Origin of the sequence: Enterococcus sp. 2G9_DIV0600 (genome assembly GCF_002140615.1) — a bacterium.
Classification (GTDB): domain Bacteria; phylum Bacillota; class Bacilli; order Lactobacillales; family Enterococcaceae; genus Enterococcus_D; species Enterococcus_D innesii.
This window is the reverse complement of sequence record NZ_NGLL01000001.1, coordinates 1807812-1865482: the sequence shown is the minus strand read 5'-3', so window position 1 is coordinate 1865482 and position 57671 is coordinate 1807812. Positions and strand designations below refer to the sequence as shown.

At 42.4% G+C, this 57671-nt stretch carries 57 protein-coding genes (2 of these 57 cut by a window edge); 38 read left to right on the top strand and 19 right to left on the bottom strand.

Annotated features, from left to right (window positions below):
* Both A5870_RS08905 and dat read left to right on the top strand, forming a co-directional pair.
* Positions 1 to 807: the 3' portion of an AI-2E family transporter gene (locus tag A5870_RS08905; protein ID WP_086292441.1), read on the top strand. The gene continues 294 nt to the left of window position 1, outside the view; the window shows 807 of its 1101 coding nt (coding positions 295–1101); its start codon lies off the left edge, out of view; its stop codon occupies positions 805 to 807.
* A gap of 129 nt (positions 808 to 936) precedes the next feature.
* Positions 937 to 1791, top strand: coding sequence for a D-amino-acid transaminase (gene dat / locus A5870_RS08900; RefSeq protein ID WP_086292440.1), 855 nt, complete (start codon positions 937 to 939; stop codon positions 1789 to 1791).
* A gap of 98 nt (positions 1792 to 1889) precedes the next feature.
* On the opposite strand, the gene A5870_RS17330 is transcribed toward dat, so the two are convergent.
* Both A5870_RS17330 and A5870_RS08895 read right to left on the bottom strand, forming a co-directional pair.
* On the bottom strand, positions 1890 to 2063 hold the full coding sequence (locus A5870_RS17330) for a hypothetical protein (protein WP_005236169.1): 174 nt from the start codon (positions 2061 to 2063) through the stop codon (positions 1890 to 1892).
* On the bottom strand, positions 2063 to 2728 hold the full coding sequence (locus A5870_RS08895; RefSeq protein ID WP_086292439.1) for an NAD(P)H-dependent oxidoreductase: 666 nt from the start codon (positions 2726 to 2728) through the stop codon (positions 2063 to 2065). Before A5870_RS08895 ends, A5870_RS17330 begins: the two co-directional genes overlap by 1 nt.
* 163 nt (positions 2729 to 2891) lie before the next feature.
* Here A5870_RS08895 and A5870_RS08890 point away from each other — a divergent pair, with 163 nt between their 5' ends.
* From A5870_RS08890 to A5870_RS08875, 4 genes are all read left to right on the top strand, one after another.
* Positions 2892 to 3074 (top strand): hypothetical protein, encoded by a 183-nt coding sequence (locus A5870_RS08890; protein WP_086292438.1) that lies wholly within the window; start codon positions 2892 to 2894, stop codon positions 3072 to 3074.
* Between the two features lie 170 nt (positions 3075 to 3244).
* Positions 3245 to 4027, top strand: coding sequence for a MurR/RpiR family transcriptional regulator (locus tag A5870_RS08885; protein ID WP_077453459.1), 783 nt, complete (start codon positions 3245 to 3247; stop codon positions 4025 to 4027).
* A 103-nt stretch (positions 4028 to 4130) separates the two neighbouring features.
* The gene (malX, locus tag A5870_RS08880) at positions 4131 to 5693 is read left to right on the top strand and encodes a maltose/glucose-specific PTS transporter subunit IIBC (protein ID WP_081118719.1); all 1563 of its coding nucleotides are present in this window, start codon (positions 4131 to 4133) and stop codon (positions 5691 to 5693) included.
* A 30-nt stretch (positions 5694 to 5723) separates the two neighbouring features.
* Positions 5724 to 6884, top strand: a complete 1161-nt coding sequence (locus tag A5870_RS08875) for a MalY/PatB family protein (RefSeq protein ID WP_086292437.1) — start codon at positions 5724 to 5726, stop codon at positions 6882 to 6884.
* A 62-nt stretch (positions 6885 to 6946) separates the two neighbouring features.
* Here A5870_RS08875 and A5870_RS08870 read toward each other — a convergent pair whose 3' ends face one another.
* Together A5870_RS08870 and A5870_RS08865 are read right to left on the bottom strand one after the other, a co-directional pair.
* Complete coding sequence (locus tag A5870_RS08870) at positions 6947 to 7117, bottom strand: aldo/keto reductase (RefSeq protein ID WP_081118717.1); 171 nt, start codon at positions 7115 to 7117, stop codon at positions 6947 to 6949.
* Between the two features lie 185 nt (positions 7118 to 7302).
* Entirely contained in the window at positions 7303 to 8703 is a 1401-nt protein-coding gene (locus tag A5870_RS08865; protein ID WP_086292436.1) for a C69 family dipeptidase, read from the bottom strand.
* Positions 8704 to 8868: 165 nt separating this feature from the next.
* Between A5870_RS08865 and A5870_RS08855 the strand changes: the two genes are divergently transcribed.
* From A5870_RS08855 to A5870_RS08845, 3 genes are all read left to right on the top strand, one after another.
* The gene (locus A5870_RS08855) at positions 8869 to 9288 is read left to right on the top strand and encodes a DUF4430 domain-containing protein (RefSeq protein ID WP_086292435.1); all 420 of its coding nucleotides are present in this window, start codon (positions 8869 to 8871) and stop codon (positions 9286 to 9288) included.
* Positions 9272 to 9817 (top strand): ECF transporter S component, encoded by a 546-nt coding sequence (locus A5870_RS08850; protein ID WP_086292434.1) that lies wholly within the window; start codon positions 9272 to 9274, stop codon positions 9815 to 9817. Before A5870_RS08855 ends, A5870_RS08850 begins: the two co-directional genes overlap by 17 nt.
* A 173-nt stretch (positions 9818 to 9990) precedes the next feature.
* Positions 9991 to 10362 (top strand): hypothetical protein, encoded by a 372-nt coding sequence (locus A5870_RS08845; protein WP_005226207.1) that lies wholly within the window; start codon positions 9991 to 9993, stop codon positions 10360 to 10362.
* An 88-nt stretch (positions 10363 to 10450) separates the two neighbouring features.
* Here the strand turns inward: A5870_RS08845 and A5870_RS08840 are convergent, their stop codons facing one another.
* On the bottom strand, positions 10451 to 10723 hold the full coding sequence (locus A5870_RS08840) for a hypothetical protein (RefSeq protein ID WP_005226206.1): 273 nt from the start codon (positions 10721 to 10723) through the stop codon (positions 10451 to 10453).
* A 135-nt stretch (positions 10724 to 10858) separates the two neighbouring features.
* On the opposite strand from A5870_RS08840, the gene A5870_RS08835 reads away from it, so the two are divergent.
* On the top strand, positions 10859 to 11056 hold the full coding sequence (locus tag A5870_RS08835) for a hypothetical protein (protein WP_005236143.1): 198 nt from the start codon (positions 10859 to 10861) through the stop codon (positions 11054 to 11056).
* A 36-nt stretch (positions 11057 to 11092) separates the two neighbouring features.
* On the opposite strand, the gene A5870_RS08830 is transcribed toward A5870_RS08835, so the two are convergent.
* From A5870_RS08830 to rsxC, 3 genes are read right to left on the bottom strand one after another with little or no spacing between them, the layout of a single operon-like run.
* Positions 11093 to 11665 (bottom strand): hypothetical protein, encoded by a 573-nt coding sequence (locus tag A5870_RS08830; RefSeq protein WP_086292433.1) that lies wholly within the window; start codon positions 11663 to 11665, stop codon positions 11093 to 11095.
* 23 nt (positions 11666 to 11688) lie between these two features.
* Positions 11689 to 12759, bottom strand: coding sequence for an RnfABCDGE type electron transport complex subunit D (locus tag A5870_RS08825; protein ID WP_086292432.1), 1071 nt, complete (start codon positions 12757 to 12759; stop codon positions 11689 to 11691).
* Positions 12752 to 14089, bottom strand: coding sequence for an electron transport complex subunit RsxC (gene rsxC, locus A5870_RS08820; RefSeq protein ID WP_086292431.1), 1338 nt, complete (start codon positions 14087 to 14089; stop codon positions 12752 to 12754). The genes A5870_RS08825 and rsxC overlap by 8 nt, the downstream gene beginning before the upstream one ends.
* A gap of 184 nt (positions 14090 to 14273) precedes the next feature.
* On the opposite strand from rsxC, the gene A5870_RS08815 reads away from it, so the two are divergent.
* On the top strand, positions 14274 to 16208 hold the full coding sequence (locus tag A5870_RS08815; protein WP_086292430.1) for a heavy metal translocating P-type ATPase: 1935 nt from the start codon (positions 14274 to 14276) through the stop codon (positions 16206 to 16208).
* Between the two features lie 32 nt (positions 16209 to 16240).
* Here A5870_RS08815 and A5870_RS08810 read toward each other — a convergent pair whose 3' ends face one another.
* Positions 16241 to 16684 carry a hypothetical protein gene (locus tag A5870_RS08810; protein ID WP_077453448.1) on the bottom strand — a complete coding sequence of 148 codons (444 nt, stop codon included), beginning with the start codon at positions 16682 to 16684 and terminating at the stop codon, positions 16241 to 16243.
* 120 nt (positions 16685 to 16804) lie between these two features.
* Positions 16805 to 17332 (bottom strand): HdeD family acid-resistance protein, encoded by a 528-nt coding sequence (locus A5870_RS08805; RefSeq protein WP_077453447.1) that lies wholly within the window; start codon positions 17330 to 17332, stop codon positions 16805 to 16807.
* A gap of 137 nt (positions 17333 to 17469) precedes the next feature.
* Here A5870_RS08805 and A5870_RS08800 point away from each other — a divergent pair, with 137 nt between their 5' ends.
* On the top strand, positions 17470 to 17964 hold the full coding sequence (locus A5870_RS08800; protein WP_077453446.1) for a hypothetical protein: 495 nt from the start codon (positions 17470 to 17472) through the stop codon (positions 17962 to 17964).
* Between the two features lie 63 nt (positions 17965 to 18027).
* Here A5870_RS08800 and A5870_RS08795 read toward each other — a convergent pair whose 3' ends face one another.
* Together A5870_RS08795 and A5870_RS08790 are read right to left on the bottom strand one after the other, a co-directional pair.
* A complete protein-coding gene (locus tag A5870_RS08795) occupies positions 18028 to 18624 on the bottom strand; it encodes a nitroreductase family protein (protein ID WP_086292429.1) in 597 nt (198 codons plus the stop codon).
* A 114-nt stretch (positions 18625 to 18738) separates the two neighbouring features.
* A complete protein-coding gene (locus tag A5870_RS08790) occupies positions 18739 to 20190 on the bottom strand; it encodes an NAD-dependent succinate-semialdehyde dehydrogenase (RefSeq protein ID WP_086292428.1) in 1452 nt (483 codons plus the stop codon).
* Positions 20191 to 20405: 215 nt separating this feature from the next.
* Between A5870_RS08790 and lepB the strand changes: the two genes are divergently transcribed.
* The 6 genes from lepB to pheT all read left to right on the top strand — a co-directional run bounded on the left by lepB (position 20406) and on the right by pheT (position 32581).
* A complete protein-coding gene (gene lepB / locus A5870_RS08785) occupies positions 20406 to 20954 on the top strand; it encodes a signal peptidase I (RefSeq protein ID WP_086292427.1) in 549 nt (182 codons plus the stop codon).
* A 126-nt stretch (positions 20955 to 21080) separates the two neighbouring features.
* Positions 21081 to 24698 carry a PD-(D/E)XK nuclease family protein gene (locus A5870_RS08780; RefSeq protein WP_086292426.1) on the top strand — a complete coding sequence of 1206 codons (3618 nt, stop codon included), beginning with the start codon at positions 21081 to 21083 and terminating at the stop codon, positions 24696 to 24698.
* Positions 24691 to 28368, top strand: coding sequence for a helicase-exonuclease AddAB subunit AddA (gene addA, locus A5870_RS08775; RefSeq protein ID WP_086292425.1), 3678 nt, complete (start codon positions 24691 to 24693; stop codon positions 28366 to 28368). Before A5870_RS08780 ends, addA begins: the two co-directional genes overlap by 8 nt.
* A gap of 67 nt (positions 28369 to 28435) precedes the next feature.
* Positions 28436 to 28756, top strand: a complete 321-nt coding sequence (locus A5870_RS08770; RefSeq protein ID WP_005226192.1) for a winged helix-turn-helix transcriptional regulator — start codon at positions 28436 to 28438, stop codon at positions 28754 to 28756.
* A gap of 357 nt (positions 28757 to 29113) precedes the next feature.
* Positions 29114 to 30160, top strand: coding sequence for a phenylalanine--tRNA ligase subunit alpha (gene pheS / locus A5870_RS08765; RefSeq protein WP_005236117.1), 1047 nt, complete (start codon positions 29114 to 29116; stop codon positions 30158 to 30160).
* Positions 30161 to 32581, top strand: coding sequence for a phenylalanine--tRNA ligase subunit beta (gene pheT / locus A5870_RS08760; protein ID WP_081118704.1), 2421 nt, complete (start codon positions 30161 to 30163; stop codon positions 32579 to 32581).
* 397 nt (positions 32582 to 32978) lie between these two features.
* On the opposite strand, the gene trpS is transcribed toward pheT, so the two are convergent.
* Complete coding sequence (gene trpS, locus A5870_RS08755; RefSeq protein WP_081118703.1) at positions 32979 to 33986, bottom strand: tryptophan--tRNA ligase; 1008 nt, start codon at positions 33984 to 33986, stop codon at positions 32979 to 32981.
* A gap of 267 nt (positions 33987 to 34253) precedes the next feature.
* Here trpS and A5870_RS08750 point away from each other — a divergent pair, with 267 nt between their 5' ends.
* The 8 genes from A5870_RS08750 to cbpB all read left to right on the top strand — a co-directional run bounded on the left by A5870_RS08750 (position 34254) and on the right by cbpB (position 40670).
* Positions 34254 to 34991: an amino acid ABC transporter ATP-binding protein gene (locus A5870_RS08750; RefSeq protein ID WP_077453439.1), complete on the top strand. Its 738-nt coding sequence runs from the start codon at positions 34254 to 34256 to the stop codon at positions 34989 to 34991.
* An 18-nt stretch (positions 34992 to 35009) separates the two neighbouring features.
* The gene (locus A5870_RS08745; RefSeq protein ID WP_077453438.1) at positions 35010 to 35819 is read left to right on the top strand and encodes a transporter substrate-binding domain-containing protein; all 810 of its coding nucleotides are present in this window, start codon (positions 35010 to 35012) and stop codon (positions 35817 to 35819) included.
* An 11-nt stretch (positions 35820 to 35830) separates the two neighbouring features.
* A complete protein-coding gene (locus A5870_RS08740; RefSeq protein ID WP_077453437.1) occupies positions 35831 to 36478 on the top strand; it encodes an amino acid ABC transporter permease in 648 nt (215 codons plus the stop codon).
* A 17-nt stretch (positions 36479 to 36495) separates the two neighbouring features.
* Positions 36496 to 37152, top strand: a complete 657-nt coding sequence (locus A5870_RS08735; RefSeq protein ID WP_086292424.1) for an amino acid ABC transporter permease — start codon at positions 36496 to 36498, stop codon at positions 37150 to 37152.
* Positions 37153 to 37379: 227 nt separating this feature from the next.
* Positions 37380 to 38195: a glutamate racemase gene (racE, locus tag A5870_RS08730; protein WP_081118702.1), complete on the top strand. Its 816-nt coding sequence runs from the start codon at positions 37380 to 37382 to the stop codon at positions 38193 to 38195.
* Entirely contained in the window at positions 38196 to 39548 is a 1353-nt protein-coding gene (rph, locus tag A5870_RS08725; protein WP_086292423.1) for a ribonuclease PH, read from the top strand. It begins immediately after the preceding gene.
* Positions 39545 to 40057, top strand: coding sequence for a metallophosphoesterase (locus A5870_RS08720; RefSeq protein ID WP_086292422.1), 513 nt, complete (start codon positions 39545 to 39547; stop codon positions 40055 to 40057). Before rph ends, A5870_RS08720 begins: the two co-directional genes overlap by 4 nt.
* Before the next feature lie 109 nt (positions 40058 to 40166).
* A complete protein-coding gene (cbpB, locus tag A5870_RS08715; RefSeq protein ID WP_005226181.1) occupies positions 40167 to 40670 on the top strand; it encodes a cyclic-di-AMP-binding protein CbpB in 504 nt (167 codons plus the stop codon).
* A 34-nt stretch (positions 40671 to 40704) separates the two neighbouring features.
* Here cbpB and A5870_RS08710 read toward each other — a convergent pair whose 3' ends face one another.
* Together A5870_RS08710 and fabI are read right to left on the bottom strand one after the other, a co-directional pair.
* Positions 40705 to 41622: a mechanosensitive ion channel family protein gene (locus tag A5870_RS08710; protein ID WP_086292421.1), complete on the bottom strand. Its 918-nt coding sequence runs from the start codon at positions 41620 to 41622 to the stop codon at positions 40705 to 40707.
* 147 nt (positions 41623 to 41769) lie between these two features.
* Entirely contained in the window at positions 41770 to 42525 is a 756-nt protein-coding gene (fabI, locus tag A5870_RS08705) for an enoyl-ACP reductase FabI (protein ID WP_077453431.1), read from the bottom strand.
* Between the two features lie 203 nt (positions 42526 to 42728).
* On the opposite strand from fabI, the gene fabZ reads away from it, so the two are divergent.
* On the top strand, positions 42729 to 43169 hold the full coding sequence (fabZ, locus tag A5870_RS08700; protein WP_005226178.1) for a 3-hydroxyacyl-ACP dehydratase FabZ: 441 nt from the start codon (positions 42729 to 42731) through the stop codon (positions 43167 to 43169).
* A 50-nt stretch (positions 43170 to 43219) separates the two neighbouring features.
* Here fabZ and A5870_RS08695 read toward each other — a convergent pair whose 3' ends face one another.
* The gene (locus tag A5870_RS08695) at positions 43220 to 43969 is read right to left on the bottom strand and encodes a peptidylprolyl isomerase (protein ID WP_086292420.1); all 750 of its coding nucleotides are present in this window, start codon (positions 43967 to 43969) and stop codon (positions 43220 to 43222) included.
* A gap of 182 nt (positions 43970 to 44151) precedes the next feature.
* Here A5870_RS08695 and A5870_RS08690 point away from each other — a divergent pair, with 182 nt between their 5' ends.
* Both A5870_RS08690 and A5870_RS08685 read left to right on the top strand, forming a co-directional pair.
* Positions 44152 to 45243, top strand: coding sequence for a DUF871 domain-containing protein (locus A5870_RS08690; RefSeq protein WP_086292419.1), 1092 nt, complete (start codon positions 44152 to 44154; stop codon positions 45241 to 45243).
* A 180-nt stretch (positions 45244 to 45423) separates the two neighbouring features.
* Positions 45424 to 46374: an alpha/beta hydrolase gene (locus tag A5870_RS08685; RefSeq protein WP_086292418.1), complete on the top strand. Its 951-nt coding sequence runs from the start codon at positions 45424 to 45426 to the stop codon at positions 46372 to 46374.
* 52 nt (positions 46375 to 46426) lie between these two features.
* Here the strand turns inward: A5870_RS08685 and gap are convergent, their stop codons facing one another.
* Positions 46427 to 47437, bottom strand: a complete 1011-nt coding sequence (gap, locus tag A5870_RS08680; protein ID WP_061054148.1) for a type I glyceraldehyde-3-phosphate dehydrogenase — start codon at positions 47435 to 47437, stop codon at positions 46427 to 46429.
* Between the two features lie 248 nt (positions 47438 to 47685).
* Between gap and obgE the strand changes: the two genes are divergently transcribed.
* The 7 genes from obgE to A5870_RS08645 all read left to right on the top strand — a co-directional run bounded on the left by obgE (position 47686) and on the right by A5870_RS08645 (position 54978).
* A complete protein-coding gene (gene obgE / locus A5870_RS08675) occupies positions 47686 to 48999 on the top strand; it encodes a GTPase ObgE (RefSeq protein ID WP_077453427.1) in 1314 nt (437 codons plus the stop codon).
* Between the two features lie 180 nt (positions 49000 to 49179).
* Positions 49180 to 49755, top strand: a complete 576-nt coding sequence (locus A5870_RS08670; RefSeq protein ID WP_010748409.1) for a DUF456 domain-containing protein — start codon at positions 49180 to 49182, stop codon at positions 49753 to 49755.
* Between the two features lie 72 nt (positions 49756 to 49827).
* Positions 49828 to 50784, top strand: coding sequence for a ribonuclease Z (gene rnz, locus A5870_RS08665; RefSeq protein ID WP_081118695.1), 957 nt, complete (start codon positions 49828 to 49830; stop codon positions 50782 to 50784).
* Entirely contained in the window at positions 50768 to 51556 is a 789-nt protein-coding gene (locus A5870_RS08660; RefSeq protein ID WP_086292417.1) for an SDR family NAD(P)-dependent oxidoreductase, read from the top strand. The genes rnz and A5870_RS08660 overlap by 17 nt, the downstream gene beginning before the upstream one ends.
* Before the next feature lie 12 nt (positions 51557 to 51568).
* A complete protein-coding gene (locus A5870_RS08655; RefSeq protein WP_005226169.1) occupies positions 51569 to 52006 on the top strand; it encodes a lipopolysaccharide assembly protein LapA domain-containing protein in 438 nt (145 codons plus the stop codon).
* A 147-nt stretch (positions 52007 to 52153) separates the two neighbouring features.
* The gene (gene recJ, locus A5870_RS08650) at positions 52154 to 54454 is read left to right on the top strand and encodes a single-stranded-DNA-specific exonuclease RecJ (RefSeq protein ID WP_086292416.1); all 2301 of its coding nucleotides are present in this window, start codon (positions 52154 to 52156) and stop codon (positions 54452 to 54454) included.
* 11 nt (positions 54455 to 54465) lie between these two features.
* Entirely contained in the window at positions 54466 to 54978 is a 513-nt protein-coding gene (locus A5870_RS08645; RefSeq protein ID WP_005226167.1) for an adenine phosphoribosyltransferase, read from the top strand.
* A 64-nt stretch (positions 54979 to 55042) separates the two neighbouring features.
* On the opposite strand, the gene A5870_RS08640 is transcribed toward A5870_RS08645, so the two are convergent.
* Together A5870_RS08640 and lexA are read right to left on the bottom strand one after the other, a co-directional pair.
* Entirely contained in the window at positions 55043 to 55255 is a 213-nt protein-coding gene (locus tag A5870_RS08640) for a hypothetical protein (RefSeq protein ID WP_005236082.1), read from the bottom strand.
* Between the two features lie 129 nt (positions 55256 to 55384).
* Positions 55385 to 56005 carry a transcriptional repressor LexA gene (lexA, locus tag A5870_RS08635; RefSeq protein ID WP_005226165.1) on the bottom strand — a complete coding sequence of 207 codons (621 nt, stop codon included), beginning with the start codon at positions 56003 to 56005 and terminating at the stop codon, positions 55385 to 55387.
* Positions 56006 to 56141: 136 nt separating this feature from the next.
* Here lexA and A5870_RS08630 point away from each other — a divergent pair, with 136 nt between their 5' ends.
* Complete coding sequence (locus A5870_RS08630) at positions 56142 to 56381, top strand: DUF896 family protein (RefSeq protein ID WP_081118692.1); 240 nt, start codon at positions 56142 to 56144, stop codon at positions 56379 to 56381.
* Between the two features lie 100 nt (positions 56382 to 56481).
* On the top strand, positions 56482 to 57671 hold the 5' portion of the coding sequence (gene tkt / locus A5870_RS08625; RefSeq protein ID WP_086292415.1) for a transketolase. The gene runs 808 nt beyond the window's last position; 1190 of the gene's 1998 nt are visible here — the first part of the coding sequence; it begins with the start codon at positions 56482 to 56484; its stop codon lies beyond the right edge, outside the window.

Here is a 57671-nt window from a genome sequence, read left to right as displayed (position 1 = left end):
TATGAGATGGGGCGTTTTATCAATCAAATTCCCATCATCATCAATTTGGTGATCGATACTATTGATCATTCTTATTTAGAAGAATTATTTGGTCCTTTTATTGATTCGATTGATATTTCCCAAGCTAGCAACTTTGCCTTACAGTTTATTACCGGGGCAACCAATAGTCTGACGAGTTTGATCTCCATCGTTTCTCATTCAGCGATCGTCTTGTTTACGATCCCACTGTTATTAGTGTATATGTTTAAAGACGGTGAGAAAGTTCCTGATTTTTTGGCAAGTAAGACACCGAAAAACTATCAAGGCTTAATGCGACAACTTTGTAGTGATTTCCATCAAGCAGCGTCAGCGTACATTGGTGGGAAATTGTTGGTTTGTTCTTACGTTGCAGTTTCTAGCTATTTGATTTTTTCTTTGCTAGGTTTGCAGAATGCGTTGCTTTTAGGCCTGATTTGTGGTGTTCTGGACATTATCCCTTATTTTGGTCCCTTTATCGGAGCGGCACCAGCCTTTTTATTTGCGTTAAGTCAAGACATTCGAACAGCTATTTTTCTGATTGTCGGAATCACGATCATTCAGTTAGGTGAATCGTATCTTGTTTCACCATTAGTAATGAAAAAAGTATTGCATATCCATCCAATCATTGCGGTGTTTTTATTATTGATCGCTGGCAACTTGCTTGGATTTGTGGGCATGATCGTGGCACTGCCAGTGTATTCGATCGTGATGGCAATGTCTGGTACATTGTTGCGCTTTTTTCAGGAGCGGAAATTAGAACGATCTGTAATTGATAAGGATTCATTATAACGAAAATGTTCTACCTTGCTGTTGGAGCGATCTCCATCAGCAGGTTTTTTTGTTTTTAAGCACTACGTAGCATGGCTTTAAGACAAATGCTATACTTATTGAAACGAGAAGGACGATAGGAGTGAGGAAATGAAGGTTTTATGGAATGATCAAATCGTTGATCGAGAAGCGGTGAAAATTGACATTGAAGATCGCGGTTATCAGTATGGTGACGGAATCTATGAAGTGATTCGAATCTATAATGGTCGCTGCTTTATGTTAGGGGAACATATGACTCGCTTAGAAAGTAGTGCGCAAAAAATTAAGCTGACGTTGCCTTATACGATTTCCCAATTAACTGAAAACCTTAAGTTACTGGTTAAAACCGAAGGAATCACAGAAGGAGAGATCTACCTTCAAATCACCAGAGGAATCGCCTCTCCCCGCAATCACGAGTTTCCGTCTGCTGGAGCAGTCAAAGGAGTCGTAACCGCAAATGTGATCCCCTTTGAACGACCTCTGGAAATGCAGCATGCAGGGCTATCTGCGACTGTTCTTCCAGATGAGCGGTGGTTGCATTGTGATATCAAATCATTGAGCTTGTTAGGGAATCTGTTAGCGTTAGATCAAGCGATCGAAGCGGGGTTCGATGATGCACTCCTTCAACGAGATGGCTTTTTCACGGAAGCTTCGGCATCAAATCTCTGGTTTGTCATTGATGGTATCGTCTATACGCATCCCGATGGACGCTTAGTACTACCAGGTATCACAAAAATGAAGGTGCTACAGTTGTGTCAGCAATTAGAAATTGCTTATCGAGAAGAACCTGTCCCTGTTGAGGCACTAAGCAACGTGCAAGAGTGTTTTTTGACCAATTCTGTCTGGGAAATTGTTCCTATCGTCAATGTAGATGGGAAATCAGTTGGCAATGGCACTTTGGGTTCGATCACGAAACGTTTGCAAGCCGCCTATATCGCTGCTACAAAGAGTACGTGCGAATCCTAGTTAACAAGCAAAAGAAACGATGCAAAAAACTTTGGCCCACCCAGCATGTTTTATGGCTAGGTGGACCAAAGTTTTTTTCTTGGATACAAGTGCAGATTTTACCATTCACTAGGATTCCACAATTTTCCATCAAGTTCTCCTTGTTTCAATTCGATTCGAATTTCTTGCTGATGAAGCAACTTCTCTAGTTCTTGCAAAAATGCTTTTTCGTGATAGTCAGCTGTTTCTTTTATTGACTGCTCTATCAGTGGCTTTAGCCATTCGTGATCCATCACAGCACCTCCAATTCAGTTAAAGCGTCTTCTAATTCGGTCAACGTTTCATGGTTTTCCTGCAGCAGTGATAGCAAAGGAGCAAGCTGCGGTTTTTCAGAAACCAAATGCGCCAGTTTCTCGCTAAACCATTGTTGCTTTTGATCAAATGTAAAGGGAGCCGGCATTGATAACAATTGTTGATAGGCAATGACAAAGGCTCGTTTCTCTTGCTCTGTTTTATACATCAGTTGATCGAGGACAATGATGGGGAGTACCGTCATTTGGTGTTTTTTTGCCATAAGTACCAGTGGGTGTAAAATTTCATTGAAGGTCGTATTTTCGCGGCCACCTAGCTGAAATTCTTTGGCGGCAACGCCAGTAGAAACGGCGAAACTGATTTCCTTGCCCGCCAATGCAGGGGCACATTTTTCCCAAACCGTATCAATCCAATCTTTCATTTTTGCTGGAACGCTGTACCAATATAAGGGGAATTGTAAAACCAAACGATCGCATGTTTGCAACAGCATCCGTTCATCGGCAAGAGAAAAATCAGAAAGACCATCAAGAAAATGCATGGTGACGTTAGGAAGCTTGGCACTTTCAATAAAGAATCGTTGGGAAAGCGAATTGTGGAAATCCGGATGGCTGGCTACCACTAAAGTTTTTATCATGAGACTGATCATCCTTTCCTATTACATGTACCATATTTTACCAAAAAGAGAAACTAGTCTGCTTTTCTTTTTGTCGAAGTTCTTCTCTTTTAGTTTCGTTTAAGGTACTTCTTTTATACTTGTTTATAAGAAAAGTCAGTACCGGCTTAAGCGTGATAGAAATGGGGGAATAGAGATGGAATCAAATGATCCCTGGATGAAAGGTCTAGCAACTATAATAAGGATCGTTGCAAATACAGTGAACTATGTCGAAAATGGACTTGCCAGTTGCAAACAACGAATTGATGGAAAGCGTCATACGCAAGAAAATGATTACGGCAACGGGCAAGAGTTTACTGAAGTGACTGTCTACAGATGACCGATGCAGAGACAATAACAAAGATGGCTCACTCATCAAAGGGTGAGTCCTTTTTTTTATTTCAAGCCATTCATCATCAGTTTGTACTTTTGTTGAAGGAAGGTATAATGAGTAAATGAAGCATAGTGGAGACGGAAGAATGAAGCAATAGTAGAGAGGAGAAGCAGGTGATGAATCATTTATATAAACGAATCCAATACAAAATTCCAGAGCTGAACCGAGTAGAAAGAACGGTCCTTAACTATTGTTTAAGGGCACCCGAGAAAGTTTCAGAAATGACGGCCGATGAGTTAGCTTCCCAAACGTACACCAGTCAAGCGACGATTAGCCGAATGGCAAAAAAGCTTGGCTTTACCGGTTTTCAAGAATTCAAATTTTCACTGAAGAATTATCAAACTCTTGAAAGAAAATCATCTACTCAAGCTTCTCTTGGTTTATCCCCACTGATCAAGCAAATGATTGACCAGCTGACGACATCCTTATCAATGATCGAAGAAGCCGACTTTCAGCGTGCCGTGGAAATGCTTCAGCAAGCACAACGAATCGAATTTTTTGCTTTAGGGCAAAGTGCGCCGGTTGCATTATCTGCGAGTCGAAAGTTGCGGTTTTTAGGAAAAACGGTTGGCGCTTCAACGGATTGGGATGAATTGACAACCATCGCTAATCAACTATCAAAAAAAGATATCGCTATTTTTATTAGTCATAGTGGGGAAACGATCGGGATGCTAAATTATGCTAACCGGTTGAAACAAAGAGGTGTGCCAATTTTAGCCTGTATTGGTCAACCAAAAAGCACGTTGGAGAAGCTTGCCACCTTCTCTTTTCCTGTTGAAATGACAGCGATTTATCATCATGAAGTCGATTTGAGCCCACGGATCTCTTTAGCAGCGTTACTGGATATTTTAATTATTCAATACGCCAATCAAATCGAAGAAGTACTTGATCCTGAATGACCATTCCATTTTGTGAATGGTCATTCTTGTTTTGGTAACTGTATTGTAAGCCTTCTTGATATCGTTTACATTTTAAGAGACAAAAGTGTTAGGAGGAAATGATATGCAAAAAGGGAAGAAAGCAAGCTGGATGGAAATTTTTCAAGGACTTGGGAAAACATTTATGTTGCCAGTCGCTTTACTCGCATTCATGGGTTTATTTTTAGGGATTGGTAGTTCATTTTCATCTTCTTCAACGATCGATGTTTTCCCGTTTTTAGGTGCCCCTTGGCTCCAAGTGGTTTTTCGTTTCATGTCAACGATCGGTGGGTTTGCCTTTAGTTACTTACCCGTCATGTTTGCGATGGCGATTCCTTTAGGTCTAGCAAGAAAAGAGAAGGGAGTTGCGGCATTTTCAGGCTTTGTGGGCTATGTCGTGATGCATTTATCCATCAATTTTTATTTACAAGAAACGAATCAATTAGCTACTGCAGATCAACTACGAGAAGCAGGACAAGAGATCGTTTTTGGCATTCAAACATTATCAATGGGAGTTCTAGGTGGTATTATCGCAGGATTGATCGTTTATAAATTGCATATGCGCTTTTACCATTTTCAATTGCCAGATAGTTTTGCATTCTTTTCAGGAGCACGTTTTGTTCCAATCATCACCTCGCTTACTTTAGCTGTGGTTGGGGTGATCATTCCGATGATTTGGCCGTTGTTTGCTATGATCATCACAGGAATCGGACATTTAATTCAACAAGCTGGTCCATTCGGTCCGTTCTTATTTGGTTCAGGTGAACGCTTATTACTGCCATTTGGGTTACACCATATTTTGGTTTCCATGATTCGTTTTACCGAAGCAGGGGGAAGTCAGCTGATCGATGGTCAGCAAGTCTTTGGGGCGTTGAATATTTTTTATGCGGAATTACAAAACGGCTTAAGTATCTCACCAAGTGCAACGGCGTTCTTGTCTCAAGGGAAGATGCCAACCTTTATGTTTGGTTTACCGGCAGCAGCATTAGCTATGTACCAGACGGCAAAACCTGAGAATCGTTCAAAAATAAAAGGCTTATTGATTTCAGGCGTCATTGCAACTTTTGTGACAGGAATTACTGAACCAATCGAATTCTTATTCTTATTCATCAGCCCTTTATTATGGATTTTTCATGTAATCATGACAGGTGCTGGATTTATGGTAATGAGTCTATTGGGTGTCACGATTGGAAATACCGATGGGGGCGTGCTTGATTTTCTTATCTTTGGCGTGATGCAAGGCGCATATACAAAATGGTGGCTCGTTCTGATCGTAGGAGCTTGCTGGTTTGCCCTGTATTACTTTGTTTTTAAAACAGTGATCCTTCGTAAGAATTTGAAAACACCTGGCCGAGAAGACAACAACGAGCAACAGAATGAGATGGAAGATGAAAAGACGTATTCTGGAAAAAGTGGCTATGATGCCCATGGCATTTTGGCAGCTTTAGGGGGAGCAAGTAATATTGACTCTTTGGACAATTGCATTACACGGCTACGCCTGGTGTTAACTGATGGTTCACTGGTTGATGATGAACGGTTAAAAAAACTAGGTGCGCTTGGAGTCGTTCACTTAGATGATACTAACGTTCAAGTAATCATTGGAACGAAAGTAACAACAGTCAGAAACCAACTTGATGCGATTCTTTAGCAAAATTGTCAAGTAGTAGGAGTGAAGAAAATGTTTTTTGATGAACCAATCAATCGTAAAGGAACCCAGTGTACTCAGTGGGATTATGTTGAAGACCGTTTTGGTGAAAAAAACTTGTTGCCATTTACGATTTCCGATACGGATTTCAAGGTGCCAGCTGCAGTTGAAGCGGCACTTATCAAGCGAATGCAACACCCGGTTTTTGGGTATACACGTTGGAATCATAATGAATTCAAGCAAGCGGTCTGCAAATGGTATTCTGAACGTTTTAACAGCATGATCAAAAGCGATTGGCTGGTCTATAGTCCTTCCGTTATATATAGCGTTAAACAGCTCGTCACCCTACTCAGTGATCCAGGAGATGGGATCATTATTCAGACGCCAGCGTATGATGCGTTTTATAAAATGATCAAAGAGAACAAAAGAAAAATCGTACCTAATGCACTCATCTATGATGCCAACTCGTATCGCATTGATTTTGAAGAGCTAACAAGATTGATGGCACAGCCTGAAAATAAAGTTCTTCTCCTCTGTAGTCCTCATAACCCAACTGGGAGAGTCTGGCAAAAGGATGAGTTGCAACGAATGATCGAATTGGCGAGAACCCATGAAGTATTTATCATCTCTGATGAGATCCATATGGACATTGTAAGAAAAGGACAAAGGCATCAACCAATCATTGATTTGTTGCAAAAAAATGTAGCCCTTGTTACTTCGGGAAGCAAAACGTTTAATTTTCCAGGGTTGATTTATTCTTATGGAATCATTCCTGATTCCAAGTTGCGTGATCGCTTCTTAACTCAGTTAAAAGAAGCCGATGGGTTGAGCTCCACCAGTATTTTTGGCATGACCGCAACGATTGCTGCCTACGATAATGAAAGTAAGTGGGTGGATCAGCTCAATGACTATCTGGATGGTAACATTGCTTATGTGATCGCTTATTTACAGGAACATCACCCAGAACTCGTGGTCACGAAAAGTGAAGCCACGTATCTTATGTGGATTGATTGTACAGCAATGGGTTTAACGATGGCAGAATTGCAGCAACGAATGATTCGTAAGGGAAAAGTTGCGATTATGTCAGGGGAAATCTATGGGAAAGAGGGGAGAAATTTTTTGCGCCTAAACATTGGCTGTTCGCGAGAAAAACTCATTGATGGCTTGAAACGATTCACATTGAGTTTGACCTAACAAAAAGAACCCACTGAGCAATCAGAAAGATCCTGTATTCTTTCTGATCGCCAGTGGTTTTTTTAGTCTTTCGTCGTGCGGGGAGTCATTGCAGTAGTAACGGGGAGTGGTTCAACGACATGGAAATAACCTTCTTTGTCTTGAATGATCAGCATATCTTGCTGACTCTTGCTCTTGATGATCTCACCTTTAACAATTTCGTTGGTGACAGTCCGATAAATGCTTGTAGTCATGTTCATTCCTCCCAACGGTTTTTACCAATTGGTCTTCCATAGGGGGACCAGTACAAATCAATTGCTTGATTTGTACCAGCAAGGAAAAAGAAAACGAATTGGTATCTTTAGTATAGGAGAGCAATGTTTAGATTGCTGCAATTCCATGTAAAGTTTTTGTTAATCCTCTTATTTTCAGCGATTGACTAATCGGCTAAAGAAAAACGCAAGGCCATTTTATTACTGCCAGACTCCACCATTTTTCCTAGTAACGTTGTTGCATTTTTTAAATACAGTTCAGCCATCTCAGCGTTGGCTTCTTCAAGCAGACGAGTAGGCTCCTTTTCAGCGGAAGCTTTACAATCAGTTTCTTGTTGGATGCGGCGACAAGCCGCCATCGTTTCCATTTCAAAACGGTTGGCAAGATCACTATAGCGATCGTAGTCGCTGTCCCCAATCAACGCCAAGGTGCGTCCTAACCAATAGCTATTTGTTGGATCGTAGGTCTTTGTCGTATCGCAATAGCCAAGTGGGGTCTTAGTGATAGCTGCATAAAATGGCACAACGCCGTTGAAGGTATTGGGACCAAAGGCGAGCCAATGAATGCCAGCGATTGCTGCAGGCACGTGGTTGCGGATCTGCAAAATATGGACTTGCTGGTTGCGATTGAGAGCAATCGATCGGAATTGTGTTTTTTGTGTCTCGGTTCCTGTACCGTAAGGGTCAAAAGGCGTATTTTGGAAGTGGGAGCTCAATGCCCATTTTACATCTTCCACGGATAGCTTTTGTTTTGGGTAGCATACAAACGGGAGCTCTTGATTGATCGGTTCAGCAGCTGTTCCGCTAAAGTGTTTTTGAATGTACCATGCCCGCGGGTTATTGTAACGGGTATCTTTTTCTGATGAGCTGCCAAAAATATGGCGTAGATTGATACCTTCAAAATCAGGATTTAATTGATAGTCTTCAATCAACTGTTCGAGATCCTGCGAACACAACGTCATTTCTGAGGCGAAATCGAAGTGATCAATGTTTAAGCGATTGGGTGCCACGACATAGGCATCATCGGGTAGGCGAACAGCTGCCCAGTGATGTCCACCGATGGTTTCCATATACCAAATTTCCTCGGCATCAGAAAACGCGATCCCGTTGGCTTCATAGGTACCATAGGTTTCTAAGAGTTCCCCTAAGCGCAAAACACCTTCTTTAGCGGAATGGATGTAAGGCAGTACGATGCTGACGAAATCAGCTTCCCCGATACCATCTTCCACATATGGATCAATAGCCAAAACGCGTGAATTGGTTGTGATCGTTTCTGTCGCAGTCATGGCGATATTTTCTTCATTGATTCCTGAAGCTGCCCAGACTCCTTGGGATTCATCTGCTTCAGGTGTCGAAGTATAACGTAAGGGATCCTTAGGTAAACGAATTCGACAGCCGCTTAAAACGGCGTAAAATTCATTTCCTTGCTGTTCTGGAGTGATAACGACGAATTTTTGCGGTTCCGAACCGCTTCCAGAATCTTCATTACGGGCAATCATGGTCGAGCCGTCGATCGATGCTTTTTTTCCTACTAGTAAAGTGGTACAGGACGCTTTTTTTCTATCCATCTTTCCAACACTCCTTCATTTCTTCTTACGAATGATTGAAGCTAGTATACCCATAGTCTCATGGTTTTACAATGCTTTCTATAGAGAGGAACAAAAATATTTCGCCTTTTTTATTTATTTTTAGTACAATAAGGTGTTGTAAAAATAATCAAAGGAGCCATTATTATGAAGAAAACAGTTATCTTTAGTTATATTTTTTTACTTAGTCTGGTTTTTGCCGGCTGTGCCAAACCATCGATGGATGCGGGAAACTCCTCCAGTGACTCTTCGTCAGTTCAACAAAATGCCGAAGAGCGCACTGCCCAAATCAGCTTCAATAATAAAAGTGAAGAGCAAGACCGGGAGATTGATACCAAAACGGTCACTTTTAAAGAAGGGGTTTCTTTGATGACCATCATGAAAGACAACTTTGACTTGGAAGAAAATCAAGGGATGATCACCAGCATCGACGGTTTAGCGCAAGATGAAAAAGCTGGCTATTATTGGACGTATACAATCAATGATGAAATGATTACAACTGGGGCGGATGATACCTTTTTAGGAAACAACGATAAAGTGGTTTTCACCTATGAAAAATTCGAATAAACTACTTTCATTTGCTGGAAAAGAAATTGCTTATTTAGGGCTGCTTGTGGCAGCGGCCGTCGTCGGCAGGACACTTTTTCAACCCTTACCCAATGTTCAACCAATGACGGTGATCTTTTTATTAGTAACCATCCATTTAGGTCTTCGTCGTGGATTGATCGTTTGTCTGCTCTCGATGCTGATTACCAATTTTTACATGGGAATGGGAATATGGACGATCGCTCAATTAGTTAGTTATGCAATCATTATTTTGGGGATGTATCTGTTGTCAAAAAGCAAGCTGTTTATGAAACGGTTGCTTTTACAAGTCAGCTACAGTGTGTTTGCAGGGTTTGCTTATGGCTTTGTGATATCTTGGATCAGTGTCAAACTTTACGGGTTTCCTAGTTTTTGGGCTTACTATTTTCAAGGATTGAGCTTTGATGCCCTGCACGCAGTAGGCAATGGCATTTTTTATTTGTTACTAGCACCGATCTTTCTACGGCTTTTCCAACACTACTATCCAAATAAAGACAGCGAAGGGTACTAAGCGCCTCGCTGTCTTTTTGCTTGACTCAGCAGTCGTGGTGACAAAAACATCTATGTCTAGAGGAAAAGTCTTTGACGATCAAACGAGATGAAAGTGGCTATGTGAGGAAACAAGCAGGCATATTGTTGTGCAAAAGCGGTTTCTGCAGGTATCCTTAAGGTATCTAAGGAAGGATGTGGCTTTTGATGAAATGGATCGTGAAAAAAGATGATTTAGAAAGCTACCGCGCGAAGTTCCATGGAAAACTGGCTGGTTATGCCGAGGAAGCCAAAATGATTGCCCTGCCAACCCCAAAGTATTTTATCGTGGTGGTTGACGAAGAAAAAATCCACTTGATTCAGTTAGATCTGCAATTTCATGAAAAAGGGATGCAGACAATTATGATCCATGAGATCACAAAATTACAATTAGGCGGTGTGGTAAATAAAAAAGTCCAGATTCAGACACCTTCGACCACTGTCAAATTAATGATCAAACCGTTAGCGATCGGTATCAAAGAGGAGCAAAAAGCCTTGATCGATCGGTTTACCAGAATGTCGCGATAGACTTCGGAGGAATAGAGAGGAAAATCAGCTGGATTTTTTCAGAAAAAAAAGCAAGGGCAGTTGCCTGCACTTGCTTTCGTGAGTCCTGTTATTCTGGCGTACCGACGATTTTAATAAACTCATCGATATTCTTGATTTTCATATGCTTGATCACTAACTGTTCCCGCTTGTTCCATTTCCCTTCGACTTCTAATTGGTATTTATTTAATGGAAGGCGTAAGACATAGCTGGCTAAGTAGCGATCCTTAATAATGCAATTTACGATTTTGTGGTCTTCTAAAAGTTGGATACCTGTCAGCATCATTGGCGTTTCTTGAAAAACGCGGCTATTGACTAACAATCCAGTGTGGGTTTCGTTCATGGAATCTTCCTTTCTGATAAACCTAGGGTAAATCATCTTTCTGTCTGTTATGTTACCTGATTTGCATCAGAAAGGCAATTCCTATAGTAAATCCTCGTTATTAAGTACCATGTAAAAAGAAAGGGGGCAAAAGGAATGGTTGGGTATAATCGTTTCTCAAATGAGTTTCAAAAGGCTTCGAAAGAACTCCGTGAAGGGAAGAAGTCCAAAAATGCCAATAAAGGGCTGCGAACCCGACAAAAAATCGCTGCTGAAAAAGAACAAAAAGCACAAAATGCTTTTTCGACTGGTTTTTTGATTGGTTCCTTCAGAGAGTTATTCCGCAAAAAATAAGCAAGTTCCGCTGCCAAGGCGGGACTTGCTTTTTGTTTAGAATAAATAGTTGAAGAAGACACCGTTGAGAAAGGAAAAGCTCAGATAAAATAGAAAAAGTGTTACGATATCCAGTGGGAAACCTTTTAGAATTGGCGGAATTGCGGCAATTTGATTCCGTGTATGAACCCCTGACAAAGCACAAGAAAAGAGGAAATACATGCCTACAGCAACAAATAAATTGGTTAAATAATCGGTATAGGGAAATTGGGTCACAGTGGCGACCGTCAGCAAGAGCACACTGACTAGGATCGTTTTTTTTAGATCAGTCGTCAAGAAACGGTTTTTTGCTGGAACGATCAGTAAACACAAGCCCGCCGCGATCAAGGCGATGATGGCAGCACTTACCAAGTTGGTGACCACTTGATTGCCATAGACGAAACGATTTTGAAGTAAAAGATAAAAGCTTAACCCACTGAACAAGTAAGCGACCGCAATGATCCCTGAGAGGAAAACCACTCGTGTCGTCACGTTCGGTTTTTTCTCTTTGACGGTCGGCGCCAAATTTTGACAGGCGTAATTTGTGAGTAGAATGACTAGAAAGACCACTAGCCGATTGGCGATAATCATAAGGAACCCTCCTTTTTTGCGATTTAGCTCATAATTTTAAGGTTGAACGGGGTCTTTTTTCCTTCCCCTAATATGCGAAGGCGTAAGAAGCGATCAATAAGTGGGGTGAAACAATTCATGATCAAGATGGCATAGCTCATGCCTTCATTCGTAAAACCAAAGAAACGGAAGAGCACAACGAGGAGGCCAACGCCTAAGGCAAAAAGATTTTCTCCTGCTTTTGTTCCTGGGGTCGAAGAATAATCAGTCGCCATATAAATCGCACCCAACATGGCACCACCACTGATGATATGACCGATGACCGTTTGCCAACTGCCAGTAAAAAGTCCTTCTGGACCAAGGATAAAAGCAAAGAGCCCGATCGTCGCAAAGATAATCAATGGGATACGAGGGGAGATGATTTTCTTGTAAACGAGAAAAATTCCACCCAACAGTAAAAGTAAGGCACTGGTTTCACCGATTCGCCCCCCGGTAAATCCTAAAAAGGCATCTACTAGTTCAGAGCCACCCAACGTTTCTCCCGCTTTCATGACAGCTAACGGTGTAGCACCGGAAACAACATCGTTCGCTGTAGCCTGCGAAACGACATCTGGTGCGATGCTACCGAATGGTGGATCAGGCCAACTGATTAGAAACATTTGGTTATAAAACAAGCCAATCAACAGGGCTCGACCGCCGAGGGCTGGATTTAGGAAATTATAACCGATTCCGCCAAAAAATTCTTTGACGATGATTACGGCAAACGCCACCCCAATCACTGGGAAATACCAAGGAGCTGTCGGCGGGAGGTTCATGGTTAGAAGCAAGGCCGTCACGACGATGCTTAAATCGAAGCGAAACGGCCGTTTGACAAGATAGGACCAAAGACCGTCGGCAGCAAACGCCGTAGCTAGCGCAATGAAAAACAAACCGTATACCTTGAGCCCAAAAAGATAGCCAGAGAATAAAACTGCTGGTAATAGGGCTAGTACCACACACCCCATGATCTTAATGGTCTCGTCATTGCTACGAATATGGGGGCTGGGGGGCGTTTCTTGACTTTTCCGCTGTTGAAAGAGGCGCTCACTATCAGAATCCTTGTAGTAATCAGGCACTTTCCTTCGCCTCCTTTTGCAGCTGGGCAACTTTGCCTTTTGCGGCAGTGATATTGGCAGCTAAGGAACGTTTGGCTGGGCAGACGAAGGTACAGGCACCACAATTGATACATGCTTCTGCCAACAGTTCTTCACATTTTTGATAATCCCCCGCTCGATAAAACTGATCGATCTCCATCGGCATCAGGCGCATCGGACAAGCTTCGACACATTTATTGCAACGAATGCAGGGGTTTTCGGCATAGAGCCAATCGGTTTCTTCATTAAAAACAACGATGCCGTTGCTGCCTTTGGTGACCGGAACTTTCAAGGTTTTGACGGATTTTCCCATCATTGGTCCACCAAGAATCAATTTACTGGGGGCGCCTTGAAAGCCGCCGGCAAAGTCGATCAATTCTCCTGCGAGTGTTCCTAACGGATTTTTGACGATGCAGGGATTTTGAACATCGCCGGTAACGGTTGTATAGCGTTCAATCAACGGTTTGTCATAACAGACCGCTTCGGCGATGGCAAAGCTGGTGGCAACATTGATCAAGACGATGCCAATATCGGCAGTCAAACCACCTAAAGGCACCTCTTGATCGGTCAATAACTCTACTAACTGCTTTTCACCACCGGTTGGATAAACAGTTGGGACAGTAACGACTTCTATCGTGTCATCCTCTGCACTTGCGGCTTGCATGGCTGAAATGGCTCTTGGTTTGTCATCTTCGATGCCTATAATAATTTTTGGACCAGCTAATAATTTTTGGGCGATCTTTGCGCCGCGAATAATTTTTTCTGCTTCTTTTTGCATTAAGAAAGCATCACTGCGTAGGAACGGTTCACATTCAGATCCATTTAAGATCAAAGTATGGATTTTTTTTGTTTCATCAATACTGAATTTGACATGGGTGGGAAACGTTGCACCGCCTTTGCCGGCGATGCCGCCTTGACGGATTTTGTTGAGGATGGTTTCGTTAGCAGCGGATTGCCAGTCGAAGGGGACAGACAAAAAATCATTTTGGTAAGCATAATCGTTTTCAATGATGATGGTTTTTCCTTCTTCATTGTTTTGATTCGGCCAATCGACCATGTCGACGATTTTACCCGAAACAGATGCATGAATTTTGGCAGATACAAACGCATCAGTCTCAGCGATCACTTCCCCTTGTTTGACGTAATCGCCAACGGAAACGATCGGTTCCACCGGGGCACCGATATGTTGTGCTAAAGGGATAAAAACCATCGTGGGTGAAAAGGTAAGAATTTCATCTTGTTCGATCATTAATTTTTCTTTTAACATTTTTAATGGGGGACTTAGTGAAATACCGCCAGTAAATGTTCTCATAACCAACACTCCTTTCTCTCCTAAGTTTATTCTAGCATGCCGTAAAGAATCACAAAACCCAAAACGCTTACATTTCACAAGAAAAACTTATTTCGGTTGACATATGATTGTTTATTCATATATAATAAGTGTATAAATATGATTGATTGTTCATATGTTAGATGGACTAGAGGAGGTTTTGATGATGGCTGAACATACTTGTCAACATAATCACACAAAAACGGAGGGACATTCTCATACTCACGATCATGGGATTCTTCCGCGTAACGTTTATTTTGCAGGCTTACTGCTCTTTATACTGGCACTTTTTGTTCCGAACCAATGGGTGAAAGATGGTTTTTATTTTGCAGCGGTTTTATTAGCGGGCTATCACATTTCTTGGGAAGGGATCGAAGATACCATAAAAAGTACCAGAGCCAATCGGCGCTTCACACCGAATGTACATCTTTTGATGTTGTTGGCAGCGATTGGTTCCATGGTCATAGGAAATTTTAATGAAGCCGCTTTGTTGATTTTGATTTTTGCAGGTGCTCACTTCTTAGAAGAATACGCCGAGGGACAAAGTCGAAGAGAAATCACCAATCTTCTCAAACTGAATCCCACGGAAGCCCGTTTGATGGGTCCAGATGGAAAAACCAAAAAAATTGCCGCTTCAGAGATAAAAAAAGGGGATATTTTGCAAGTGCTGCCTGGTGATCAGTTAGCAACAGATGGCGTAATCCTTTCTGGGACGAGTGCCATCAATGAAGCCTCGATCAATGGGGAAAGTATTCCTCGAGAAAAGACTACAGGAGACGAAGTCTATGGGAGTACGATTAATGGAAACGGCACATTTTTGATGGAAGTCACGAAAGACAGCTCTGAAACAGTCTTCGCAAAAATTCTTTCAGTGGTGGAAGCGGCGCAATCAAATCAATCACCGACCGAAACACGAATCAAAAAAATCGAACCAATCTATGTAACAGTTGTTTTCATTGCAGTCCCTTTGTTCATTTTGACTGCACCGTTTCTATTTGGTTGGGATTGGTATACAAGTTTTTATCGTGGGATCGTAATGATGATTGCCGCTTCTCCTTGTGCTTTAGCGGCAAGCGCTGTCCCTGCTAGTTTGTCGGCGATCTCAAATTTAGCAAAAAAAGGGATTCTTTTTAAAGGGAGCAATTACTTGACTAATTTTGCTCAGATCAAAGCGGTGGCTTTTGACAAAACGGGAACATTGACTGTCGGAAAACCTACAGTCACGGAAGCCGTTTTCGCTGATACGATCGATCGATCAGAGGCAGCAGCGGTCATCGTTTCGATGGAAAAGCAAGCCAACCACCCATTAGCAGATGCGATCGTTACTTATTTCGAGAAGACAGAGAAAATACGAGAAATCGAACAGTTGACTGTCACAAACGAGATTGGTTCCGGGTTAGGTGCCGTCGCAGGAACAAAAAACTATCGATTAGGAAAAAGAACCGAAAACACCCAGTTCACAGGTTTGATGGAGCAACAGTACCGTCAATTGGAAGCGCAAGGAAAAACAATGGTCGTGTTTTCCATCAACGAAGAGGTTACGGCGATCATCGCATTGATGGATGAGCCGAACGAACAGGCAGCTTCTGTGATTCATTATTTGAAAAATGAAGGTATCCATACTGTTATGATCACCGGAGACAGTGCTTCTGCTGGTGAAGCAATCGGTCAGCGCTTAAAGGTTGACCAAGTGGCTGCCAATGTTCTTCCTGAGAACAAAGCAGAAGCAGTACGAGCACTTCAAGAAGCATACGGACAAACCGCCATGGTGGGTGATGGTATCAATGATGCTCCTGCACTCGTTCAAGCAGACATCGGCTTTGCGATGGGGGAAGGGTCAGATGTTGCGATTGAAGTAGGAGACGCAGTGATCATGAAGAATGACCTTTCACGTTTTGCATATGCCTATCGCTTAGCGAAGAAGATGGATCGGATCATTTGGCAAAATATTTTCTTCTCCATGTTTATCGTCGCGTTATTAGTCGGCTTGAATCTATTCGGCATGATGAACATTGGGTTGGGGGTATTTGCCCATGAAGGCAGTACATTGATTGTATTGTTCAACGGGTTGCGCCTTTTGCGTAAACTGCCAGAAGCATAAAAAAAGCGGCTATCGAAAGATAGCTGCTTTTTTTAATGACTGAATTGTGTCGAAGTTGGAAAATCAAAGGCATCGATTTTTTGTAATCGATTTTCGATCCTTCTTAGAATTCCTTCAGAGGATTCTAACGGTTTGATTGCATGATAAGCAGTCAGCAATAGGACTTTTTCTTTAGCAGGACGATTTTCGATGCGATAGATATTTGCTAACCGCTCAACATATTCGTAATGACTATAGTCCGTTTTATTGATCAAGAAATGCAAGAGATCTTTTGCTTTCGCATAGTCTTCTTGAAGATAGAAACTGATCGCTTCACGATACAATTTGATATCAAGTTCTTCGATTTGGTCTGGATTCGCTTTTAACGCACGCCACTCATTGATCGAGATTTTTCGTACGACTTTGCCAGTTGCATCGGTCAAAAAAATTACCGGCACATCATTTGGATGTTTTGCTTCTTGCTTGATTTTCTTCATGTCGCACCTCCCGCCTCTCAATGGACTGACTGTTTGATATCTCCTATTTTAAAAGGAATAGCGGGAAAAGTCTACATGTAGATGTTAGATTCAAAGGAAATTTTAAAACATTCTCATTTATTAAGCTCTTTTTCGTTGAAAATGGTTAACAGCGTCGGATGCCCCCATGAAAATCAAGATACCACCAAAAATTTGGAAGAACAGGAGCCAAGTCGCAAATGGATTTAATACAAGAACGAGTCCAGCAGCAATAATCAAGAGACTGATGATTAAGCTCGTGATGTAAGGTAAGCCAATGCGTTTTTGGTTAAAGCTTGCCATTAAGCGGGTGCACCCGCTGATGGTGATCATGATTCCCAAGAAAAATGGTACGATAGCAAGTAACCCTTTAGCAAAAACTAAAATAGCAGCTGCAGCGATCAATAGTAAGATACCAGAGACCGATTGCACATTGTAATAGCCCTTTTGTTTTTCTTTGTAGCTCGTATACAAGCTGATGATCCCTAGACATGCGATGTATCCGGCAACAAGATAAACGATCGTGTTAAAGACAGATCGTGGCGCGATCAAGATAATGAAGCCGAAGACGATATATACGACGGCACGAAGCAAGTCATAGCGTTGTAATTTATCAAAAAATGCATTCATGATAATTCCTCCTTTTTTTCTTATTGTACCGAATTCTGGTGAAAATAGATATCAAAAAACCTAGGAAATAGGCTAAGCCTTTTGTAACAGATCATTTTTTGGTAAAATAGGGAAAAGAAAACAGAACGGAGAGTATTATGAGTGGGTTAACGCTAATGATGTGTGCCTTTACGATTGTTTTGTACCTCTATTTATTGGTGGTACGCAAAGAGATTCACTTTCTTGCTGTTGAGCGCAAACTAAGCAAAATCGCTATTACGATCTTTTCAGTAATGATCATCGGGTCCATGTTGATGATGGATGACCAATTGGATAATCAGGTGCGAGGAATCGTTTCAGGTTTTGTCTTTTTAAGCTTTGTGCTAGACAGCCGCGGGTTAGCCCTTGATCGAATTATTGTCCATCCAATGAGTATTAAAGGGGTACTGTACCAAGAGATCGATCGGGTCGTTTTATTTCAAGAAAAGGAAGGGCAGCCTATTAAGATGAACTATTTTCGAAAAGGGATGCGGGGACCATTAATGAAATTCAAACAGCCGTTAGCTGAATTAGTGGTTTTTTTGTCGGAGCACTTGAATGAAGGAACGCCGATCGATATTCTGGTCGACCATGATCAAGGAACCAACGACTAAAAGACCCTTGATTGCTGCCGTATGTGGCCGTAATCAAGGGTCTTTTTTAGGTCGCGCATTGGATTAATGGAACACGCGGAAGCGCTCATCATCACTTAGAAATTCTTTTTCGTTCGGTTCGCTTTCTTTTGAACCAAAGACTAGTTGCGCCCGCAGTTGCCAATTTTCAGGAATTGACCATTCAGCTGCAACAGCGTCATCGATGACAGGGTTGTAATGCTGTAAGTTGGCACCTAATCCAGCTTCTTCTAAAGCGGTCCAAGCGTTCGCTTGAGCGATCCCATTCGATTGTTCCGCCCAAACCGGGAAGTTTTCTGCATAAAGGGCAAATTGGTCCTGCAAGTTTTTAACGGTATCTGTGTGAATAAAGAATAAAACGGTTCCGTAACCTGCTTTAAAGCCAGCAAGTTTTTGTTTTGTCGCTTTAAAAGCCTCGGGTGGTGTCAATGGTTCTAACGCAGCCTCTGTTAATGTCCACAGTTTTTCGTGGGCTTCGCCAAATAAAATTACAGCTCTTGGCGATTGTGCGTTAAACGCAGTTGGACTATTTTTCACTGCTTCTTTCACAATGTCTTCGATTTCTGTGTCGGAAAGAGCAACATTTTTACCTAACCCATAGATTGAACGGCGTTGTTTGATCGTATCAAGAAATTTTGTCATCGTATTCCCACCTTTTCTATTGTCATAGAGTGAAGTATACATTCTTACTTAATGTTAGTAAAACAAAATGCTTTGTAAGAAAAAAAGTCAGGCAAACGCGCCTGACTTTTTTTCTTACTGGGCATCAATGGCGATAAATTTGACAGTCACATATTCTTCGGGACCATATTTGCCATTTTCACGACCAAAGCCAGAATGCTTGACGCCGCCGAAGGGAGCCGCCGGGTTTGAGATCGCGATGTCATTGACTCCAACCATCCCATATTGGAGGTTTTGGGCTACATCCGAGATTGTTTGCAGATTCGTTGAAAAGAAGTAGGAGGCTAGTCCAAATTCCGTATCATTTGCCGCAGCGATGACTGCTTGTCGATCGGTAAATGAGATCAATGGAATCACGGGTCCAAAGGTTTCTTCATAGTAAATAGTCATGTCAGGAGTGATGCCATCAATGACTGTCGGTGCAAAGAAATTTCCTTTCTCATATTCGCCTTCAGTAAGTTTTGTACCGCCACATAAGACTTCAGCCCCTTTGTTTACCGCATCTTCCAGCTGTTCGATAACTTTTTCAACGCCAGCTTGATTGATCAAAGGACCAACGGTGGGGTTATCAAGACCATTACCGACCGTTACGGTTTCCATTTTCGCTAATAGTTTTTTAGTAAAAGCGTCTTTGACGGATTCTTCGACAAAAATACGATTTGGTGACGTACAAACTTGACCGTTGTTGCGGAATTTAGCTGCAACTAATTTTTCAGCAGCTAAATCTAAATCAGCATCGGCAAAAACGAGAAACGGGGCATGGCCGCCTAACTCCAATGAAACTTTTTTCAGAGTTGGTGCAGCTTGTTCGTATAATTTCATCCCAACTTTCGTGGAGCCAGTAAAGGTGATTTTTTTGACTTGTTCATTTTCGGTCAATTCTTTCCCAATTTCAGAAGAATCCCCTAAGACGATATTGACGACCCCGTCAGGAAGTCCTGCTTGTTGAAAAAGCTCGCCTAAAGCTAGTGCAGATAGTGGGGTTTCTTTTGATGGTTTCATAACAAGGGTACAGCCAACGGCCATAGCAGGTGCAATTTTTCTTGCAATCATGTTAGAAGGAAAGTTCCAAGGCGTGATCGCGCCAACAACGCCGATGGCTTCTTTGCGTACCAGCCAATGATTGTGTGCAGGGGCTGGAATCACTTCGCCATAGACCCGTTGCGCTTCAGCTGCATTCCAACGGAAATTGTCAACGTTGGATTGGATTTCAGCCTCCGCTTCTTTTAATGGTTTTCCTTGTTCCATACTCATAATCTTTGCCAGTCGGTCGCTTTCTTGCTCCATTAAATCTGCAATCTTGTTCATCAAATCGGCTCGTTCTCGAGGGGAGCGTTTTGACCAATCTGTGAAGGCTTTCGCGGCGGCATCGATCGCTTGCTTGGTTTCATCGATCCCTCCTTGGCTGACTTTTACGAGTTCTTCATTAGTGGCAGGATTGGTAACCGAAACCGACTCTTTTGTTCCTTCAAGCCATTTTCCGTCAATCAATAACTTCGTGGGCACTTGTGGTAACTGTTGGTTCATTTTGGCACTTCCTTTCAATAATGGGTTCTATTTCAACCGTAGCACGGATCAGAAAGTATGACAATTGATATGCAAGTCCAATGATTCCCCAAATTTTCATAAAGAACCAGAGAGGAGATGTTCTGCTTCTATCATTTTATGGTAGAATATAAAATAAGAATGTTTGTTCGATTCTTTAAAAAAAATAGTAAAAAAATTCAAGGAGTGAAGGACACGTGCAACAGATAAAAGAGCTTTTAAAAACAGTGGGATTTGTCGTGATCTTCGCCTTATTCCTCTTATTATTAAGACAATATGTCTTTACTCCTGTGATCGTAAAAGGAGATTCGATGGATCCAACCTTACATGATGGTGAGCGAGTGATTGCTTTAAAGAACACGGAAATCGAGCATTTTGATATCATTACATTCGAAGCGCCGGATGAAGAGGGGAAAAATTATATCAAACGAGTGATCGGTTTGCCGGGGGATCGGGTTGCTTATCAAAACGATACCCTGTACATTAATGGACAAGCGTATGATGAACCCTATTTGGATGAATTCAAAGCGGCTGTCACCGATGGCTTTCCTTTGACCAGTGACTTTGACATGAGTCTATTTGGTGTGGAAGTCATTCCTGAAGGCCAAGTATTGGTTTTAGGTGATAATCGCCGAATCTCTAAAGATAGCCGTCAATTAGGCTTGATCGATGAATCAACGATTTTGGGGGATGTAAAATTTGTTTTTTGGCCCATTGCCGATTTTGGCATGTTAGGAAAAGATTGAACGAGTATTACCGATTTTGTAACGTGTTTCTGAAAATGACCACTAGACAAAAACGTCGCTTTCGAAGAAAAGCTGCTCATTGTTTTTTGGGGATTTTTTAAAACTATGTAGAGAAGGAGTCCTTTCATGAGTTTACGATTTATCCTTGGTGATGGCCGTTGTCGTCATGATCAAGCTGTGATAGAGCAGGCAAAAAGCTGGTTAGAAAAAGACCATCAAGAAGTGTTTTTCCTCGTTCCTAACTACAATAAATTTGAACGAGAGCGTGAGATCCTTCAATTATTGAGAGAGGATCGCGTAGAAGATTTTGCTTCTATTCGCGCCCAAGTGTATAGTTTTCACCGTTTGGCTTGGTTTTATTTGCAGCAAACAGGATTGCTTTCGCAAAATGCCATCACTGAAAATGGTGCCTCCATGATCATGCGCAAGCTGCTTTTGGATTTAGAAGAAGAACTTGTCTTGTATCGCGGCGAAATTAATAAAGCGGGTTTTATCCAGCAGCTATTGGCCTTTTATCAAGAAATGCATACAAGCCGTTTGGGGATCGAGGATTTATTAGTTGGTGGTGCTGCCCCCAGTGCAACCCAAGATGAAGAGAAGAAATACAGTGAATTGGCGATAATTTTTCAACGATTTGAACAAGAACTTCTAGAGCGTGCTTTGCAAGTCGAACAACCGATCACCTTATTGACACGCTTTCTGGAAGGTTCCTTGCTGGGTGACTCCCGGGTGGATCAAACGATACCAACTGCTGTGTCTTTGAACAAAGCGCCAGATCTTTCCCACGCCTTATTCATTATCAGCGGTTTTTCCACATTTTCAACCCAAGAGCAACAGTTGATACAAGTACTGATGAAGAGAAGTCATGTAGTGATTGATCTTATTTTGGATCGCGGGTACCCACAAGAGATGCCCACGCCATTGAATTTATTTTATGAAGCAGGACGGACCTATTATCAGTTGATCAGTTTTGCTCGTGACAATCAAGTGAACATTTACTTAGATCAGAAACTTTCCGTCAACCAAGAGGTGGACAAAGAAGACGAGGGATCGATCCCGCAGGCATACAAGGAAGTAGAAACTTTTTGGCGGCAGACCCAATCACAAGCCAATTATCATCAGCAGACCTCCGTCAAAGACTTTCTGGCAGTCTGGAAAGTTGGGAATCCCGAAGAAGAGATCCGTCAAATCGCAGCGTCGATCCGCGGGATGATGAGTGATAAGAAACGGTACCCAACATTACGGTATCGTGATATCCAATTATTGATCGCCGAACCAGAAGTCTATCATCAGTATATTCCTAAAATTTTTACTGAGTTTGAGATTCCTTTTTATATCGATGAAGAGCAGATGATGGCACAACATCCATTGGTTGAGTTTTTGAATGCTTTTTTTGCTTGTCAATCCTATGGTTTCCGCTTAAATGATATTTTGCGATTATTAAGAACGGAACTTTATTTACCGGCAGCCTATCGCTCCGAAGCAGATTGGCTCGTTGGGCGTGACCAGTTTCGTAAGTTAGTGGATATCACTGAAAATAAAGCATTAGCCCATGACTTTCAAGGAGCGAGTTGGACAAGAAACGAAGATTGGGAACTGATCGAGTATTTACAATCGGAAGAAGAAGCAGTGGACAAAGTGGATTTGACGGCGTATACCAACCAGTTGCGTAGGGCCTTTAAGCAAGATGTTGCTGATACTCTTGACTGGCTGACGGCTGCTAGAACAAATCGAGATGCCGTAGAACTGCTGTATCGCTTTTTACTGAATGCCGGTGTCGAGCAACAACTACGACATTGGCGAGACCAGGCAATCCAACAAGCAAAATTGGATCAAGCTCGCAACCATGAACAAGCATGGCAAGCTTTAATGGATTTGCTAGATGAATATGCCACGATCTATGGAGAAGAGCCCTTTGATTTTGCGCTTTTTGAAGATGTTTTATTGACTGGCTTAGAAAATGTCACATTCGGGAAGATCCCAACAGCGATCGACCAGGTCAACGTCAACCGCCTTGATTTGGCTCGTCCAAAACAAGCGAAGATTACATTTGCACCTGGATTGAATGAAACGGCGTTGCCAAGAAAAATAGAGAACAAAACATTGTTGACGAATGAAGAACGCCAGCATTTCAACCAGTTGTTCAACGGTGAAAAATACCTTAGGGATACAGTGGTGGAAGGCAGTGTCAAAGAGCCATTTGCCTTTTATTCGGTCTTGCTTTCAGCAACGGAACACTTATCACTGTCCTATGCCGTTAATTTTGATACCCAGCAAAACATCAAGATGTCGCCTTATTTAGACCGCGTGATCAAACATTTGGATGTTCCTCTGCAAGATCGCGGCATTTTAACGCTGACCAGTGACCCGAGAGACTATGTCGGCAGTTACCGTGGCCTAATCTACCAAATCAATAACCTCAGTCAGCAAGCGCAAAAAAACAAAGAGAATATGCCTCGAGTCTGGGAGCAGCTGAAACAAGCACTGCTGCGTTCGGAATGGACAGATTTAGCTGCCCAAGTATTTGAAAGCCAAACTCATCAAAATATTCCGATTCCTTTGTCTCAAGCACAAGCTGCGGCACTATATGGACCGTCGATCTACAGTTCTATTTCTCAGATGGAGACGTTCTATCAGTGTGAATACAAGTATTTCGTCAGCTACGGATTACGGTTAAAAGAACGGGAAGTTTATGGTTTAAATCCAGCGATGACCGGTGAGTTTTTCCATGATGCGTTGGACCGCTTTGTCAAAGTCCTGATTGCTGAAAATATTTCCTTGACCCAGTTAACTGCTGACCAACGCGTGCAATTTGTGGAAGTCGTTTTGCAGGAAATTTTTGGCGAAAGCCGTTATCGCTTACTGACGAGCTCTGCTCGGATGAATTTTATTCGGTATCAATTAGGCAAGACGATTCAGCGAGTAGCGTGGGCATTAGCGAAACAAGGACAAAAAATGCATTTTAGTCCGGAAAAGACGGAGGTACTGTTCGGCCAGATCGCTGGCTCAAATGGGATCAACGGGATCGAATTGCCTTTAAGCTCTGGTGGGAAACTACATGTACGGGGGAAAATCGATCGAGTCGACACGGCGAAAACGGAAGAAGAACAATGGCTTTCTGTTGTTGACTATAAATCTAGCAGCCGAGATTTTGACCTTTCTGAAGCCTACTACGGACTTGCGATGCAGTTGATCACCTATCTCGATGTCGCATTGACGGATGCTGTCCAACTGGTTGGTTCGCCAAATGTGCGACCAGCGGGGGCATATTATCTGCATGTGCATAATCCGCTTTTGGACGGACAAGAAGCCAGTGAAGAAGAACGTTTAAAACGTTTCAAGTATGACGGGTTATTTATTGACGAACCGGCTGTTTTCCCGTTGCTAGATGAGGATGTTGAAGCCAGCAAAAATTCACCGATATTTCCTGTTCGAAAAGACAAAAACGGCGATTATCAAAAAACGACGCAGGCGAAAAACAAGTTTTATACAGAAGAAGAGCTTGAGCTGTTAAGAAAACACAATCGTAAAAACATGCAACAAAGCGGTGAGAAGCTATTAAGCGGTGAAATCGCCTTAAACCCTTCTTATAAATTAAAAGACAAAAAACGGGCGTGTGAGTTTTGTCCGTTTCGCAGCATCTGTGATTTTGATGTATTGTTGAAAGAAAATGAGTACCACCGTTTAGAAAACTTATCTAAAGATGAGATTATCCATCGCTTAAGGGAGGAAGAAGATGAGTAAGATCCCTTTAAAACCGCAAAATGAAACCTTCACGGATACCCAATGGCAAGCCATTTTTGATAAAGGGGATAATATCCTCGTTTCCGCTTCAGCGGGTTCAGGAAAAACCACCGTTTTGGTTCGGCGAGTGATCGAAAAGTTAAAAGCAGGAACGACGATCGATTCTTTACTGATCGTGACCTTTACCGAAGCAGCTGCTCGAGAAATGAAAGAACGGATTCAAGCGGCATTGCAACAAGCCATCAACCAAGAAAGCGATGAGCAAAAACGCCAGCACTTCGTCCGTCAGCTGCAGCTATTGCCGACAGCTAACATTTCTACTTTGCATGCGTTTTGTTTAACGGTGATTCGGCGTTTTTATTATTTGATCGATTTAGATCCAAATTTCCGCATGATGACCGATGAAACCGAAATTTTATTGATGAAAGAAGAAATCTGGACACAGCTGAGAGATCAACAATATGAAGCCAATGATGAAGCCTTCTTTCGTTTGACAGAAAATTTTTCTAGTGATCGTTCTGATGAAGGCGTCGGGGATCTGATCCTGTCTCTTTATGACTTTGCCCGAGCAAATCCGGATCCAGTCAACTGGCTAGCTCATCTAAGTGATCACTATATCGGTAAAGAAACCTTTGCTGAAAATATCCTGTACCAATCGCAAATCAAACCGACTTTGCAAGAAAATTTGAAGACAGCGGCGCATTTGCTGCAGTCGGCGCAAGACTATGCCCGTTCTGATGAAGCGATGGAAAAAGCGGCACAGTTGATCGATACCGAAATGGGAATGGTGGAAACCTTAAAGGCTCTGCTGGATGCAGACGATGTTGATGGCTTCTATGAGCAGATCCAAGTGTTGCGTTTTGGTCGCTACCCAGCTTTTCGCAAACCAGAACAAAAGGAACTCTCTCAAGAAATCAAGCCCTTGCGAGATGATGCAAAAAAATTGGTCGAGCAATTGAAAGTGGCCTTTCCATACCCGCCGGCTGAAATGATGGAACTGCTTCATCGATCAGCACCTGTTGTTGAGAAAATGGCGGCCATGACCGAAGCGTTTATGAAAGCATTTCAAGAAAGAAAGCTTTCAAAAGGCCGTTTAGACTTTAATGATTTGGAACATTTCACCTTGCAGATTTTACAAGGTGACGGCAGTGGAAGTGAGGCGTCGGTCTATTATCGGGATCGCTTTGAAGAAGTTTTAGTCGATGAATACCAAGACGTCAATCGGCTGCAAGAGGCAATTTTATATTGGGTGAGACAAGTTGATCATAAACCTGGCAACATGTTTATGGTGGGGGATGTGAAGCAGTCGATCTATTCGTTTCGACTAGCAGATCCGACGCTGTTTATCGAAAAATACTTGGAATTTGAAACGGAGAATGGTGGGCGGAGAATCGTCTTAGCAGAAAATTTCCGTTCTCGCTCCGACGTATTGGATTTTACGAATCTAGTATTTCAACAGCTGATGGATGAACGGGTTGGCCAAATCCCTTACGATGAGGCGGCAACCTTGATTACCGGTTTTCCTCATTTTCCAGAAAGCGATGCCTTTGCCACAGAGCTCTTGTTATATGAAAAAGAGCATGAATCTGAAGAACAATTGATTGATGACAAAACAGAAGGTGAGATGCAGATTACTGCATTGAAGATTCGAGAGTTGATTGAATCAAAATTCATGATCTATGACAAAAAAGCCAAAACAAATCGACCAATCACTTACAATGATATCGTCTTGTTGACCCCCACACGTAAAAACAATCTTGTTATCCTAGATGTCTTTAAGCAGTTTGGAATTCCGATGGCGGTCAATGATGCTCAAAACTATTTTCAGGCAACGGAGATCCAAACCGTCGTATCTTTGCTGCAAATCATTGACAATCCGTACCAAGACATCCCGCTTGTGGCTGTCTTGCGCTCGCCAATCGTCGGCTTAACAGAAGATCAATTAGCTGAAATCCGTTTAGCCAATCGTTCCGGCGACTACTACGATGCAGTATTGGATTATCATGGTCAACATGAAGCGTCAAACTTGTGGCAAACGGTGGATGGGTTTTTAGCTAAACTAAATCAATGGCGAGAAGAAGCACGCAGACTGCCGATCCCGACCTTGCTTTGGCAAATCTATGAAGATACTGCTTACTTGGATTATGTTGTGGGACTTCCTGCAGGACAGCAGCGTTATGCAAATTTAGTGGCATTGATCCACAGAGCCGAAAAATACGAAAAGAGCAGTTTCCGTGGTTTGTACCAATTCATTCGCTTCATCGAAAAAATGCAAGAAAAAAACAAGGATTTGGCGGAGCCTGTGGCTACTCCTGTAGAAGATGCCGTTCGAGTGATGACCGTTCATGCAAGTAAAGGCTTGGAATTCCCTGTTGTGTTCTTATTGGATACAACAAAATTCTTTAACTACCAAGATTTTCAAAAACGCTATATCTTTGAAGAACAGCTCGGGGCTGGAATCCAATATGTGGAACCCGCAGAAAATCTTAAATTTGAGACACTGCCGTTTCAAGCCATCAAGCAAGTTCGTTTGAAAAAAGCCTTATCAGAAGAAATGCGAAAATTGTACGTAGCATTGACACGAGCAGAGCAGAAGCTTTTCTTAGTGGGCTCCTATAAAAACCAAGTGGATGCCTTTAAGACGTGGCAATCTGGCTTGACGCAAACCGAAATGGTTCTTGACCCTGCATTGCGCCTTGTTGCCCGGGGGAGTTTGATGGATTGGGTCGGACGGACCCTGATGCGCCATCCAGATATGGAAGCAGTATTCTCTGAAGCGTCAGAGCGCAAGCGGACGATCGATCATCCTGCTCATTTTCGTCTGTCATGGTGGAATCAAGAAACGATCACGCAACAAGTCCAAGAGACCCTTGCGCCAGTCGAGGAACCTAAACGATTGCTTGCGCCAGATAGCAATATCGATGATCTTTTAAAACGCCTAGCCTATCGCTATCCTTATCAAAAAGCGACCCAAACGACTAGTTATCAATCTGTATCAGAATTGAAAAGACTCTATAACGATCCTGATGATCAACAGACCACTTTGTTGGAATGGCGGTCGGTTTCCGAGAAGACGAATCCTCAGCAATATCGCTACGTACAGGATGAATTGGCGAAACCAAAATTTCTGCAAGAGACGAAGCCTCTTGCCAGCAGTATCGGGACAGCAACCCATACGGTTTTGCAAATGATCCCATTGGGAATGAAGCCAACACAAGATACTTTGGAGCTCCTGATTGCTGAACTCGTGAAAAAGCAATTTTTTTCTGAAGAAATCGCCAAAAAAATTGACCTATCGAGCATTTTGTGGTTTTATCAAACTGAACTAGGTGAATTGCTGAACCGATCCTCTGATTTGGTGAAGCGGGAACAACCGTTTTCGATGCTAAAAGAGGCTGATACGATCTTTGAAGAGTTTGACGAACCAGATGCGCCGCTTTTGATCCACGGAATTATCGATGGCTATATTGAATTGGCGGATGAAATCATTTTGTATGACTTTAAAACAGATGATGTTTTCGGTAGTCAGGCTCAGATTGAAAAGAAAATGCGCGAACGATATTATGGTCAATTGAAACTCTATTGCCAAGCATTGGAGAAAGCGTTGAACAAACCAGTGAAACAGAACTATTTAGTGCTGTTAAAACCTAAGATGATCGTGTCATTCTAACTGATCGATCCTAGTTTCTTACAATTCGTAAGTCATATGCTATAATAGGTAAAAGAGGTGATGGAGAATGATAAAAGTAGAATCGGATTATGCCCTTTGTCCTAAATTTGAAAAAGCTTTTTCTATTTTAGGCAAAAAGTGGAACGGCTTGATCATTGATGTCCTTCTTGAAGACGGCAAACAAAGATTTGTTGAGTTAGCAAACAAGATTCCTCAAGTGAGTGATCGGGTGTTAGTCGAACGCTTGAAAGAATTAGAGCGGGAAGAAATTGTCTGCAAAGAAAACAATCTTTACTGCTTGACGCCAAGAGGTATTGCTCTTGAAAAGAGTATGATGAGTGTGAAGCGTTGGGCAGAAACATGGGTACGTGAGGAAGAATGCAGTTGATTTCTCACCAGAAATTAGGTAAACTAACCTTAAATGAATAGTTAAAAAGCGTTGATAGAAACTAGTAATTTGGCTGAATCAGAAAAAGGGAGACTTGTCACAGACTGAAAGCAAGTCCTGCATTCGAAAAATGAATTTCACTTCTGGAGCTTGCTGATTACAGTCAGTCGGCAGTTTTGCTGTCGTTAGCCGAAGTGAGTGCGCGGTTTTTTCGCGAATGAGGATGGTAACACGAGACGTCGTTCCTTTTTTAAGGGATGATGTCTTTTTTTGTCTTTAAATGAATGATATTCCCTTTATTCAGTCAATCCAGTCTTGTTATTCTTACACTATTCACAGTATAGAAGGAGGAAACACATGTCTTTACAAGAAAAATTAGAAGCATTGAAGGAAACGACATTGCTTAAAATCAAAGAAAGTCCAACCATGAACGACTTGAATCAAATTCGAGTGGAAGTGCTTGGAAAAAAAGGACCCATCACTGAAGTTCTACGGGGGATGAAAGATCTTTCTGCGGAAGAACGGCCGAAGGTGGGGAGCTATGCCAACGAGATTCGTGATATTTTGACAGAAGCGATCGAAGAAGCCAAGACGTCTATCGAAGCAGCAAACTTGGAAAAAGCCCTCGCTGAAGAATCCATCGACGTGACGTTGCCTGGTAAAAAGATGGACCGAGGAACTCGCCATGTGCTGACACAAATCATGGAAGAAATCGAAGACATCTTTGTTGGTATGGGCTACCAAGTCGTTGAAGGCTATGAAGTGGAAAAAGATCATTACAACTTCGAGCGGATGAATCTGCCAAAAGATCATCCTGCCAGAGACATGCAGGACACCTTTTATATTTCAGAGGAAGTGTTGATTCGAACCCATACATCACCCGTTCAAGCGAGAACAATGGAGACCCATGATTTTTCAAAAGGGCCGTTACGGATGATCTCTCCCGGGAAAGTTTTCCGTCGTGATACAGATGATGCGACCCATAGCCACCAATTCCATCAAATTGAAGGATTGGTAATCGATAAAAATATTACGATGGGTGACTTAAAAGGAACCTTAGAAGTCATGATGCAAAAAATGTTTGGGGAAGATCGCCAAATTCGCTTGCGACCAAGCTATTTCCCTTTCACAGAACCATCGGTCGAAGTCGATGTCAGTTGCTTCAAGTGTGGTGGTGCCGGATGTAATGTTTGTAAACAAACTGGCTGGATCGAGATCCTTGGTGCCGGAATGGTCCATCCTAACGTCTTAGAAATGTCAGGGATTGATCCAACCCAATATTCGGGATTTGCTTTTGGTTTAGGTCCTGACCGAGTGGCAATGTTGCGCTACGGCGTGAACGACATTCGCCAATTCTATCAAAATGATGTGCGTTTTATTCGCCAGTTCAAGGGGGAACAATAAATGTTAGTATCATATAAATGGTTAAATGAATACCTTGATCTGTCTGAGATCACACCCAAAGAGCTGGCGGATAAAATGTCAGTGACGGGGATCGAAGTCGAAGGTATTGACGTGCCTGAAGAAGGTTTAAAAAAAATCGTTGTCGGAGAAGTGACCGACTGCCGACCGCATCCGGACTCTGACCATCTATCGATTTGCCAAGTAAATATTGGTGAGGATGAAGACTCACAGATCGTTTGCGGTGCGCCGAATGTCAAAAGCGGCATCAAAGTCATCGTGGCATTACCCGGCTCTCGAATCGCGGGCAACGTAAAAATAAAAAAGGGCAAGATGCGGGGAGAAGTTTCCAACGGCATGATTTGTTCGTTGCAAGAGTTGGGATATGCCGATAGCGTGATTCCCAAAGAATACGCGGAAGGAATCTATTATTTACCAGCAGAAGCAGAACCAGGATCACCGGTTTTTCCTTATCTGGATATGGATGATCACATTATCGAATTGTCGATCACTCCGAATCGTGCGGATGCGTTGAGCATGCGGGGGGTTGCTTATGAAGTCGGTGCGATCTATCGCCAAACACCGAAGTTTCCTGAAATTTCGCTTACTGAAAGTGAAGTAGCTGCTGCCGATAAAATTCAGGTGAAGGTCACTGAAGCAACAGATGCACCCGCCTACCAAATTCGAATCATTGATGGTGTAACGATCGCCCCAAGTCCACAATGGTTGCAAAATCGCTTGATGAATGAAGGTATTCGTCCAATCAACAATGTCGTGGACGTGACGAATTATATCTTACTATTATTTGGCCAACCATTGCATGCCTTTGATTATCAAAAGCTCGACAGCAAAGAAATACTTGTCCGTCGTGGTAAAGAAAATGAAAGTTTGGTGACTTTAGATGGAGAAACACGTCAGCTTTCCCCAGAAGACATCGTTATCACCAACGGAACCACGCCCGTTGCGCTCGCAGGCGTCATGGGAGGGCTTGATTCAGAAATCACGGAAAAAACGACTACAGTCGCTTTAGAAGCGGCCTTGTTCGATCCGTTAGCGATTCGTTTGACCTCAAAGAAATTCAATTTAAGAAGCGAATCCTCCGCTCGTTTTGAAAAAGGGATCAACCAAGCCACGGTTGCAAAAGCTTGTGATGCAGCAGCAGCACTGATTGCGGAACTTGCTGGTGGAACGGTCTTAAAAGGGGCAGTAATAGGTTCCCAAGTAGCAGTAGAACCTGTTGAGGTTACAATCACTTTAGCTCGAATCAATAGCTATTTAGGCACAGAAATCACTGATGAAGAAGTGCAAGAAATCTTTGATGCATTAGGCTTTGGTCATCGTCAAGAAGCAGACAGCTATATTGTTTCTGTCCCACCTCGTCGTTGGGATATTACGATCGAAGCAGATATCATTGAAGAAGTGGCGCGTATTTACGGTTATGATCGTTTGCCATCGACTTTACCGCAAGGAGAAACGGTTGCCGGTCATCTAACCAAAGCGCAACGTCTGACTAGAGAAGTTCGGACGCTATTGGAAGGCAACGGGGTCAGTGAAGCCATCAGCTATGCTTTGACAACGGAAGAGAAGGCACAACAATTTACGGATAAATCGAGCCAAGTGACTCGATTGGATTGGCCAATGACCGAAGAGCGTGCCGTCTTGCGCTTGAATCTGATTTCAGGTTTGTTAGACGACGTTGCGTACAACTTGGCACGTAAAAACAATCGTGTTGCTTTGTATGAAATTGGTCGCGTCTTTTATCAGACAGGCGACAGTAAACACGAGCTGCCAACAGAAGTCAATCACTTGGGGCTAGCTTTGACAGGAAATATCTATGAGAAAGACTGGCAAACCCAAGCTCAAAAAGTTGATTTCTTCCATTTGAAAGGCATTTTAGAAAATCTATTTGATTCGTTGGCATTAACCGACCGTATTCGTTATCAAAAAACGGCAGCTATCAAAGAGATGCATCCTGGCCGTACGGCAATGATCCTGCTAGATGACCAAGAAATCGGCTTCTTGGGACAAGTCCACCCATCGATCGCCAAAGATTATGAAGTGAGTGAAACCTATGTTGCTGAATTGAACTTAGATCAACTGTTAGCAGCGAAAACAGAACAATTGGTCTATCAACCAGTTTCTAAGTTCCCATCAGTAACGCGGGATATGGCACTCTTACTTGATGAAACGATCGATAACCAGTCCGTGATGGAGATCATTCGCGAAAGTGCCGGTCGCTTCTTAAGTGCGATTCGTTTATTCGATGTTTATCAAGGGAAAAACATCGAAGCAGGCAAAAAATCATTAGGGTACAGCCTGACCTTTAGCAATCCAGAAGCTACCCTGACGGATGAAGAGATCAATCAAGCAATAGCGAAAATTACTCGTAACTTAGAAGAAAAAGTTCAAGCAGAAATCCGTTAATAGAATATGAAGAAAAACGTTCCCCACCTTGAAAAAAATGAAGGTGGGGAACGTTTTCTACTATTATAATAGATGTTCAGATGACGCAAAAATGTTAGGAGTTGGGTTGGAGCCGTAAAGTATCTCACTATCAAAGGCAATCCAGCTTTTTTGATCTGTTCTTTTTTAGCGCTGTCAAGGTTGAGAAAATGATTCTCTAATCAGCATTTTCGAAGTTATTTTTAGGGCAATTTTCTAGGTTTTTTCGCAAGAAATCGCATCAAATCAAGTTGCCTAATGGATCGGTCTGCGGATGAAGTTTGCTCGTGAAACCTAACACAGAGTGTGCTCGTAGGTTTAGCATTAAATTTTATTCTCGATTTGTGAACAAAAAAATAAGCCGCTAAGGCTTATTTTTTTAAGCAAAGTAATTGATGCCCATTGCATTTTTGACTTCAGCTAACGTTTGGGCGGCAACTTGTTCTGCTTTTTCGCTACCAAGTTTTAATAAGTTCATCACTTCACCGGGATCTTTCGCAAAAGCTTCACGTCGTTCCCGAATCGGTGCAAATTCGGCTTCCAGAACATCGATCAAATAGCGTTTGATTTTGACATCTCCTAATCCGCCACGGGTGTAATGTTCTTTTAATTCAGTAATTTTTTCTTTTTCGGTACCAAATACATCAAGATACGTAAAGACCATATTGCCTTCGACTTGTCCGGGGTCTTCGACATGGATGTGATTTGGATCAGTGTACATGCTCATCACTTTCTTTTGTAACACATCAGCTGGATCTGCTAAATAGATACCGTTATTTAGTGACTTACTCATTTTTCCATTGCCGTCGATCCCAGCCAAACGTCCCATACCTTTTGGCGGTAAAACAGCTTTTGGTTCGACTAATACTTCACTATACGTAGAATTAAAACTATGCACGATTTCTTGTGTTTGTTCCAGCATTGGTTTTTGATCTTCACCAACGGGGACTAAGTTTGCTTTAAAAGCAGTGATATCCGCTGCTTGAGAGACTGGATAGATGAAGAAACCAGAAGGAACGCCTTCGCCAAATTTCTTTTGTTCAATTTCTGCTTTGACCGTCGGGTTGCGTCGCACGCGTGCTACACTGACTAAATTTAGGTAGTACATCGTCAATTCAGAGAGTTGAGGGATTTGCGATTGAATAAACATCGTTGTTTTTGATGGATCCAATCCAACGGCTAAATAATCCAAAGCGACTTCTAAAATATTCGCTGAGACCTTCTCAGGTGTTTTCGCATTATCTGTTAGTGCCTGCATATCAGCGACCATGATATAAAGCTGATTTTCAGGGTCAGCTTGCATTTCGACCCGTTTTTTTAAAGACCCCACATAATGGCCAAGATGCAGTTTGCCAGTTGGGCGGTCGCCAGTTAAAATCGTATTCACTTTTTTTCCACCTTTACCTTTGTTATATGGTTTATCTTACCTTTTTTTAGCAAAAGAAACAACAGGTTCTCCTTGTGATCTGTCGAGCTTAGAAAAATTTTCATGGACAAAAACCTCACATCAAAGTAAAATAGCACTTGTCTTTTCATAAATAAGGGGGGAACATTGGAAAAGCACCTTTACAAATGAAAAAAGATTGGGCTATAATATGAATCAAATCTTTCCATTTACTCATTTAATTTTAAAAATAGCTAGGAGTGTGAATCAATGGCAATGATCGAATTTAAGAACGTAGAGAAATATTACGGAAAGTTCCATGCATTAAAAAACATCAACCTTGAATTTGAAAAAGGTGAGGTCGTTGTTGTTATCGGACCTTCAGGTTCTGGTAAAAGTACAATGCTCCGTACAATTAATGGACTAGAAACCATTTCAGGTGGTCAATTGTTAGTCAACGGCAAGAACTTATTTGATAAAGATGTCAAAATGACAGAAGTTAGAAAAAACATTGGTATGGTGTTTCAACATTTTAACTTGTATCCAAACAAAACCGTGTTAGAAAACATTACGTTAGCGCCGATTAAAGTATTAAAACAAAATGAGCAAGAAGCCATCAATTTGGCGGAAAAACTACTTGATCGAGTTGGGATGTTGGATAAAAAAGATTCTTATCCGTCTATGTTATCCGGTGGACAACAGCAGCGGGTCGCAATTGCCCGAGGCCTTGCGATGAAACCAGAGATGCTGCTTTTTGATGAGCCAACTTCAGCATTGGACCCAGAAATGATTGGTGATGTACTAGATGTCATGAAAAAAATCGCCAGTGAAGGAATGTCCATGATCGTCGTTACCCATGAAATGAGCTTTGCTCGTGAAGTAGCAGATCGAATCGTCTTTATGGCAGAAGGCCAAGTGCTAGAAGATCGACGGGATGTCGATGGATTCTTTGACGCACCAAGGGACGAGCGTGCAAAACAATTCTTGAGCAAAGTCACAAATCATTAAGCGACAGGAGGAACCTATATGAAAAAGAAAATTTTTTCTTTTCTAGTTTTAGCCTTTGCCCTTGTGACTTTCTCAGGTTGTAAAGGACAAAGTGCCGCAGATATTGATATTTTAGAAAACAGCAAAGAGACGAATCAGATCGTTTGGGGCGTAAAAAACGATACCCGTCTATTTGGGTTGATGGATATCGCGACTAGAGAAGTACGTGGCTTTGATATTGATATCGCTCGTGCGATCACTGAAAAAATCTTAGGGCGTGATGGCAATGCGATTTTTGTTGAAGTTACCTCAAAAACTCGGATTCCGCTTTTGAAAAACGGCAATATCGATGCGATCATCGCAACGATGACCATCACGGAAGAGCGTAAAAAGCAAGTTGACTTTTCGGATGTTTATTTTGATGCAGGACAATCTTTATTGGTCGCAAAAGATAGTCCAATCCAAGGGATTGAAGATTTGACCGCAGACACCACTGTATTGGTCGTGAAAGGCTCTACGTCAGCTGTAAACATTCGTGAGGCTGCACCAGAAGCACAAATCCTAGAACTTGAAAATTATGCAGAAGCCTTTACTGCTTTGCAATCAGGACAAGGGGATGCTATGACTACGGATAACGCAATCCTATTAGGGATGGCGAGTGAAAATCCAAATTATCATTTAGTTGGCGAAACATTTACCGAAGAGCCTTATGGGATTGCCATCAACAAAGGTCAAAAACCATTTCTAGATGCTGTCAATCAAGCCTTGCGGGAAATGCGTGAAGATGGAACCTATGATGAGATTTACAACAAGTGGTTCCCTGAAGACGAATCAGGAAAAGTAGATTAGGAGGAAACTGAATGGTTGAATTATTTCAAACCTATACCGGTCAGTTTATTGAAGGCTTTAAATATACAGTCATGGCGAGTTTGATCGCACTGTTTTTTAGCCTTTTGATCGGAACTTTAATGGCAATTTTTCAGTTGTCAGACAATCGCTTCATCAAAGGGATCGCCAAAGCATATGTCGAGTTTTTTAGAAATATTCCCTTATTGATCATCGTGATGTTCTTTTATGTTGTTGTGCCAATGTATTGGGTCTCTTTTGACGGATTTCAAGCTGGAACGATTGGTTTAACGATCTATACATCGGCATTTATCGCCGAGACGATCCGTTCAGGGATCCAAACGGTTCCTAAAGGACAGATGGAAGCTTCCTTGTCTTCTGGCTTTACTTATAGTCAAGCGATGCGCTACATTATTTTGCCTCAAGCATTTAAAATCGTTGTGCCGCCACTAGGCAATCAATTTATTAACCTCGTCAAAAACTCCTCAATTTTAGCGATGGTCGCAGGATTAGATATCATGTATCAAGGGGATTTGATCGCAAGCGAGACCTTCAATACATTTGATACCTATATCATTGTTGGTCTTTTCTATTTGATTATCACCCTGCCATTGTCTTATTTGATGGTTTACTTGGAACGGCGTTGGGCTGTCCGCTCATAGAAAGGAGCTAAAGAACTATGGATTTTTTTGAAGCTTTTTCAGCGATTAACATTCGCTTTTTGATCGATGGCTTACGTGTTACGGTTGAAGTGTCGATCCTCTCGATCTTATTTAGCTTTATTATTGGAGGAATCGCCGGTATTTTACGCTTCAGCTCGATTCCGGTCTTTTCTAAAGTATTAGGTGTCGTAATTGATGTTATTCGTAACTTGCCTTTGCTCTTGATCATTTTCTTCACTTATTTTGCCTTGCCACAGATTGGCATCCGCTTTAACATTTTTTGGTCAGCGGTGGTGGCGTTGACGATTTTTGAATCAGCGATGCTTTCTGAGATCTTTCGAGCGGGTTTGAATTCTGTGCCAAAAGGTCAGATGGAAGCTGGTTTATCAACGGGATTAAATTATGTTGAAGTATTGCGCAGTATCGTCGTGCCACAAGCATTTAAAGCGATGTTGCCAGCGATCGTCAGTCAGTTGATCTCTTTGATCAAGGATACATCACTAGCCGTGATCATTTCTTTACCAGAGTTGACCCATCATGCCCGGATCATTTATGGTCAAAACACAAACTATGTTTTGCCAATGTTTTTGGCAATGACTGTTTTATACTTTTTGGTTTGTTATGCACTGTCATTACTTTCAGGTTTTTTGGAAAAACGTCAGTACGATTACTAAAAATGAACAATCGACAAAAATCCCCGCGATCGGTCTTTCAACCATACAAGTGCAACTTGCTGGTTGTGAGCCAATGGTTGGGGCTTTTTTTATACCGATTCGTATTTTTTTGGGGAAGCTTTCTTTAGCAAACGAAAGGAATACTTGAAAAATAGACAAAAAAAGTCCAAAATGAATAAGAGAGAAAAATGCATCAAACTCTTTCTTTCATGTAAAGGATGGAAACTATGACAAACAACAGACCAATTGGCTTTATCGATTCTGGTGTTGGTGGGTTGACGGTCGTCAAAGAGGCAATCAAACAACTGCCCAACGAATCGATTCTTTATCTAGGCGATACTGCCAGATGCCCTTATGGCCCAAGACCTGCTGAGCAAGTCATCGAGTATACGTGGCAAATGACCCGTTTTTTATTGGAAAAAAACATTAAAATGTTGGTGATCGCCTGTAACACAGCAACAGCGGTCGCTCTTGAAGAAATCAAAGAACAACTGGATATTCCAGTGATCGGCGTGATACTGCCTGGCAGTCGAGCAGCGGTCAAAGCAAGCAAAAATCAACGAATCGGTGTTATTGGGACAAACGGAACGATTAAAAGCGACTCGTACAAGCGCGCCCTTCATGGGAAAGCCCCCCATGCGTCAGTCGTCAGTTTGGCTTGCCCAAAGTTTGTACCGATTGTAGAAAGCAAACAATACCATAGCTCGGTCGCCAAGAAAATTGTGGCAGAAACGTTACGCCCCTTGAAAAACAAGCGGTTAGATACGGTGATTCTGGGCTGTACCCATTATCCTTTATTGCGTCCTTTGATCCAAAATGAATTGGGGGCCCATATCCAGCTCATTGATTCAGGCGCAGAAACGGTGGGGGAAGTCAGTACCTTGTTGGACTATTTCGCCATTGCAGCAACGAGCCAGGACGATCCGCACCCGCAGCATGCATTTTTTACTACTGGTTCACCAAAAATATTTGATGAGATCGCCAATGATTGGCTTGATTTAGACACGATCTCATCGGTTCACACTGATTTAGGAGGCTTTTAAATGCGACATGATGGCAGAAAAGAAACAATGTTAAGACCAGTTAAAATTCAAACCAACGTCTACAAACACCCTGAAGGATCGGTTGTGATCTCTTTTGGTGACACAACCGTGATCTGTTCGGCAACGATTGAAGATCGGGTCCCTCCGTTTTTACGAGATACGGGAAAAGGCTGGGTCACAGCCGAATACAGTATGCTCCCACGAGCGACCAACACTCGTAATCGTCGAGAAAGTGCCAAAGGCAAGCTTTCTGGTCGTACAATGGAAATCCAACGGCTGATCGCTCGTTCCTTGCGAGCTGTGGTCGATTTAGAAAAGCTAGGGGAACGCAGTATTGTGGTCGATTGTGATGTCGTTCAAGCAGATGGTGGTACCCGAACAGCTAGTATTACCGGCGCATTTGTTGCGTTGCGTTTAGCTATCGATACATTGTTGCGTGACAAAGCATTGACGGAAGACCCGATCAAGGAGCATTTGGCAGCCATCAGCGTTGGAATCTTACCAGATGGCACCTGTGTGACTGATCTCGATTATCAAGAAGATTCTTCAGCTGCTGTCGACATGAATTTGGTGATGACAGAATCCGGTCGATTTGTCGAATTGCAAGGAACTGGGGAAGAAGCGACCTTTGATGGTCAGCAGTTGAATGAGATGCTGATCTACGGAAAAACAGCTATCGAAGAATTGATTGCCTATCAAAAAGAGGCACTGTTTTTACCAGATGAACCCCCTTATGAGATTCCCGAAAAAACGATCGTCATTGCCACAGGCAATCCAGGAAAAGCCAAGGAATTTAAAGCCGTCTTTGGGGCAGCAGGGTACGATGTCCGCACCTTGAAAGATTATCCTTCCTTGCCGGATGTTGAAGAAACCGGCACCACCTTCGAAGAAAATGCCCGCCTTAAAGCGGAAACTATCGCCAGAATTTTGGGAAGACCGGTGTTGGCTGATGACTCAGGACTGAGAGTCGATGCATTAGGGGGACGCCCAGGTGTGTACTCTGCTCGATTTGCCGGTGAGCAAAAAAGTGATGCTGCCAATAATGCAAAATTGCTTTATGAATTGACGGATGTCGAAGATGACAAACGCAGTGCTCAATTTCACTGTACGTTAGTTTTCGCAGCACCAGGAAAAGATAGCTTGGTGGTTGAAGCCCAATGGCCTGGGAGAATCGGCCGTATCCCTCGTGGAGAAAATGGGTTCGGTTACGATCCATTGTTTATTCCTGATGGTTCAGAGCGAAGCGCAGCCCAAATGAGTCAAGAAGAAAAGAACCGAGTGAGCCACCGTGGTCAAGCAATCAAAAAACTCCAAGAACAGTGGCAGGAGTGGCTAGAAGGAGAAAATGTATGAAATATTTAGTTGTCAGTGACAATCATTCAGATCGTGAGATTCTTGTCGATCTTAAAAATGAATTCGAAAATCAAGTCGATTTATTCCTGCATTGTGGAGACTCTGAACTGCCTGATACAGATCCTTTATGGGAAACATTCCAAGTCGTTTGCGGCAATTGCGATTACGGTGGTGGTTTTCCCAATGAGCGTATCGTTAAAACGCCGCTGGATACCATCTATATGACCCATGGCCATTTGGCGGATGTTCGTTTTGGCGTAACCAAATTAGGATTAAAAGCGCAACAAGCAGATGCCTCGATCGCTTTGTTTGGTCACACGCATCAAATTGCTTGTGAGAAAGTCGGGAATCGACTTTTCTTGAATCCTGGCAGTATTTCCCAACCGCGAGGGCAAATTCAAATCAAAAGCTTTGCGATTATTGAAAGTACGCCAGAACAATGGGCAATCCAATACTATGATCGTTCCTTTCGTAAAGTCCCAGAGCTAGCTTTCGTTTTCACACGTTAAGTAAGCGGAATCAAAAAGTAAAAATTTCATTATAATTTTACAGGTTTCTACTTTCTATTCTCATTTTCAAGTAAAATAGAAGAGTAGCTGTGAAATGGAGGCAATTAGATTGATAGGACAGACCGTAGAAAAAATATTACTCGAGAATCAAGAAAATTTCTTGGTGCCTGCAGAGAATGTGGCATCGGTATTTTATAACCACCCTTTGAGTCACGCATTGCTTGTTTTATCAAAAGTGGGCTATTCAAAGATCCCTGTTCTAGATAGTGAGGACCATTTAGTCGGCTTAATCAGCCTCTCAAACATCGTGGAACGAATGATGGATCTCACTGGCTTCAGTATGGAAAATATTGAAGGGCTGACTGTGGCAGACGTCATGGAAGTCAACGTGAATTGCATCAAGGAAAACGATGAGTTGGAAAGTATGCTGCATCTTTTAGTAGATCAAGCATTCTTGCCGATCGTTGATGATGACAATGTCTTTGTAGGGATCATCACCCGCAAAGAGATTTTAAAATCCGTCAATCATTTGGCGCATGAAATCGAAAGACGCTATTTGCTGATTTCGAAAGAAGATGCCCCAAAGATGACAGATGAACTGCATGTGGTATAGAAAAAAGGTTATCCCAGTTTCGGGATAACCTTTTTTAAATACCGACGATGGGCGCATTAGGGATCGTATAGCCTTTGGCTGTCAAAGCATCGATCGATGCTGCTAAAAATTCCTCTTTGATTTTCCATTGTGTACCGTTGGTCACATACATGGTGGTTCGAATCGCAAAGTTGTTGTTCCCTAGATCCACCAGACCGAATACCGTAGGGGCCGTTTGAATCTCTTCTTCATGCTGCTGAGCGATCTGTTCATTGACTTCTTCAATGATGGCACGTATTTCATCTAGGCCTTCAGATGGTAAGATACGTACGTCGACAACGACTTGCATATTGGCTCTTGATGTATTACTGATGGTAGTGATGTTACGATTTGGGATATAATGAACGGTTCCATCAACGGATTTTAATTGGACCGTTCGAATCCCGACTGCTGTCACCGTACCTTCAAGCGTCAGATTGGTCAAGCGGACGTAATCACCAACGTTGATTTGTTGCTCGGTAATAATGAAGAAGCCAGTAATCAAGTCATTCATAAAGCCTTGGGCACCTAAACCAAGTGCGACCCCGACGACTCCGGCACCGGCTAGTAACGAGCCTACAGGTACGCCGATGGTGGAAAGGAGTGCATAGACAAAAAAGAAGCCTAATGTGTAATGAACCGTATTGCGGATCAGGGTATGGATTGTGTTGATTCGACTCACATTGAAACTGGCTTTTTTTTCATAGGAACGATAGATTCGATCGATGATCATATTGCTTATTTTCAATAAAATACCAAATAGGATAAATAAAAAAAGCAACATCAATGCTTTTTGGATCAGTAAGCCAATGATCGATTCCCAGTCGATGGACGCCCACCATTTTTGTAATGCATTAAGTTGAGCAGCCGCTGGCTCGGTAATGCTGGAACCACTTGAATCGGTCGTGCTAGCTGCAAGTAGCAGTTGTTTCATAAAATCCCTCCAAGTCTTACTGCATCTATTTTAACCAAGATAAAATAGAAATGCAAAGGAGGTTTTCTGAAATATCTGTTTTTTTCAGAAAAAGCCTGCTCAGCCAACGGAGAGGCAAATAGCAGACTTTTCTATGACAATTATTGATTAAGATAAATGAACGCCTTTATCAACAAAAATCACTTCGCCGATAATCCCGCTTGATAATGGACTGATCAAGAAGGCACAAGTATTACCTACTTCTTCAATCGTCACACCAATATGATCAGGTGTTCGATCCTCTGACAATTGGATCAGTTTTTGATAGTCTTTTACACCAGTTACTGCCAGCGTCTTGATGGCACCAGCTGAAATCGCATTAACACGGATTTTTTGCGGTGAAAGTTCGGCAGCTAAATAGCGGACGCTTGATTCTAAAGCGGCTTTTGCAATCCCCATCATATTGTAGTTCGGTACTGCCCGTTCGGCACCTAAGTATGAAAGGGTAACGATTCCAGCATTTTCAGCTAAGATTGGTTTGGCATATTTGGTGACTGCAATCAATGAGTAACTGCTGATATCTTGCGCTAAAGCATAACCGTCACGAGAAATATTTAAAATATCGCCCGATAGATCTTCTTTATTAGCATAAGCAACGGCATGGACCACACCGTGGATCTCTCCAGCATATTCTTTGATCGTTTCAAAGGCGGCAGCAATGCTTTCGTCGTTGGCGACGTCACATTCCACTACAAATTCATCAGATTCCAATAAGCGTTCTAAAGGCTTTTTCATGCGGTCGTTTTGATATGTGTAGATCACTTCGGCTCCTTGGGATTTTAGTGCTTGTGCACAGCCCCAAGCAATACTGCGTTTGTTAGCAACGCCCATGACGACAACTTTTTTACCGGTTAAAAAACTCATAATTCCACTCCTTAATAAATTCAACAATAAAATACGTATAATGACAAATAGTAAATCAAACTATCTTGATTTCTAATTATTAAGCATAATTGTTTGATTGTCAAACTATTTTTTTCTTAATAAATATTTAGTTGCGAATTTCCTTGAACTATGATACTTTGATAATCAAACTATAATAAATTCTTAAGCAAGGAAGGGACACCATGAAAAAACTATTGACTGAAACGGAAGTCATGGATTTGATTCCAAATCGCTACCCAATTATTTATATTGATTATGTTGATGAAATCGAATCTGGTAAAAAAATTATCGCAACGAAGAATGTCACCATCAACGAAGATTTTTTTCAAGGGCATTTTCCGGGAAATCCAGTGATGCCAGGTGCCTTGATTTTAGAAACATTGGCACAAGCAGGATCGATCTTAATATTGAAATCTGAGGAATTCCAAGGGAGAACGGCGTATATCGGCGGCATCAATAAAGCAAAATTCCGTCAAAAAGTTGTTCCGGGAGATACCATGAAACTTGTTTTTGAAATCACCAAAATCAAAGGCTCTGTAGGAACTGCTGATGCAGTAGCGACAGTGGATGGCAAAAAAGCTGCGGAGTGCGAATTTACCTTTATCGTAGGCGACCAAAAATAAAAGAAAACCGCTGGAGCATCCGATAATCGGGGCTTTCAGCGGTTTTTTATTTATTCTTTGGCTTCTTGTAAGACCTTGATCGTTTCGATCTTCACAGGCTCAACCGGTTGAGAATTCTCACCATTGCCAGAGTCTTGGGTTTCTGCTTGCGCAATTTTATCGACGACATCCATGCCTTCGATCACTTGACCAAAGACGGTATATTTACCGTCCAAAGCCGGCGTGCCACCATTTTTATAGGCTTCGATGATTTTTTCGGGATAGTGTTGGATCGCTAGACCGTCAGAAACATCTTGATCATTTTGAACGATGTAGAATTGACTGCCTTGGCTATTTGGTGCACTTGATTTTGCCATTGCAAATGCGCCTCGCAAGTGGTAGAGCTGGTTTGAGTATTCTTCGCCGAATCCTTCACCCCAGATACTTTCTCCACCAGTGCCATCACCATTAGGGTCGCCCCCTTGGATCATAAACTCTTCTACGACACGATGAAAAGTCAAGCCGTCATAATAACCATCTTTGGCATGGGTCAAAAAGTTTTCGACGGCTTTGGGCGCGATCTCTGGGAAAAGTTTGATTTTGATCGAGCCTTCTTCCGTCACCATTTCAACTAAAGCTTCATTCTCTTGCACATCCGTTGATAATTGCGGCAATTCAAGGGCATTCAAGTCAACGGATTCTGAGGTCGACGTGCTTTCTGCCGAGTTGTTTGATGAGGAACCAGTGGTACTTGAACCTGTACAAGCAGCTAATAATAAAAGGCTAGCAGCTGCTGTCAGTGTGAATAGGATTTTTTTCATTCTTTCATTCCTTCCAGTTTTCTTAATGCTAATCATAACAAAAAAAAGATGTAGAAGAAAGCGCAGATTTTGTGGAATGAGAAAGAAACAGATGGAAAGGTGTAGACCACTTTTTAGATGTTTGCTATAATGAAAGAGGATTCATTATAATAAACGGATAGAATGTACAGGAGGTTTTTTTGATGGGAAAATTAGGGATATCGATTTATCCAGAGCGCTCAACGTTTGAAAAGGACAAAGCGTATCTAGACTTGGCACACAAATACGGCTTTAAACGGGTATTTACCAGTTTGCTGCAAATCAACGATGACAAAGAAAAAGTCTTGGCAGACTTTAAACAAGTCGTGGATTATGCCAATCAGTTAGGAATGGAAGTCATGGTAGATATCAATCCTGGTTTATTTGAACAGCTAGGCATTTCTTATGATGATTTATCCTTCTTTGATGAGATGGGGGCTTACGGTGTTCGATTAGATATCGGTTTTACGGGTTCAGAAGAAGCCAAAATGACCCGCAATCCTTACGGGATCAAAATTGAGATCAATATGAGCAGTGGCACGAGCTACGTGGATAACATCATGAGTTATTCACCAAACACCGAAAATTTACTAGGTTCGCATAATTTCTACCCTCATCGCTATTCAGGGTTAGGCTATGACCATTTCGTTTTTTGTTCGGAAAAATTCCGCAAGTACAATTTAAATACGATGGCTTTTGTGAATTCACACGAGGCTGATTTCGGTCCTTGGCCAACACAAGATGGCTTATGTTCTTTAGAAGACCATCGTGATCTGCCGTTAGCTACACAAGTCAAACATTTAGTGTTGACTGGTTTGATCGATGATATCTCTATTGGAAATGCCTATGCTTCAGAAGCAGAATTGGCGGCAATGGCTGAAGCATTTCACGCGGATTATCCGACATTAAGAGTTGATGTGGTTGATGGAATCACTGAAGATGAACGCATCTGTTTGTTTGATAATCTGCATAGTTACCGAGGAGATCGTTCAGAATACATCTTGCGTTCAACGATGACCCGGATCTATTATAAAGACAAAGAATTTCCACCCCATGATACCCATGATATGGTAAGAGGAGATGTCTTGATCGATAATGCTGGCTATGGACAATACAAAGGGGAGACGCAAATCGCCCTGAAAGAAATGAAAAATGACGGCCGGGTCAATGTCGTTGGGAAAATCGCTGAAGAAGAGCTTTTCTTATTAGAATTTTTGAAACCTTGGTCAAGTTTTAAATTGGTCGAAAACAACTAGCCATTACGAGGAATCAACCATTGTCAACACCTATTGTTGGCAATGGTTTTTCTTTTTGGGCGCTTGCGATTGACAAACACGAGTAAAAAACGGTAATTTATGTAGTGGGTTCTTTCCATGAGGAATATTGAAACCATAATAATGTTATGTAAACTATATACTTAAGAGGACGTGACAAGTGTGAAATTGCGCTGGAAAATTGCCATCGGAGTAGCTGTATTAGCGATTGCGGGATTAGGATATGCTGGAAACTATTTTTACGACTATGCGGTAGTTCCTTCAGAAAAAGATTTCTTGGAAGGAGATACCCCGGGTACTGATGAAAATCAGACGGGAAGCGAAGCGCAAAATTGGTTTACAGATGCAGCAAATCGTGAGATGTGGCAGCTGACTGCTGAAGATGATTTAAAATTATCCGCCATTTATCTACCGGCGGAGGAGAAGAATCAAGGAAAAACGGCGATCATCGCGCATGGCTACATGGGGAATGCAGAAACGATGGCGGACTACGCCAAGATGTATCATGATTTAGGTTATAATGTGTTGGTTCCAGACGCTCGAGGGCATGGACAAAGCGAAGGGGATTATATTGGTTTTGGTTGGCACGAACGTAAAGACTACTTGCAATGGATCGATGAAATACTTGCAAAAAATGGTTCTGAAGAGACGATCACTTTGTATGGCATCAGTATGGGTGCGGCCACAGTGATGATGACCAGCGGAGAAGACTTACCAAAAAATGTCACTTCTATCATTGAAGATTGTGGGTATACCAACGTCAATGAAGAACTAGGCTATCAACTCGATCAATTGTTTGGGTTGCCCCCATTTCCATTGATGAATGTCACTAGCCTTGTCACAAAAATCCGAGCGGGGTATTTCTTTGGTGAAGCAGATGCAGTCAAACAACTGCAAAAAAATACGCGTCCAATCTTTTTTATTCATGGCGATGCGGATACATTTGTTCCTTATGCGATGCTAGATATTTTGTATAACGCGACCGATGCGCCTAAAGAAAAATGGGTCGTTTCAGGAGCCGAGCATGCGAAAAGCTACAAAACTGATCCAGCGCTTTACAAAGAAAAAATCGCGGCTTTCTTGGAAAAATACGATCATCCAGCAAGTGAATAAAAAAAGTGCCGGTTCTTTTTTCAGAACCGGCACTTTTTGCCTACTCATTGACTTACAAACGAGCAAATTCTTCGAGTAAACGAATCATCTGGCAAGTAAAGCCATATTCATTATCATACCAAGCGACGGTTTTCACCAATTGGAAATCGCCAGCAGTGGTCACTTCTGTTTGCGTCGGGTCAAAGATAGAACCTTGAGTGGTACCAATGACATCACCCGAGACGATCTCACGGTCATCGTAACCGAATGACGGATTATCGACGGTGTGTTTTCTGATGGCTTCATTGACTTCATCAGCGGTTACTTTGGTTTTCAAAATTGAGACTAATTCTGTTAAAGAACCATCGACGACCGGAACCCGTTGGGCGTGGCCTTGTAATTTGCCATTTAATTCTGGGATAACCAAACCGATTGCTTTGGCGGCACCCGTTGAGTGAGGGATCGTGTTGTCTGCAGCGGACCGAGCGGCTCTTAAGTTTCCGCCTTTTACAGGACCATCCAATAGCATTTGAGTAGAAGTATACGCATGAACTGTCGTCATCGTACCAACTTCGATCCCAAATTCTTCATTCAAAAAGTAGGCCATCGGAGCTAGACAGTTGGTCGTACAAGAGCCTGCGGATATGATAGTATCATCTGGTGTTAACGTGTCGGAGTTAACATTGTATACGATCGTTTTCATATTGCCGGCGGGAGCGGAAATGACCACTCGTTTGACACCTGCATCAAGATGGGCCTGTGCTTTTTCTGCGGAAGTGTAAAAACCCGTACATTCTAAAACGATATCGACGCCATTTTCTTTTGCCCAAGGAATTTTACTTGCGTCTGGTTCGGCATACACTCTGGTTTCTTTGCCATCGACAACGATAGCATTATCCGTTGCGGTTACAGTGCCAGGGTAAGTGCCATGGGTCGAGTCAAATTGCAATAGATGTGCTAACATGACGGGGCTTGTTAAATCATTGATTGCCACAACTTCAATATCGGCAGAAACTTCTTTGATCCTACGAAAAGCCAAACGTCCAATTCGTCCAAAACCATTGATTCCAACTTTTACTGTCATTTCTTGTTTCCTCCTTTGATTGTGTCTGGTACACTTAAAAGTTTGCTACGATTTGATGTGACTGTCAAAGAATAACCCTTAAGAATTCACGATTTCTTACGGAAACCCATGAGAAAAGATAGACAAAAGGCGTTTCGGTCGTTACAATAAAATAGACTTTCTTATTAGAGAAATAGTAACCACTAAGGTGAGATAACTGATAATCAAATAAGTATAGAAGGTAGTAAAAAAAGAATGGAGGACAAATAATGTCCATGTTTTTAGATCAAGTGACAATCGATGTCAAAGCAGGAAAAGGCGGCGACGGAATGGTTGCTTTTCGCCGAGAGAAATATGTCCCAGACGGCGGACCCGCAGGTGGTGACGGCGGACGTGGTGGTGATGTCATTTTAGTCGTAGACGAAGGTTTGCGTACATTAATGGATTTCCGCTTTAATCGTCATTTTAAAGCACAACCCGGGGAAAACGGCATGAGTAAAGGAATGCACGGCCGTGGCTCAGATGATACTTACATCAAAGTGCCCCAAGGTACCACCGTTCGTGATGCTGAAACAGGAGCCTTATTAGGGGATTTGATTGAGCAAGGTCAAACATTAGTGATCGCAAAAGGCGGGCGGGGCGGCCGCGGGAACATTCGGTTTGCCTCTCCGAAAAACCCAGCACCAGAATTAGCTGAGAACGGGGAACCCGGTCAAGAAAGAAAAATCGAGCTCGAATTAAAAGTCTTAGCAGATGTTGGTTTAGTTGGTTTCCCTTCGGTTGGGAAGTCCACATTACTCTCTGTGATTTCCTCTGCTCGGCCAAAAATCGGCGCGTATCATTTTACAACACTGGTGCCAAATTTAGGCATGGTAACGACCACTGATGGTCGTAGTTTTGCAGTTGCCGATCTGCCGGGATTGATCGAAGGTGCTTCGCAAGGTGTTGGTTTAGGGACTCAGTTTTTACGTCATATCGAACGGACGCGGGTCATCTTACATGTGATCGATATGAGTGGCATGGAAGGGCGCGATCCATACGAGGACTATTTGTCCATTAACAATGAATTGTCGACCCATAACTTGCGCTTACTAGAGCGCCCACAGATCATCGTTGCCAATAAGATGGATATGCCGGATGCTGAAGAAAACTTAGCCCTTTTCAAAGAGCAGCTGGCAAAAGAAAAAACGGATGAGTTCGCGGATGAACCAATGATTTTCCCAATCTCTGGTGTCACTCGTAAGGGAATCGATGCCTTGCTGAATGCGACAGCGGATTTATTGGAAGTCACTCCTGAGTTCCTCTTGTACGATGAAGAAATCGAAGAAGATGTGGTTCATTACGGCTTCCAATCGGATGAGCCGGAGTTTTCAATCGATCGCGATCCTGATGCAACTTGGATCTTGAGCGGTGAGAAAATCGAAAAACTATTCCAAATGACGAACTTTGATCACGATGAGACCGTGATGCGCTTTGCACGTCAATTGCGTGGATTGGGTGTTGATGAAGCATTGCGTGCGCGAGGTGCCAAAGACGGCGACATCGTGCGTATCGGTAATTTTGAATTCGAGTTTGTCGAATAAGCGTTTAAAAGAACATCATTTGTAAAAAAAAATCCTTCATAGTTGAAGTGGTTATGACTGTTGATCATTGATTTTCTCTAAGAAATCAATGATCAACAGTCTTTTTGGTTTCTTTTTTCATTTAAATGATTTACTGTTAAAATAAAGAAAAGAACAAATCAACCAAAGGGAGCGATTTTTATGTCAAAACGAGTCATTGTAATGAACTTTGATGCTAGTGCCAAAGCGTATCAAGCCTTTTCTGAAGTGAAACGGATGCATATGGAACGTAAGATTAAAGGAGAACAAATGGCGGTCCTTACCCACACCAATGAAGGTGTGCATCAATTTAAAGTCGAGGACTTTCTTGATTTTACTGGGAACAATAAGACATCAACGGGTGGTTTGATCGGGATGCTCGTTGGTGTGTTAGGCGGACCTTTAGGAATCATGCTGGGCTGGTTTGGCGGCAGTATGATCGGTGCTACTCGTGATGCAAAAGAGATCCAAAATGCGCAAATGCTTTTTGAACACGTCGGAAATCAAATTGGTGTAGGTGATACCGGGTTATTATTGATCGCCGATGAAGAAGACAATCGTCCTTTGAATCAATTGATCATGAATGAATTGGGCGGCGATATCACGCGCTTTGACTACGATGAAGTGGAAGCAGAGATTGAAACAGCTAAGAAAGTCGAAGAATCCACCAAAGCACGGGTTCAAGAGGACTGGAAAAACTCTCATAATGACGCAGAAGATCGCCAATCTGAGAAATAAAAACCGCAAGCTTCAATTGCAACTTGATTTCTTTTCCGCTAAAATTGGGAAGAGATGAAAGGAAAGAAGCTTATGGAATTAGAATTTTTAGGAACAGGTGCGGGAGTGCCTGCAAAACATCGAAACGTGACCAGCATTGCGTTACGACTCTTAGATGAACGGAATGCCGTTTGGCTTTTTGATTGTGGCGAAGGAACCCAAATGCAGATTTTGCATTCTACAATTCGACCACGAAAGATTGAAAAAATCTTTATCACTCATCTTCATGGTGACCATATCTATGGGTTGCCGGGATTGATCAGCAGCCGCTCCTTTCAAGGGGGCGACACGCCTCTAGAGATTTATGGACCAAAGGGAATCAAAGCATACATTCAAACCGTTTTGCGGATTTCCCAGACGAAAGTCAGCTATCCATTGCATTTTTTCGAGATTGAAGAAGAAGGGATTCTTTTTAAAGATCAGCAATTTGAGGTATCTTGTCTGCCCCTTGATCACGGCATTGATAGTTTTGGCTATCGTATTGTTGAAGCAAGCCATCAAGGGGAATTGCAAGTGCAAGCATTGCTTGAACTTGGTCTGAAACCAGGTCCCGTCTTCGGACGTTTGAAAAAAGGTGAAGTAGTTACCCTCGACGATGGACGTCAAATCAATGGGGCTGATTTCTTAGGTCAAGCGAAAAAGGGTCGGATCTTGGCAATATTAGGTGATACGCGTAAATGTCAAAACGCCGTGCTTTTAGCGAAAGATGCGGATGTATTAGTGCATGAAAGTACCTTCAACAAAGAAGAAGCCAAGCTGGCTCGCGCTTATTTTCATTCGACGACACGCCAAGCTGCTGAAGTGGCCCAAGAAGCTCACGCCAAGCGTTTGCTATTGACCCATATCAGCGCGCGCTATGTTGGCAAAGATATTACAAATTTAGTAAATGAAGCAAAAGAAGTATTTCCGAATACGTTGATCGTCAAAGATTTTGATGTTGTCGAGATCCCTTTTGCCGGAGAGGAAGAATCAGATGAACTTGGAGAATAAAGTTGTCGTTGTAACAGGTGGTTCTGCCGGACTTGGCGAACAAATCTGTTATGAAGCCGCAAAACGCGGTGCGATCGTTGTGACTTGTGCTCGCAGAACAAATTTGATTGGGAAAGTCAAAGAACAATGCATGGAATTAAGCGGCAAAGAAGCGTATGCGTTTCAATTGGACGTAGCAAACCCTGAAAGCGTGGCGCGCTTATTAGAAAAAATCAGTGAGAAAGTCGGAAAGATCGATGTCTTTGTCAATAATGCCGGCTACGGGATCTTTCAAGAATTTACCGAGATGGATCCTGCGGTCATCCGTAATATGTTTGAAGTCAATGTGCTTGGGATGATGGTTTTGACTCAGCAAGTTGCGATTCAAATGGCTGAACAAAAGCATGGTCATATCATAAATGTTGCTTCAATCGCGGGTAAGATCGCTACGCCGAAGACGGCAGTCTACTCTGCCACGAAGTTTGCTGTACTTGGTTTTTCTAACGCATTACGTTTAGAACTAAAACCACTGGGGATCAACGTAACAACAGTCAATCCAGGGCCGATCGAAACGGCATTCTTTGACCAAGCAGATCCTAGCGGTAGTTACTTATCATCGGTGGGTAGCCTTGTCCTTGAACCAAACAAATTGGCACAAACGATCGTCAAAGCCATGATTCATCCAAAACGAGAAATCAATCGCCCACATATTTTAGGGGCGGCTGCAAAACTTTATACACTGTTCCCTGCAATTGGGGATTATATGGCAGGAACGATGTTCAACAAAAAATAGGAGTTGAAACCCATGAAAAATCAATGGCGTGTTATTGTTGGTATTTTACTGATTTTAGTGATCGTTTTATTTGCGGTTGCAAACAATATGACTGTTCCGATCAATTTTGGCTTCACAACGATTCAATCGCCATTGATCTTAGTCATTATTGGTTCTGCTTTGTTAGGCGCATTGATTTTGTTGCTGGTTTCCACAAGCGCAATGTTCCGTCAAAAAAAAGAACTAAAACAATTGAGAAAAGAGCTCTCGGATTATCGCTCGAATAACGAGAAAGTTCTGCAAGAACAACGAGAAGCCTTGGAACGAGAATATACCAACAAGCAGGCGGAGTTAGCAGCTAGGCAGCAGCAACTCGACGATCAAGAAGCGCAACTTTCATCCCGTGCAGCAGGTGCCTCAACACCGCCAACGATCGATGAAGAAATGAAGTCTTTTGAATCGCAAGCCTAGAATACATGAGCGTAATGAAGAAAAGAGTTTGCAGGTGCATCATTCGCTGCAAGCTCTTTTTTGTGATATGAAAAAATAAATTGTTTCTTTCGTTGTTTTTCCTTTTTGCATAAACTTTGCTATAATATCCTAGTTAGGAGTGATTTGGTGAAACGTGCAAATTTTCATTGGGTGCGTCCGCAAGATAGCGAAGCTACCCCTGAATTTAAAGAATTGATCCAAGCAAGAAAGATTCCTGAGCGGATCGGCGCATTGCTATGGCAAAGAAATATTCGAACAGCAGAAGCGCTAGACGCTTTTTTATCCACGGATTTGCAATACCTTCATGATCCGTTTCTCTTTCATGATATGGATAAAGCCGTGGAACGAATCCATGAAGCCATTTTAAATGGTGAGCAGATCTTGATTTATGGCGACTATGATGCAGATGGGATTACGAGCACCACCGTATTGAAAGAAACGCTGGAGCTGCTGGGGGCTGAGGCTGAGTATTATCTGCCCAACCGTTTTACAGATGGCTATGGTCCCAATATAACTGTCTATCAAGAAAAAATTGCCGCAGGGACGCAATTGATCATCACCGTCGACAACGGAGTGTCTGGACATGAGGCGATTGCTTATGCTCAAGGACAAGGCGTCGATGTGATCGTGACGGATCACCACGAACTTCCTGCAGAACTCCCAGAAGCCTTTGCTATCGTTCATCCTCGTCATCCTGAAGGACACTATCCGTTCGGTGATTTGGCGGGAGTCGGTGTCGCATTTAAAGTGGCGTGCGCCTTATTAGAAGAAGTGCCCGTCGAACTGCTTGATCTTGTTGCAATTGGGACGATTGCTGATATGGTTTCTTTGACAGATGAGAATCGACTACTAGTCAGCAATGGCCTGAAAATGATCCAACAAACTGATCGGCTTGGTCTGAATGAGTTGCTGACGGTCAGTGGATTGAAAAAACGAACAGTCAACGAAACCGACATTGGTTTTGCTATTGGCCCGCGACTTAATGCGATCGGCCGCTTGGAAGACCCAAATCCTGCTGTTCGTTTGTTAACCACATTTGACGAAGAAGAAGCAGTAACCTTAGCCAAGACATTAGATACGATTAATCAGCAGCGAAAAACTTTCGTTGAAGAAATCATGAAAGAAGCGCAAGAAAAAATCGATCCTGCCAATCATGTTCATCTAGTCGTAGGTGATGACTGGCACGAAGGGGTTTTAGGGATCGTAGCCGGACGAATCATGCAAAGTACCGGACAACCTGTGATCGTTTTGACCAAAAAAGAAAATGGCTTAGCAAAAGGATCAGGAAGAAGTATTGCTGCGTTGAATCTGTTTGAAATGTTGACCACGATGAAAGACATGTTTACTAGTTTTGGCGGCCATCATGCAGCAGTTGGATTAAGTATCCCCATCGATCATTTAGATATGCTACAAGCCCAAATGAATCGCTATGTGGAAGAAAATGGGATTGATCTTAGCCAAAGGATCCCCTTGACAATTGATGAAGAACTGCCATTGACAGAAGTATCGATCAATTTTATTGAATCTTTAAACGTTTTAGCGCCTTTTGGCACGGATAATCCGTTACCGAAATTTCTGTTTTCCAATCTATCGACTCAAAATGCTCGCCAGATTGGTACTGAAAACCAACACTTGAAATTAGTGATGACAGATGAGTCCAATACACAGCTAGATGTGATTGGGTTTGGTTTTGGAAAAGACTTAGTAGAGTTTGAAAATGATCGACTGTCGATCGTCGGTCAGCTTTCAATCAATGAATGGAATGGCAACAAAAAACCGCAGTTGATGTTGGATGATTTTGCTGTGGAAGGTCTGCAGTTGTTTGATTATCGTTCGAAAAGGAGTCGGCAAGGTGTCTCTCTGGGAAATCAAACAGTAGGGGTCGTTTTCAATAAGAAAATTCCTCGAGAGCTACAAGGGTTTTGTGGACAAACGATCTTATTCGACTCAGTGGCTAACTTGAGAGACACGTTTCATGAAGCTCAATTTCAAGAAATCGCCTTTTTAGATTGTCCTACTGATCCTGCAGTGATCAAAGAAATCATCCAAACGCTTCATGCTTCAAGAATTGCGTTTGTGTTTTACTCGACCGAAGATGCTTATTTAGACGGGGTAGGCACCAGAGAGCAATATGGGCGGCTTTTTCAATTGATCAAGCAACAACCTCGTTTGGATATTCGCTACAAACTAAGGATGGTTGCTGACTATCTAAAAATTCCAGAAAAATTACTTATTTTCATGATTCAGGTGTTTTCTGAGCTGGAATTTGTTACAATACAAGATGGTGTTTTGAATAAAACGGCTGATCCTGTTTCTCGTCCGCTGACAGAGAGTCATTTGTATCAGCAACGACAAAAAATGATCAAAACAGAAGAATTTTTATTAATGAGTGATTTATCAACCCTACGTCAGTGGTTGACAGTCTAGGAGGAAAAAAAATGGATTTAAAAGAGTATATTGCTAGTATTCCGGATTATCCCCAAGAGGGAATTATTTTTCGGGACATCTCGCCGTTAATGGCTGATGGAGAAGCGTATCGTTATGCGACACAGCAGATCGTTGAGTATGCACAAGAAAAAGGCATCGATATGGTGGTAGGACCAGAAGCCCGCGGATTTATCGTTGGTTGTCCAGTTGCGTACCAGTTAGGTGTCGGCTTTGCTCCAGTACGTAAAAAAGGCAAATTGCCACGGGAAACCATTGAAGCAGAGTATGAAAAAGAGTATGGTGTGGATGTTTTGACGTTGCATGCCGATGCTATCAAACCAGGACAACGTGTCTTGATCTGTGACGATCTACTAGCAACTGGCGGAACGATCAAAGCAACAATTGAACTCGTAGAAAAATTAGGCGGTATCGTTGTTGGCTGCGCCTTTTTGATCGAACTAATGGATTTACATGGAAGAGATAAAATCCAAGGTGTCGAAATCAAAACCTTGATGGAATATTAAAGCAGAAAAAAAAGGACTCTTACGAGTCCTTTTTTTCTGCTTTGAGGCTTATGTAGAGAAAGGATCATGGTTCATACCGATAAAAATCATGATCATGATAATAATGACGGTTACGTTTGCGCTCTGCTTGCCGGAATTTCTTTTCATCCCATAGCATGAACCAAAGCATCATTAGAGGACAAAAAATCAGAACAGCACTTAGAACGCCAAAATAGCCAATAACGATACCCATCAATAATACCCACAACATAAAACCAAATCGACGAACTGCTTTCATCTCATTCACTCCTTAAATAATACGAACTTATGTTTGTATACCTATTATACGAATGTTTGTTCGGTTTGTAAAGAGGAAAGAAAAAAAATCTTCGCAAGTACGAAGATTTCCTAGGTAGGCCGATTAGAATCAAAGCAGATGGCGATACAAACCAACAACTAATCCTAAAATCGTTACGTCAGGCAAAATGATGGGCTCTAAATAATCATTTTCTGGCTGTAATCGAATGTAATTCTTTTCTTTATAGAATCGTTTGCAAGTAGCTTCATCTTCATCTGTCATAGCGATCACGATATCACCATTTTGCGCACTTTGTTGTTTGCGAACGATCACTTGATCGCCGTCAAGGATGCCAGCATTAATCATACTTTCTCCTCGGATCGTCAACATAAACAAACTGCCGGTACTATTTGCTAAATCTGGCGGAATCGGAAAGAAATCGGATGCATCTTCCACTGCTAAAATCGGTTCTCCCGCAGTTACGACACCAAGCATCGGAATGGATGCTGGTTGAACATCGATTTTTTCAAGACCGGAAGCAGTTAATTCAATGGCTCTGGGTTTTGTAGGATCTCGTAAGATCAACCCTTTTTTTTCAAGTCGGGACAAATGGCCATGAACAGTTGAGGTAGAAGATAACTGAACGGCTTCGCCAATTTCGCGAACAGTTGGCGGATAGCCTTTTTCAGTGACACGGGTATGAATGAACTTAAGAATTTCGATTTGTCGATTTTCTGTTCGTTTTGCCAAAACTGACACCTTCTTTCATTTGATAACATTAGTGTACCATAGGTATATCGAATATTCAAACAAATGTTCGCTTTTTGCGCTATTGTTTTTATTCGCTAGTTTGTAGTAAAATCAAGAGGGAAAAGGAGGAACGAATATGCTATCTCAAGAAAAATTAGCTCGAATCAATGAACTTGCCAACAAGAAAAAAACAGAAGGATTGACCGAGGCAGAAACGAACGAACAAAAAGTTCTACGTGAAGAGTATTTAACCGCCTTTCGTGGAGGAATGCGTCACCATATCGAAGGAATGAAAATCGTTGATCCTGAAGGTTCTGATGTGACACCAGAAAAATTGAAAGAGATTCAGAAGAAAAAAGGTCTCCACGGCAGATAATTGTGAATTCCTTTTCATTGCTATTGAATTAAGCATCTGAATCACGTATAATAAGAGATGTAATAAAGGTAAAAAAAACCTAAATTAGGAGGAACTACCATTGTTTGATAAAATCGATCAATTAGGAGTGAACACCCTTCGTACATTAAGTATCGAAGCCGTACAAAAAGCCAATTCAGGACATCCAGGATTACCGATGGGGGCAGCACCCATGGCCTATGCCTTGTGGACGAAACACTTGAAAGTCAATCCAACGACTTCTCGCAACTGGGTGGATCGTGACCGCTTTGTTTTGTCTGCTGGACACGGTTCGGCGTTATTGTACAGCTTGTTGCACGTGTCTGGTTACGATGTGACCATTGAGGATCTAAAAAACTTCCGTCAATGGGATAGCCGCACGCCAGGGCATCCAGAAGTCGATCACACAGACGGCGTGGAAGCAACCACTGGACCTTTAGGACAAGGGATCGCTATGGCAGTCGGTATGGCGATGGCCGAAGCCCACTTGGCGGCAACCTACAATCGCGACAAGTATCGAGTCATTGATCACTATACCTACGCCTTATGTGGCGATGGGGACTTGATGGAAGGCGTTTCGCAAGAAGCTGCATCCATGGCGGGTCACATGAAATTAGATAAACTGATCGTCTTGTACGATTCAAATGACATCTCCCTGGATGGTCCGACCTCAAAAGCCTTTACAGAAAATGTCGGTGCGCGTTTTGAAGCGTATGGCTGGCAACATATTCTCGTTGAAGACGGCAATGATTTAGAAGCGATCTCAAAAGCAATCGACGAAGCAAAAGCTGAAAGCGACAAACCAACCTTGATCGAAATCAAGACTGTGATCGGATACGGTGCGCCAAATCAAGGCACCTCTGCCGTCCATGGTGCGCCGATCGGTGCCGAAGGCATTTCTGCAGCAAAAGCGATTTATGGCTGGGAATACCCAGAATTTACTGTACCTGACGAAGTTGCTGCGCGCTTCAAAGAAACCATGATCGATGAAGGGCAAAAAGCTGAAGCAGCTTGGAACGAAACTTTCCATGCCTATGAAGCAGCCTATCCAGAACTTGCGGCGCAATTCAAACAAGCCTTTGCAGGTGAATTGCCAGCAGATTGGGATGCAGCATTACCAAGCTACGAAGTTGGCAGCTCACAAGCTAGCCGGGTATCCAGCAAAGAGATGATCCAAGCGTTGTCCAAAGCCGTACCTAGCTTATGGGGCGGATCGGCTGACCTTTCTGGTTCCAACAACACGATGGTGGCAGCAGAAAAAGACTTTGAGCC

Bases quoted from the DNA above. Each gene is read 5' to 3' on its own strand.
- dat (WP_086292440.1), top strand. From the start codon at position 937: ATGAAGGTTTTATGGAATGATCAAATCGTTGATCGAGAAGCGGTGAAA.
- A5870_RS17330 (WP_005236169.1), bottom strand. From the start codon at position 2,063: ATGGATCACGAATGGCTAAAGCCACTGATAGAGCAGTCAATAAAAGAA.
- A5870_RS08895 (WP_086292439.1), bottom strand. From the start codon at position 2,728: ATGATCAGTCTCATGATAAAAACTTTAGTGGTAGCCAGCCATCCGGAT.
- A5870_RS08890 (WP_086292438.1), top strand. From the start codon at position 2,892: ATGGAATCAAATGATCCCTGGATGAAAGGTCTAGCAACTATAATAAGG.
- A5870_RS08885 (WP_077453459.1), top strand. From the start codon at position 3,245: ATGAATCATTTATATAAACGAATCCAATACAAAATTCCAGAGCTGAAC.
- malX (WP_081118719.1), top strand. From the start codon at position 4,131: ATGCAAAAAGGGAAGAAAGCAAGCTGGATGGAAATTTTTCAAGGACTT.
- A5870_RS08875 (WP_086292437.1), top strand. From the start codon at position 5,724: ATGTTTTTTGATGAACCAATCAATCGTAAAGGAACCCAGTGTACTCAG.
- A5870_RS08870 (WP_081118717.1), bottom strand. From the start codon at position 7,117: ATGACTACAAGCATTTATCGGACTGTCACCAACGAAATTGTTAAAGGT.
- A5870_RS08865 (WP_086292436.1), bottom strand. From the start codon at position 8,703: ATGGATAGAAAAAAAGCGTCCTGTACCACTTTACTAGTAGGAAAAAAA.
- A5870_RS08855 (WP_086292435.1), top strand. From the start codon at position 8,869: ATGAAGAAAACAGTTATCTTTAGTTATATTTTTTTACTTAGTCTGGTT.
- A5870_RS08850 (WP_086292434.1), top strand. From the start codon at position 9,272: ATGAAAAATTCGAATAAACTACTTTCATTTGCTGGAAAAGAAATTGCT.
- A5870_RS08845 (WP_005226207.1), top strand. From the start codon at position 9,991: ATGTGGCTTTTGATGAAATGGATCGTGAAAAAAGATGATTTAGAAAGC.
- A5870_RS08840 (WP_005226206.1), bottom strand. From the start codon at position 10,723: ATGAACGAAACCCACACTGGATTGTTAGTCAATAGCCGCGTTTTTCAA.
- A5870_RS08835 (WP_005236143.1), top strand. From the start codon at position 10,859: ATGGTTGGGTATAATCGTTTCTCAAATGAGTTTCAAAAGGCTTCGAAA.
- A5870_RS08830 (WP_086292433.1), bottom strand. From the start codon at position 11,665: ATGATTATCGCCAATCGGCTAGTGGTCTTTCTAGTCATTCTACTCACA.
- rsxC (WP_086292431.1), bottom strand. From the start codon at position 14,089: ATGAGAACATTTACTGGCGGTATTTCACTAAGTCCCCCATTAAAAATG.
- A5870_RS08815 (WP_086292430.1), top strand. From the start codon at position 14,274: ATGGCTGAACATACTTGTCAACATAATCACACAAAAACGGAGGGACAT.
- A5870_RS08810 (WP_077453448.1), bottom strand. From the start codon at position 16,684: ATGAAGAAAATCAAGCAAGAAGCAAAACATCCAAATGATGTGCCGGTA.
- A5870_RS08805 (WP_077453447.1), bottom strand. From the start codon at position 17,332: ATGAATGCATTTTTTGATAAATTACAACGCTATGACTTGCTTCGTGCC.
- A5870_RS08800 (WP_077453446.1), top strand. From the start codon at position 17,470: ATGAGTGGGTTAACGCTAATGATGTGTGCCTTTACGATTGTTTTGTAC.
- A5870_RS08795 (WP_086292429.1), bottom strand. From the start codon at position 18,624: ATGACAAAATTTCTTGATACGATCAAACAACGCCGTTCAATCTATGGG.
- A5870_RS08790 (WP_086292428.1), bottom strand. From the start codon at position 20,190: ATGAACCAACAGTTACCACAAGTGCCCACGAAGTTATTGATTGACGGA.
- A5870_RS08780 (WP_086292426.1), top strand. From the start codon at position 21,081: ATGAGTTTACGATTTATCCTTGGTGATGGCCGTTGTCGTCATGATCAA.
- addA (WP_086292425.1), top strand. From the start codon at position 24,691: ATGAGTAAGATCCCTTTAAAACCGCAAAATGAAACCTTCACGGATACC.
- A5870_RS08770 (WP_005226192.1), top strand. From the start codon at position 28,436: ATGATAAAAGTAGAATCGGATTATGCCCTTTGTCCTAAATTTGAAAAA.
- pheS (WP_005236117.1), top strand. From the start codon at position 29,114: ATGTCTTTACAAGAAAAATTAGAAGCATTGAAGGAAACGACATTGCTT.
- pheT (WP_081118704.1), top strand. From the start codon at position 30,161: ATGTTAGTATCATATAAATGGTTAAATGAATACCTTGATCTGTCTGAG.
- A5870_RS08750 (WP_077453439.1), top strand. From the start codon at position 34,254: ATGGCAATGATCGAATTTAAGAACGTAGAGAAATATTACGGAAAGTTC.
- A5870_RS08745 (WP_077453438.1), top strand. From the start codon at position 35,010: ATGAAAAAGAAAATTTTTTCTTTTCTAGTTTTAGCCTTTGCCCTTGTG.
- A5870_RS08740 (WP_077453437.1), top strand. From the start codon at position 35,831: ATGGTTGAATTATTTCAAACCTATACCGGTCAGTTTATTGAAGGCTTT.
- A5870_RS08735 (WP_086292424.1), top strand. From the start codon at position 36,496: ATGGATTTTTTTGAAGCTTTTTCAGCGATTAACATTCGCTTTTTGATC.
- racE (WP_081118702.1), top strand. From the start codon at position 37,380: ATGACAAACAACAGACCAATTGGCTTTATCGATTCTGGTGTTGGTGGG.
- rph (WP_086292423.1), top strand. From the start codon at position 38,196: ATGCGACATGATGGCAGAAAAGAAACAATGTTAAGACCAGTTAAAATT.
- A5870_RS08720 (WP_086292422.1), top strand. From the start codon at position 39,545: ATGAAATATTTAGTTGTCAGTGACAATCATTCAGATCGTGAGATTCTT.
- A5870_RS08710 (WP_086292421.1), bottom strand. From the start codon at position 41,622: ATGAAACAACTGCTACTTGCAGCTAGCACGACCGATTCAAGTGGTTCC.
- fabI (WP_077453431.1), bottom strand. From the start codon at position 42,525: ATGAGTTTTTTAACCGGTAAAAAAGTTGTCGTCATGGGCGTTGCTAAC.
- fabZ (WP_005226178.1), top strand. From the start codon at position 42,729: ATGAAAAAACTATTGACTGAAACGGAAGTCATGGATTTGATTCCAAAT.
- A5870_RS08695 (WP_086292420.1), bottom strand. From the start codon at position 43,969: ATGAAAAAAATCCTATTCACACTGACAGCAGCTGCTAGCCTTTTATTA.
- A5870_RS08690 (WP_086292419.1), top strand. From the start codon at position 44,152: ATGGGAAAATTAGGGATATCGATTTATCCAGAGCGCTCAACGTTTGAA.
- gap (WP_061054148.1), bottom strand. From the start codon at position 47,437: ATGACAGTAAAAGTTGGAATCAATGGTTTTGGACGAATTGGACGTTTG.
- obgE (WP_077453427.1), top strand. From the start codon at position 47,686: ATGTCCATGTTTTTAGATCAAGTGACAATCGATGTCAAAGCAGGAAAA.
- A5870_RS08670 (WP_010748409.1), top strand. From the start codon at position 49,180: ATGTCAAAACGAGTCATTGTAATGAACTTTGATGCTAGTGCCAAAGCG.
- rnz (WP_081118695.1), top strand. From the start codon at position 49,828: ATGGAATTAGAATTTTTAGGAACAGGTGCGGGAGTGCCTGCAAAACAT.
- A5870_RS08660 (WP_086292417.1), top strand. From the start codon at position 50,768: ATGAACTTGGAGAATAAAGTTGTCGTTGTAACAGGTGGTTCTGCCGGA.
- A5870_RS08655 (WP_005226169.1), top strand. From the start codon at position 51,569: ATGAAAAATCAATGGCGTGTTATTGTTGGTATTTTACTGATTTTAGTG.
- A5870_RS08645 (WP_005226167.1), top strand. From the start codon at position 54,466: ATGGATTTAAAAGAGTATATTGCTAGTATTCCGGATTATCCCCAAGAG.
- A5870_RS08640 (WP_005236082.1), bottom strand. From the start codon at position 55,255: ATGAAAGCAGTTCGTCGATTTGGTTTTATGTTGTGGGTATTATTGATG.
- A5870_RS08630 (WP_081118692.1), top strand. From the start codon at position 56,142: ATGCTATCTCAAGAAAAATTAGCTCGAATCAATGAACTTGCCAACAAG.